50 protein-coding genes and 2 pseudogenes (1 of these 52 cut by a window edge) are annotated in these 57671 nt (G+C 66.7%); 21 read left to right on the forward strand and 31 right to left on the reverse strand.

What is annotated here, in order from left to right; all coding sequences use genetic code 11:
- A pseudogene (locus C7443_RS20045) lies at positions 1 to 203 on the forward strand (hypothetical protein); the annotation flags it as partial.
- A 765-nt stretch (positions 204 to 968) separates the two neighbouring features.
- Here the strand turns inward: C7443_RS20045 and C7443_RS03000 are convergent.
- A complete protein-coding gene (locus C7443_RS03000) occupies positions 969 to 1175 on the reverse strand; it encodes a hypothetical protein (RefSeq protein ID WP_110017102.1) in 207 nt (68 codons plus the stop codon).
- A 660-nt stretch (positions 1176 to 1835) separates the two neighbouring features.
- On the opposite strand from C7443_RS03000, the pseudogene C7443_RS20590 reads away from it, so the two are divergent.
- The 3 genes and pseudogenes from C7443_RS20590 to C7443_RS03010 form a co-directional block, all read left to right on the forward strand.
- Positions 1836 to 2063, forward strand: a pseudogene (locus C7443_RS20590) (site-specific integrase); the annotation flags it as partial.
- A gap of 84 nt (positions 2064 to 2147) precedes the next feature.
- Positions 2148 to 2438: a hypothetical protein gene (locus tag C7443_RS20340; RefSeq protein WP_246004519.1), complete on the forward strand. Its 291-nt coding sequence runs from the start codon at positions 2148 to 2150 to the stop codon at positions 2436 to 2438.
- 509 nt (positions 2439 to 2947) lie between these two features.
- Complete coding sequence (locus C7443_RS03010; RefSeq protein WP_110017104.1) at positions 2948 to 4153, forward strand: hypothetical protein; 1206 nt, start codon at positions 2948 to 2950, stop codon at positions 4151 to 4153.
- Positions 4154 to 4214: 61 nt separating this feature from the next.
- On the opposite strand, the gene ureG is transcribed toward C7443_RS03010, so the two are convergent.
- From ureG to C7443_RS03090, 16 genes are all read right to left on the reverse strand, one after another.
- Positions 4215 to 4835 (reverse strand): urease accessory protein UreG, encoded by a 621-nt coding sequence (ureG, locus tag C7443_RS03015; protein WP_110017105.1) that lies wholly within the window; start codon positions 4833 to 4835, stop codon positions 4215 to 4217.
- Positions 4836 to 4876: 41 nt separating this feature from the next.
- Entirely contained in the window at positions 4877 to 5548 is a 672-nt protein-coding gene (locus tag C7443_RS03020) for an urease accessory protein UreF (protein ID WP_110017106.1), read from the reverse strand.
- On the reverse strand, positions 5545 to 6063 hold the full coding sequence (ureE, locus tag C7443_RS03025; RefSeq protein ID WP_110017107.1) for an urease accessory protein UreE: 519 nt from the start codon (positions 6061 to 6063) through the stop codon (positions 5545 to 5547). Before ureE ends, C7443_RS03020 begins: the two co-directional genes overlap by 4 nt.
- A gap of 193 nt (positions 6064 to 6256) precedes the next feature.
- Positions 6257 to 7963, reverse strand: coding sequence for an urease subunit alpha (gene ureC / locus C7443_RS03030; RefSeq protein WP_110017108.1), 1707 nt, complete (start codon positions 7961 to 7963; stop codon positions 6257 to 6259).
- A 2-nt stretch (positions 7964 to 7965) separates the two neighbouring features.
- On the reverse strand, positions 7966 to 8271 hold the full coding sequence (locus tag C7443_RS03035) for an urease subunit beta (RefSeq protein WP_110017109.1): 306 nt from the start codon (positions 8269 to 8271) through the stop codon (positions 7966 to 7968).
- 21 nt (positions 8272 to 8292) lie between these two features.
- On the reverse strand, positions 8293 to 8595 hold the full coding sequence (gene ureA, locus C7443_RS03040) for an urease subunit gamma (RefSeq protein ID WP_110017110.1): 303 nt from the start codon (positions 8593 to 8595) through the stop codon (positions 8293 to 8295).
- Between the two features lie 34 nt (positions 8596 to 8629).
- On the reverse strand, positions 8630 to 9463 hold the full coding sequence (locus C7443_RS03045; protein WP_246004520.1) for an urease accessory protein UreD: 834 nt from the start codon (positions 9461 to 9463) through the stop codon (positions 8630 to 8632).
- 726 nt (positions 9464 to 10189) lie between these two features.
- On the reverse strand, positions 10190 to 10600 hold the full coding sequence (locus C7443_RS03050; RefSeq protein ID WP_110017111.1) for a YchJ family protein: 411 nt from the start codon (positions 10598 to 10600) through the stop codon (positions 10190 to 10192).
- A gap of 50 nt (positions 10601 to 10650) precedes the next feature.
- Positions 10651 to 12366, reverse strand: coding sequence for a gamma-glutamyltransferase (ggt, locus tag C7443_RS03055; protein ID WP_110017112.1), 1716 nt, complete (start codon positions 12364 to 12366; stop codon positions 10651 to 10653).
- Positions 12366 to 12710 carry a RidA family protein gene (locus C7443_RS03060; protein WP_110017113.1) on the reverse strand — a complete coding sequence of 115 codons (345 nt, stop codon included), beginning with the start codon at positions 12708 to 12710 and terminating at the stop codon, positions 12366 to 12368. Before C7443_RS03060 ends, ggt begins: the two co-directional genes overlap by 1 nt.
- A 17-nt stretch (positions 12711 to 12727) precedes the next feature.
- Entirely contained in the window at positions 12728 to 13492 is a 765-nt protein-coding gene (locus C7443_RS03065; protein ID WP_110017114.1) for a ParA family protein, read from the reverse strand.
- Between the two features lie 42 nt (positions 13493 to 13534).
- Positions 13535 to 14443, reverse strand: a complete 909-nt coding sequence (locus tag C7443_RS03070; protein WP_246004521.1) for a cobalamin-binding protein — start codon at positions 14441 to 14443, stop codon at positions 13535 to 13537.
- Complete coding sequence (cobD, locus tag C7443_RS03075; protein ID WP_110017115.1) at positions 14440 to 15432, reverse strand: threonine-phosphate decarboxylase CobD; 993 nt, start codon at positions 15430 to 15432, stop codon at positions 14440 to 14442. Before cobD ends, C7443_RS03070 begins: the two co-directional genes overlap by 4 nt.
- Positions 15425 to 16342 carry an adenosylcobinamide-phosphate synthase CbiB gene (gene cbiB / locus C7443_RS03080; protein ID WP_246004522.1) on the reverse strand — a complete coding sequence of 306 codons (918 nt, stop codon included), beginning with the start codon at positions 16340 to 16342 and terminating at the stop codon, positions 15425 to 15427. The genes cobD and cbiB overlap by 8 nt, the downstream gene beginning before the upstream one ends.
- A 78-nt stretch (positions 16343 to 16420) precedes the next feature.
- The gene (locus C7443_RS03085; protein ID WP_110017116.1) at positions 16421 to 18052 is read right to left on the reverse strand and encodes a diguanylate cyclase domain-containing protein; all 1632 of its coding nucleotides are present in this window, start codon (positions 18050 to 18052) and stop codon (positions 16421 to 16423) included.
- 174 nt (positions 18053 to 18226) lie between these two features.
- Positions 18227 to 19852 carry a diguanylate cyclase domain-containing protein gene (locus C7443_RS03090; RefSeq protein WP_110017117.1) on the reverse strand — a complete coding sequence of 542 codons (1626 nt, stop codon included), beginning with the start codon at positions 19850 to 19852 and terminating at the stop codon, positions 18227 to 18229.
- A 167-nt stretch (positions 19853 to 20019) separates the two neighbouring features.
- On the opposite strand from C7443_RS03090, the gene xdhA reads away from it, so the two are divergent.
- The 4 genes from xdhA to C7443_RS03110 are packed head-to-tail and all read left to right on the forward strand — an operon-like array spanning position 20020 to position 26367.
- Complete coding sequence (gene xdhA, locus C7443_RS03095) at positions 20020 to 21513, forward strand: xanthine dehydrogenase small subunit (RefSeq protein WP_246004523.1); 1494 nt, start codon at positions 20020 to 20022, stop codon at positions 21511 to 21513.
- The gene (xdhB, locus tag C7443_RS03100) at positions 21510 to 23849 is read left to right on the forward strand and encodes a xanthine dehydrogenase molybdopterin binding subunit (RefSeq protein WP_110017119.1); all 2340 of its coding nucleotides are present in this window, start codon (positions 21510 to 21512) and stop codon (positions 23847 to 23849) included. Before xdhA ends, xdhB begins: the two co-directional genes overlap by 4 nt.
- Positions 23846 to 24922: a xanthine dehydrogenase accessory protein XdhC gene (xdhC, locus tag C7443_RS03105; protein WP_110017120.1), complete on the forward strand. Its 1077-nt coding sequence runs from the start codon at positions 23846 to 23848 to the stop codon at positions 24920 to 24922. The genes xdhB and xdhC overlap by 4 nt, the downstream gene beginning before the upstream one ends.
- Complete coding sequence (locus C7443_RS03110; protein WP_110017554.1) at positions 24922 to 26367, forward strand: cobyric acid synthase; 1446 nt, start codon at positions 24922 to 24924, stop codon at positions 26365 to 26367. The genes xdhC and C7443_RS03110 overlap by 1 nt, the downstream gene beginning before the upstream one ends.
- Before the next feature lie 75 nt (positions 26368 to 26442).
- Here the strand turns inward: C7443_RS03110 and C7443_RS03115 are convergent, their stop codons facing one another.
- From C7443_RS03115 to C7443_RS03140, 6 genes are all read right to left on the reverse strand, one after another.
- Entirely contained in the window at positions 26443 to 27141 is a 699-nt protein-coding gene (locus C7443_RS03115; RefSeq protein ID WP_110017121.1) for a lytic transglycosylase domain-containing protein, read from the reverse strand.
- Between the two features lie 423 nt (positions 27142 to 27564).
- Positions 27565 to 28305 carry an adenosylcobinamide-GDP ribazoletransferase gene (locus tag C7443_RS03120; RefSeq protein WP_110017122.1) on the reverse strand — a complete coding sequence of 247 codons (741 nt, stop codon included), beginning with the start codon at positions 28303 to 28305 and terminating at the stop codon, positions 27565 to 27567.
- Positions 28306 to 28320: 15 nt separating this feature from the next.
- On the reverse strand, positions 28321 to 28929 hold the full coding sequence (locus C7443_RS03125) for a histidine phosphatase family protein (RefSeq protein ID WP_110017123.1): 609 nt from the start codon (positions 28927 to 28929) through the stop codon (positions 28321 to 28323).
- Positions 28926 to 29969, reverse strand: coding sequence for a nicotinate-nucleotide--dimethylbenzimidazole phosphoribosyltransferase (gene cobT / locus C7443_RS03130; RefSeq protein ID WP_110017124.1), 1044 nt, complete (start codon positions 29967 to 29969; stop codon positions 28926 to 28928). Before cobT ends, C7443_RS03125 begins: the two co-directional genes overlap by 4 nt.
- Positions 29966 to 30484, reverse strand: coding sequence for a bifunctional adenosylcobinamide kinase/adenosylcobinamide-phosphate guanylyltransferase (gene cobU / locus C7443_RS03135; RefSeq protein WP_110017125.1), 519 nt, complete (start codon positions 30482 to 30484; stop codon positions 29966 to 29968). Before cobU ends, cobT begins: the two co-directional genes overlap by 4 nt.
- A gap of 2 nt (positions 30485 to 30486) precedes the next feature.
- Positions 30487 to 31260: an inositol monophosphatase family protein gene (locus tag C7443_RS03140; protein ID WP_110017126.1), complete on the reverse strand. Its 774-nt coding sequence runs from the start codon at positions 31258 to 31260 to the stop codon at positions 30487 to 30489.
- 133 nt (positions 31261 to 31393) lie between these two features.
- Here C7443_RS03140 and C7443_RS03145 point away from each other — a divergent pair, with 133 nt between their 5' ends.
- Complete coding sequence (locus C7443_RS03145) at positions 31394 to 32221, forward strand: EamA family transporter (RefSeq protein ID WP_170123469.1); 828 nt, start codon at positions 31394 to 31396, stop codon at positions 32219 to 32221.
- Between the two features lie 6 nt (positions 32222 to 32227).
- On the opposite strand, the gene C7443_RS03150 is transcribed toward C7443_RS03145, so the two are convergent.
- The 4 genes from C7443_RS03150 to C7443_RS03165 form a co-directional block, all read right to left on the reverse strand.
- Complete coding sequence (locus C7443_RS03150; RefSeq protein ID WP_110017128.1) at positions 32228 to 34009, reverse strand: NAD-binding protein; 1782 nt, start codon at positions 34007 to 34009, stop codon at positions 32228 to 32230.
- Positions 34006 to 34389, reverse strand: a complete 384-nt coding sequence (locus tag C7443_RS03155) for a DUF6394 family protein (RefSeq protein ID WP_110017129.1) — start codon at positions 34387 to 34389, stop codon at positions 34006 to 34008. The genes C7443_RS03150 and C7443_RS03155 overlap by 4 nt, the downstream gene beginning before the upstream one ends.
- Positions 34390 to 34461: 72 nt before the next feature.
- Complete coding sequence (locus tag C7443_RS03160; protein ID WP_110017130.1) at positions 34462 to 35193, reverse strand: class I SAM-dependent methyltransferase; 732 nt, start codon at positions 35191 to 35193, stop codon at positions 34462 to 34464.
- Between the two features lie 40 nt (positions 35194 to 35233).
- Positions 35234 to 36436 carry a BtaA family protein gene (locus C7443_RS03165; protein ID WP_246004524.1) on the reverse strand — a complete coding sequence of 401 codons (1203 nt, stop codon included), beginning with the start codon at positions 36434 to 36436 and terminating at the stop codon, positions 35234 to 35236.
- A gap of 922 nt (positions 36437 to 37358) precedes the next feature.
- Here C7443_RS03165 and C7443_RS20345 point away from each other — a divergent pair.
- Complete coding sequence (locus C7443_RS20345; RefSeq protein WP_246004525.1) at positions 37359 to 41201, forward strand: rhamnan synthesis F family protein; 3843 nt, start codon at positions 37359 to 37361, stop codon at positions 41199 to 41201.
- A 413-nt stretch (positions 41202 to 41614) separates the two neighbouring features.
- A complete protein-coding gene (locus C7443_RS19785) occupies positions 41615 to 41971 on the forward strand; it encodes a hypothetical protein (protein ID WP_146213221.1) in 357 nt (118 codons plus the stop codon).
- Here C7443_RS19785 and C7443_RS03180 read toward each other — a convergent pair.
- Entirely contained in the window at positions 41959 to 42372 is a 414-nt protein-coding gene (locus C7443_RS03180; protein WP_110017133.1) for a hypothetical protein, read from the reverse strand. The genes C7443_RS19785 and C7443_RS03180 overlap by 13 nt on opposite strands.
- Before the next feature lie 248 nt (positions 42373 to 42620).
- Between C7443_RS03180 and cfa the strand changes: the two genes are divergently transcribed.
- The 5 genes from cfa to C7443_RS03205 all read left to right on the forward strand — a co-directional run bounded on the left by cfa (position 42621) and on the right by C7443_RS03205 (position 49733).
- Entirely contained in the window at positions 42621 to 43787 is a 1167-nt protein-coding gene (gene cfa, locus C7443_RS03185; RefSeq protein ID WP_110017134.1) for a cyclopropane fatty acyl phospholipid synthase, read from the forward strand.
- A gap of 76 nt (positions 43788 to 43863) precedes the next feature.
- Positions 43864 to 44832, forward strand: coding sequence for an HlyD family secretion protein (locus C7443_RS03190; RefSeq protein WP_110017135.1), 969 nt, complete (start codon positions 43864 to 43866; stop codon positions 44830 to 44832).
- Positions 44814 to 47549 carry a ribosome-associated ATPase/putative transporter RbbA gene (gene rbbA / locus C7443_RS03195; RefSeq protein WP_146213222.1) on the forward strand — a complete coding sequence of 912 codons (2736 nt, stop codon included), beginning with the start codon at positions 44814 to 44816 and terminating at the stop codon, positions 47547 to 47549. Before C7443_RS03190 ends, rbbA begins: the two co-directional genes overlap by 19 nt.
- Entirely contained in the window at positions 47549 to 48682 is a 1134-nt protein-coding gene (locus C7443_RS03200; protein WP_342774195.1) for an ABC transporter permease, read from the forward strand. The genes rbbA and C7443_RS03200 overlap by 1 nt, the downstream gene beginning before the upstream one ends.
- A gap of 121 nt (positions 48683 to 48803) precedes the next feature.
- The gene (locus C7443_RS03205) at positions 48804 to 49733 is read left to right on the forward strand and encodes a DUF2628 domain-containing protein (protein WP_110017137.1); all 930 of its coding nucleotides are present in this window, start codon (positions 48804 to 48806) and stop codon (positions 49731 to 49733) included.
- Positions 49734 to 49737: 4 nt separating this feature from the next.
- Here the strand turns inward: C7443_RS03205 and C7443_RS03210 are convergent, their stop codons facing one another.
- Positions 49738 to 50529, reverse strand: coding sequence for a haloacid dehalogenase type II (locus C7443_RS03210; protein WP_110017138.1), 792 nt, complete (start codon positions 50527 to 50529; stop codon positions 49738 to 49740).
- A gap of 192 nt (positions 50530 to 50721) precedes the next feature.
- Here C7443_RS03210 and C7443_RS03215 point away from each other — a divergent pair, with 192 nt between their 5' ends.
- The 5 genes from C7443_RS03215 to C7443_RS03240 all read left to right on the forward strand — a co-directional run bounded on the left by C7443_RS03215 (position 50722) and on the right by C7443_RS03240 (position 56000).
- Positions 50722 to 51327: a MarC family protein gene (locus C7443_RS03215; protein ID WP_110017139.1), complete on the forward strand. Its 606-nt coding sequence runs from the start codon at positions 50722 to 50724 to the stop codon at positions 51325 to 51327.
- A gap of 66 nt (positions 51328 to 51393) precedes the next feature.
- Positions 51394 to 51717 (forward strand): hypothetical protein, encoded by a 324-nt coding sequence (locus C7443_RS03220; RefSeq protein WP_146213223.1) that lies wholly within the window; start codon positions 51394 to 51396, stop codon positions 51715 to 51717.
- A gap of 109 nt (positions 51718 to 51826) precedes the next feature.
- Entirely contained in the window at positions 51827 to 53821 is a 1995-nt protein-coding gene (locus C7443_RS20050; RefSeq protein WP_170123470.1) for a monovalent cation:proton antiporter-2 (CPA2) family protein, read from the forward strand.
- Between the two features lie 72 nt (positions 53822 to 53893).
- Entirely contained in the window at positions 53894 to 55126 is a 1233-nt protein-coding gene (gene ispG, locus C7443_RS03235; RefSeq protein ID WP_110017141.1) for a flavodoxin-dependent (E)-4-hydroxy-3-methylbut-2-enyl-diphosphate synthase, read from the forward strand.
- Between the two features lie 82 nt (positions 55127 to 55208).
- Positions 55209 to 56000, forward strand: coding sequence for a response regulator (locus C7443_RS03240; RefSeq protein WP_110017142.1), 792 nt, complete (start codon positions 55209 to 55211; stop codon positions 55998 to 56000).
- An 8-nt stretch (positions 56001 to 56008) separates the two neighbouring features.
- On the opposite strand, the gene nudC is transcribed toward C7443_RS03240, so the two are convergent.
- Together nudC and dauA are read right to left on the reverse strand one after the other, a co-directional pair.
- The gene (gene nudC, locus C7443_RS03245) at positions 56009 to 56824 is read right to left on the reverse strand and encodes an NAD(+) diphosphatase (protein WP_110017143.1); all 816 of its coding nucleotides are present in this window, start codon (positions 56822 to 56824) and stop codon (positions 56009 to 56011) included.
- A 27-nt stretch (positions 56825 to 56851) separates the two neighbouring features.
- On the reverse strand, positions 56852 to 57671 hold the 3' portion of the coding sequence (dauA, locus tag C7443_RS03250) for a C4-dicarboxylic acid transporter DauA (protein ID WP_110017144.1). It continues 947 nt past the right edge of the window; the window shows 820 of its 1767 coding nt (coding positions 948-1767); its start codon lies beyond the right edge, outside the window — the gene reads right to left on this strand; its stop codon occupies positions 56852 to 56854.

Here is a 57671-nt window from a genome sequence, read left to right on the forward strand (position 1 = left end):
CACGGCGACCGTTCGCGCCGGCACGCATCGTCGTCGGCCTGAGCCTGGCCGGCCTCGCACTCAGCGGCTGGCTCGCCCCGTACGGCGTGCTGCACCCGGCCTTCACACTGCTGACGCTGGTGCTTGGCGCCTTCTACGTCGCCACCGTGCTCTACGAGGGCCTGCGCCGGCTCGACAGCGGGAATTCCGCCCACGCGGCCTGAACGCGCCTGAATGACAAAGCCCCCGCGGACGCCGGTCCCGGGGGCTTTTTAGTCACCACGGAAGAATCGCTTTTCACTGCATAAGAACAATTCCCGCCTGGAGCGTTAGCTGTACTTCTGCTTTGGTTCGGGCAGAGTGAATGCCAAGAGGATTACCGTGATCCTCGTGAAATCTCCCTGATTCTTCAAAATGCTAACAGTGATACGACGTAGCTCCGATTAGCGTCCTAACGATTAAATTAAGCCGAGCCGCGAAGCGGCTTCGGCTTGAATGACTTGTTATGCCGCTGCCAATGCACTTAGGCAGACAGGTGCTCAACAACGCTGCTAGCTCCAATGGCCCACACGGTTTCAATTGCGGAACTGAAGAACATGCAAACACGAGCAGTTAATGTTTTAGCCATAGACACCTCCTTAGTGCTGTTGCCGGCCGATGGAGCCAGCATGTGAGACAAGTAGCGCAGCAAGAAAAGCAGAAGGGCTATGGAGCCAACAATCGTCCAAGGGAAACCCCCTACACCTGTTACCCCTATCGGCCTAAGTGCACTAAACCTCCAACGCGGTACAACGTTTGTACTTCAGGGACCGCCGCAGGCGGTCCGCTGCAAGACACGGGTTAAGCACGTGCCAAGGATATAATAACCAGACCTTGGAACACAAATCAGGGGACACCTTTAGAGACCCATGCCGCTCAATTGTATATTGCTCATAGCTACTGAAATGCCTTTGCCGACCAAGGCAATGGGAATAGCGCTCAAAAGACCATCAGCATTCTTCGATAAAAACATCGTGCGATTTGCCACGCGATTTAGAAAATTGCTCGAATTCGAGCAGATCCTGCATCCACTCCATACATTCGGCGGGAGTTGCGCCATCGGCGCCATATAGGACGCTGGCTGGAAGCTCGTGTGCCGCGTATACAAGCTGCCTAAGAAGCTCGCAGTAGCGCTCAAGATCTACCTTGGTGGTCATTCAGCTCAGCATTCTTAAACCTAACGCCTGAGTTAAGCCGCGCCGCGAAGCAGCATCGGCTTGAATGAGCTTTTTAGGGCTCATACTCGTCTGACGTCCGATCTCGTTTTTCGGCTGTTGGCTGCGAGAAAAGCATCAAGATAAGACTGGTTGCAGAAAATGAATGTGTGAAAGGTGCCATGCCACTCGATGTAACGCACGGCGCAACTTGGAGTGGAACATTCATGGCGCATCATGCCGAACGCAGCCTTTTTGGTGCTATGATAAGCCCATAGGCTTGCAAGAAACAGGAATAAGCCACAAACAAAGCCTACCGTGCCGCTACTAGAAGCGAATCCGAGGATAACCCATACTGCAACGCCGCCTATGAGTCCAGCGGTTAGCCAATTGCCTGCGGAATCAAATTTCGTTTTATGCGCAATACATGCAGAGCAATATGGAACATCCCACCAAGAAGTGATTGTATGCTGCACTCGTTTCCCCGTAGTTCGGGAGGCGGTTGCACGAATATGCGTGTCAGCAGTGCGAGTGCAACAAGCACACGCGCGTGGCCAGCTAAGTATATTTGCCGAAATTTGGAACTGATAAGCCACTGCCCCCTCCTGAAGCCCAACTCATTTTAGACGATAAAAATGTCGGATAAACCGTACCGCATGTCGCATAACCTGCCAACAATCAACAAAAGCTTCGCACAAAACATTATTAGCTGCGCACCGAAAAGCCCATGTCGGCTGGATTCGTCGCCTCATCCTCTTTCGTAACAAGCGTCATTCACACGATATAGGTGTAAATGAAGTCGAGGCATTCCTTTCGTGGCTCGCGGTGGAGCGTCACGTGGCCGCCAATACGCAGAACCGGGTGTTGGCAGCCCTACTGCTCCTTTACCGGGAGATACTGGATTTATCGACCTGCCGTAGCTCGATGACATCACCGCGGGCGAAGAAGCCACAGCGCTTGCCAACGGTGCTGACTGTGACCGAAGCCCAGCGGTTGCCGGGCGCCAGCCTCGCCCACGAGGTGTTCGGCATCGGCGCGCTGCTGCTGGTGATCGGCTGGCCGTCGCGGCGACCGTTCGCGCCGGCACGCATCGTCGTCGGCCTGAGCCTGGCCGGCCTCGCACTCAGCGGCTGGCTCGCCCCGTACGGCGTGCTGCACCCGGCCTTCACACTGCTGACGCTGGTGCTTGGCGCCTTCTACGTCGCCACCGTGCTCTACGAGGGCCTGCGCCGGCTCGACAGCGGGAATTCCGCCCACGCGGCCTGAACGCGCCTGAATGACAAAGCCCCCGCGGACGCCGGTCCCGGGGGCTTTTTAATGCCTGCTGCAATACGCTGTGCAATGAAAAACTGAAATAGTTTAAACCATGCGACAACTGCCAATGACGCATTCAGGAATAATCATTTAATCTGATTCTATGTTTTGCAAAAGCAATACCACTCCAAAGCCATAACAACATACAGATGTAATTAGTCAGACACTACACACAAAAAAATCTTCACAAACCCTTACGACCAGCCTTGTGCAGCAGCAACCAAACACTAGATTTCGCGTAATCACCGACCAACAGAGAGGCCACCGAACCGACTAAAAAACCAGCCGCCACCGTGTGAAACGACCAAGCATATGAATGTGGGTATCGATCAATTCAGTGCTCTGAAAAACAGCGCTGCCAACCGCCACACATTCGCGCACGAACGCGGCCCATGCATAACTCGCGCGGGTCATTTCAAACCATCGATGGACACGCGAGAGCTGGAGGGTGGAGGTGTGTGATGATCAAAGAATCCGACCTGCCTGCGTCGTCACGGACGCGGACAGCGATAACAGGGCTTTCTGGCTTCATTTTCTACTGTTTCTGCAGCATGGTCATGGCCGGTCCGGTCGCGGCAGACCTGAAATTCAGGATCTCTGTCGATGCGCAAGAGCAATTCACTATTCTGGCTTCAGACTCCGATCCGATCACAGCGAACTTCACACACAATCAGAATGGAGTTTCGCCGAGTGGCTTCTGGGACTATGACATCAATTTTTCTGAAATCGAAAAACCCAGCTTTCTGGACCCGAATGACAAACTGGTCGTTACGGGCACTGTCCAGCACGTAAAATCCCCGACGGGACACGGTGATGGTGCAGGAACCCCGATTGCCTTCCGCATCACGCTGGACGCCGACAAGGCAAATAATAATTCGGTTAAAAAAGCGATACCCAAACCGCCCAAGGCCCACGGTTCGCATAAAGATGTTCTGGTAGTGACCGCCCTGGCCGCAACGGAGCACCACACGTTCGTTCAAGATGAAATTCTAAGTTATGAAGTCAATATCGACGTCAAGCACTTGGGCCCCACCCCTTCGGTACAGCATTCGTTTGAAACCACGACACCCGGCAAGCTGTCGGTTTCTGCCGGCTATGAGGACGCAACATCCACATCCGTGCTGCCGCAAACGCCGGTGACTCCGGGCGGAACGCAAAAAGGCCTGCTGCCCCAGAATGGCGAACTCTTTCCCACCGACTTCACCAGTACGTTTGAAGGGCGGCACACGACACAGACGACCATGGCATTCGTCGCCGGCGACGATCTTGGTTTGAGCAAACTGGAGCTGGGGACGGGTATGCAGCTGTTCCCGGACATCGCGAGAGTGCTGATGCCGGTATTGGCCAGCGACGGTCAGGACCTGTTCGTATCCATCGACCTGTTTGAATGGATGAATGCGCTGCCCCTGGTCGACATTTTCGACATGTTCGACTTCACCGACGGCAGGAATGACGCACTCCCCGGCATCCTGGTTTCGAACACGCCTATCGTTTTCAGCGCCCTCAACGGATTCGAAACCGACAATCCGTATTCCGGCACGGCACAGGTCATCAACTTCATGGACCTGGAACTGCTGCCGGAACCTTCCGGCTGGTCCCTGCTCGTCGTCGGGCTCATCGGTCTTTACGGCTGCCGCCGGCCGCTGCGGGCAGCCACAAGCGGCTGAGCCTGCCCCCCGCACACGCCCCTCCCGTGCAGCGCGGGAGCGGGCGTGCCAGCCGAGCGGTTCAAGCGCTGGTTCGCAGCATGCCCTGCGTTTCGATGAAGGCGACGACCGCATCGAGGCCTTCGCCGGTCTTCATGTTGGTGAACACGAACGGCCGCTCGCCGCGCATCTTGCGGGCATCGCGGTCCATCACTTCGAGCGAGGCGCCGACGTAGGGGGCGAGGTCGATTTTGTTGATGATCAGCAGGTCGGAGCGGGTGATGCCCGGTCCTCCCTTGCGCGGGATCTTGTCGCCGGCGGCAACGTCGATGACGTAGAGCGTCAGGTCGGACAGCTCCGGGCTGAAGGTCGCCGACAGGTTGTCGCCACCGGACTCGACCAGCACCAGATCGAGGCCGGGGAAGCGCTCGCAGAGGCCGTCGACGGCGGCGAGATTGGCCGAGGCGTCCTCGCGGATCGCCGTGTGCGGACAGCCGCCGGTTTCGACGCCGACGATGCGCTCGGGCTCCAGCGCCGCAGCGCGGGTGAGAAACTGCGCATCCTCGTAGGTGTAAATGTCGTTGGTGACGACGGCCATGTTGTAACGGCCGCGCAGGCGCTTGCACAGTGCTTCGGTGAGTGCCGTCTTGCCCGAGCCGACGGGGCCGCCGATGCCGACACGCAGGGTGGGTTTGCTGCTCATGCGATGGTTCCTGGCTGCAGGATGAAGCGAAAGCGGCGCGCTCAGGAGCGGAACAGCCGCGTGTACTGGGTTTCGTGTCGCGCGCTGGCCAGCGCCAGCCCCGGTGCGCTGAAGCCGAGCTCGGCGTCGGCGAGCCCGGCAGCGTAGTCAACGGCGGCCTCGATCGCCGGCAGCAGCGCGCCGAGCTGGCGCTGCACCGCCGTCTGGCCGAGTGGAAACAGCCGCGTCGCGGCGACGAACTGGTTTTCCGCCCAGGCCCAGGCCCAGGCCTGCGCCGCGGACTCGGCATCGATCTGCCAGCGCACCGCAGCCAGCGCGAACAGCGTCGGGTAGCTAGCTCTTGCGGCACTGCGCCAGGGTGCGGCTTCGGCGATGTCGAGCGAAGACAGCAGCCGCGCCAGCGCCTGACCGAGCGCGCGGTCCTCGGCGCGCAGTTCGGCGGTTTCACGGGTGGCGTGCAGCCAGGCGTTCCAGCGCTGCACGGCCAGTTCGTCACCACGGCTCCAGGCCGCATGCAGGCGCAGCAGCGCCGGCAGGTCCTGATGGGCGAGCGGGCCACCGAGCACGCCCGTCAGCCAGTCGCTGAGGCTGGCGGCGTCGTGCACCCAGCCATGTTCGACCGCACCTTCGAGGCCGGTCGACCAGGCGAAGGCACCGATCGGCAGCTGCGGGCTTGCCAGCTGCAGCAGCCGCAGCAGCGCCGCTGCCCTCATGCGCCGAACGCCGTCTGCAGCGCCGGCGGTGCCAGCGGTGTCGCGTCAGAAGTCTGGGCTTCCGCCGCATGGTGATGGTGGTGCCCGCCGCCGTAGGCGCCGGCTTCCGGCTCGAACGGCGTGTCTTCGTGCAGCACGCTCAGGCCGAGATTCTCGACCATGATGTCGAGAACGTGGTCGCGCTGGTAACGCACCCAGCCGATGCCGATCTGCAGCGGCACGTGGCGGTTGCCGAGGTGGTAGGCAGCGCGCACCAGCAGCAGATTGCCCGGCGTGAAGACGGTGCTGACCGCTTCGCGCGCAGCGCGCACCTGCACGATGCGTCCGTCGCTGGCACGCAGCAGGTCGCCGCCGCGCAGCACACTGCCGCGGCTGAGGAACAGGCCGACCGGTTCGCCGCCGTCGAGGCGGGCAAGCAGCCGCGAACGCTGACGCAGTTCGAACGGCAGGGTCAGCGTGGCGTCGATGTGGACGCCCTCGGTGATATCGAGTTTTTCGGTGATATTCAGGCTCATGGCGGGCCTCCCCGGTTCGTGCTGGGGTGGACAGGCGCGGGAGGGTGTCCCGCGGGCGACTTCCGCCTCCTCTCATGTCCGCTGTATCGCGGATGTTATCGGTGCATCCATGCCCGGACCGGCCACGCCGGCCGGTCCGTCAAATGCTGCAATCCGCAAGCCACGCCCCATCCCTGGGCGGGTGTGCCAAGCATCAGAACAGGAAATACCGCTGTGCCAGCGGCAGCACCGCAGCGGCTTCGCAGACCAGCAGCTCACCGTCGGCGCGCACCTCGTAGGTCTGCGGATCGACCTCCATGTGCGGCAGCGCGTCATTATGAATCAGGTCGCGTTTCGAAACCGTACGCGTGCCGCGCACCCCGACCAGACGCTTGTGCAGACCGAGCCCGTCGAGCGCACCGCTGCTGAGCGCGGCCTGCGAGACAAAGGTCAGCGACGTCGCCGCCAGCGCGCCACCGAAGGCACCGAACATCGGCCGGAAGTGCACCGGCTGCGGCGTCGGGATGCTGGCGTTGGCGTCGCCCATCGGCGCGGCGACGATCATGCCGCCCTTGATGATCAGCGCCGCCTTGGCACCGAAGAACGCCGGCCGCCACAGCACGATGTCGGCGAACTTGCCGACTTCGAGCGAACCGACCTCATGGGCGATGCCGTGGGTGATCGCCGGGTTGATTGTGTACTTGGCGACATAGCGCTTGACGCGGAAGTTGTCGGCGCGATCGGAATCGGCCGCCAGCGGCCCGCGCTGCACCTTCATCTTGTGCGCGGTCTGCCAGGTGCGGGTGATGACCTCGCCGACGCGCCCCATCGCCTGCGAATCCGAGGACAGCATCGAGAATGCGCCGAGGTCGTGGAGGATGTCTTCGGCGGCGATGGTCTCGCGGCGGATGCGCGAATCGGCGAAGGCGACGTCCTCGGGAATGCTCGGGTCGAGGTGATGGCAGACCATCAGCATGTCGAGGTGTTCATCGACGGTGTTGACGGTGAACGGCCGCGTCGGATTGGTCGACGACGGCAGCACGTTGGCCTCGCCGCAGACCTTGATGATGTCCGGTGCGTGACCGCCGCCGGCGCCCTCGGTGTGGTAGGTGTGGATCGCCCGGCCCTTGAAGGCGGCGACGGTGTCCTCGACGAAACCGCCTTCATTGAGCGTGTCGGTGTGAATCGCCACCTGCACGTCGTATTCCTCGGCGACGCCGAGGCAGCAGTCGATCGCCGCCGGCGTCGTGCCCCAGTCCTCGTGCAGCTTGAGGCCGATCGCGCCGGCCTCGACCTGCTCGCGCAGCGCCTCGGGCCGGCTGGCGTTGCCTTTGCCGGTGAAGCCGAGGTTCATCGGCAGACCATCGGCGGCCTGCAGCATGCGCTGCAGGTGCCAGGGCCCCGGCGTGCAGGTGGTGGCATTGGTGCCGGTCGCCGGGCCGGTGCCGCCGCCGATCATCGTGGTGACGCCGGACATCAGCGCCTCCTCGATCTGCTGCGGGCAGATGAAATGAATGTGCGAGTCGATGCCGCCGGCGGTGGCGATCAAACCCTCGCCGGCGATGATCTCGGTGCCGGGGCCGATGATGATGTCCACGCCCGGCTGCACGTCGGGGTTGCCGGCCTTGCCGATCGCGGCGATGCGCCCGCCCTTGAGACCGATGTCGGCTTTGACGATGCCCCAGTGATCGAGGATCACCGCGTTGGTGATGACGGTATCCATCGCCCCGGCGGCATTGGTGATCTGGCTCTGGCCCATGCCGTCGCGGATGACCTTGCCGCCACCGAACTTGACCTCGTCGCCGTAGACGGTGAAGTCGCGTTCGATCTCGATCAGCAGTTCGGTGTCGGCGAGGCGGATGCGGTCGCCGGTGGTCGGGCCGTACATCTCGGCATAAGCGCGTCGACTGATCCTGGCCATGGTTACAGCGCCCCCATCACATCGCCGCGGAATCCCCAGACCTCGCGGCCACCGGCATAGGCGACCAGCGTCACCGTGCGCGTCTGCCCCGGCTCGAAGCGCACCGCGGTGCCGGCCGGGATGTCGAGACGCATGCCGCGCGCGGTGGCGCGGTCGAAATTCAGCGCGGGATTGGTTTCCGCGAAGTGGTAATGCGAGCCGACCTGAATCGGCCGGTCGCCGCTGTTGGCCACGTCGAGCGTCAGCCGCTCACGGCCGGCGGCGAGCTCGATCTCGCCGTCGTCGATCAGATATTCGCCGGGAATCATCGTGCGGGCTCCTGCGGCAGCTCAGTTGATCGGATCGTGGACGGTGACCAGCTTGGTGCCGTCAGGGAAGGTCGCCTCGATCTGCACATCGGGGATCATCTCGGCAACGCCGTCCATGACCTCGGCTCTGGTCAGCAGCGTGCGGCCCCAGCTCATCAGCTCGGCGACGCTCATGCCGTCACGCGCGCCTTCGACCAGCTGCAGCGACAGGTAGGCGACCGCCTCCGGGTAATTCAGCTTCAGGCCACGCTGCTTGCGCCGCTCGGCCAGCAGGCCGGCGGTGAACAGCAGCAGCTTGTCCTTCTCGCGGGGTGTCAGCTCCATTCGTGCAGCGCCCTCTTTAAAAATGGGTGGGAGTTCAGGTCGCCCAGACCCGCGGATCGGCCGGCCGGGTACCGCCGCGCGCGCGCCAGGCGCGCCAGATCGCGGCAAACAGCGCGCGCGCCTGCTGCGCGTCGCCACCGCAGTAGCGGGCCACCAGCAGGCCGTCGAGCTGGGTCAGCGCCAGAGGCTCGCTTTCACCGAGCGCGCCGCGCAGTTCGCCCAGCCATTCGGCATCGATGCCCGTCGCCGCCAGCGTACCGATCACCGAGCCGCCGCGCAGCCCCCACGGCGCCTGCAGCAGCGCATGGCCGGCTTCGAAGCGATTGCGCTCCAGCAGCCATGGCAGGCCGTCGTGCCAGACCTCGAAATCACACAGCGCCGCACCCTGCACGAAAGACTCACCGGCCGCCGGCCGGCCGAGGCAGACCAGCTCCCAGGCGCAGGCGGCGGCATCGCCCTGCAGTTCGAGGCGTGTCGTCGTACGCAGGCGCGCGCCCGAGAACACGATGGTTTCCTGCGGCAGCCAGTCGAGTCGCGCTCCGGCGGCGACACGCAGCACTTGCGTCTGCCCGGCATGCGGCCCATTGCTGCGATAGAAACGATTGGCTGAAGGTGTCGTCAGCAGGGCACGGGCTCCCGGCTCCAGTTCGACCTCGACGCTCAGCCCGTCACCACCGACGACGCCCCCCGGCGGATGCAGCAGATAGACGTGGCAGCAGCCGTCCGTATCGGGATGAAACGGCCGCTGCACGCGCAGCGGTCCCTGATGCCAGTTGCGCGCGAGCTGCGTGCGCATGGCCGCAGCCGTAAAGCCGAGCCGCAGGGATGCCTGCCAGCCGGCGGCAGCGCCATGCATCAAGGCCTGCACGGCAGACTCCTCAATATGGAAACGGTGAATATGGCGCGACGTCGATCAGCACTCGGCTCAGGGCCAGAAAAGCATGCATGGCTGATATTCAGCAATGCATATCTGACAGCGCTATCAAATGATTTTCTATCGACAGGCTCGATAGCAGTGCAGTCACACACCATGCAGACACTCCGTCGGGCCGGCCCCCGCCCGACAAGCACGAATCGCGCCGACAATTCGCAGTCCGCGACAAGCCATTGAAAACGCACCTTGTGGCGACCGGCCCTGAAGATCGCTCAAGCGTTTGAGCATGTTAAGCAACGCACATCAGTGCCCTACAAAAGTGCACTGCACCACCTTGTGACGCCCAATGAAGCACAAAAAAAACCCTGTCGAAATCACCTTTGGTAGCGCTAACTTATTTCTTGACGCACCGCAGCATCAGACCTATATTGCATCGCAACATCGGATGACGATGTCGCTTCTCTCCTCCTCCTTTTGGGCCGAACCTTGTTCGGCCCTTTTTTATTGTTCTTCAACAAATTATGTGAAGATTGAATGCAATTTTTTTCAACTTTGCATTAGATTTGGGACGTTGACGCACTGCAGCATAAAACCTAGTCTGGCCTCGACATCTTCGGATGTTTCTCCTCCTTATCCTCCTTTGGTGGTTTGGCCGGGCTCCCTGCCCGGCCTCTTTTTTTGTCTGATCCGTGCACCGTTTTCGGACAGGCTCACCGCCGCCTAAGCGTCCTCGATCTCACCGTCGAGGTAATACCAGACCCCCTCGATACGTTCGAAGCGACTGCGCTCGTGCAGGCGGAATGCCTTGCCGCCGAGCTTGCCGCGGGCGACGAATTCGACCCGGCCGTGCACGTCCGTAGTGCCACCTGCTTCACAGGCGATGATCTTCAGCCCGAGCCAGCGCGTGGCATCGCTGCTCAGATCGAGCTCGGCCGGGCGTGTCGACGGATGCCAGCTGGCGAGCAGATAGGCGGCATCGCGCTGCACGAAGGCGCTGTAACGCGAGCGCATCAGTGCTTCGGCGCTCTGCGCGCGACGCTCACCGGCGTGCAGCGGACCACAACATTGCGCATACGCAAGACCGGAACCGCAGGGACACGCTGCCGGCGCCGCTTGGGCGGGACGTTTCAAGGGAGACCTCCAGAACAACGGATGGCTGAACGCGCGGGTGGCCCGCCCGCTCACTCGCCGGCAGCGATGCCTTCGCGGCGCGGATCGGCGCCGCCTTCCCAGCCATCACCGACGCGACGGATGGCGTGCGTGCCGCTGTTGAATTCGACGAAGCGCACCGTGTGGCCGCGCGCGCGCAGCGCCTCGCCCAGCGCTTCCAGCCCGCGCCCGGCTTCGAGCTCGGTCGGGCCGTTGCGGCTGCCGAGGTTGGGCAGATCGATCGCCTGCTGCATATCGAGGCCGCAGTCGAGCACGCCGAGCAGGGTTTTCGCCACGTAATTGATGATCGCACTGCCGCCCGGCGAGCCGAGCACCAGGCTCAGGCGGCCGTCGGCATCGAACACCAGCGTCGGCGCCATCGACGAGCGCGGCCGCTTGCCCGCCTCGACACGGTTGGCGACGGCGACACCGTCGACGCTCGGCACGAAGGAGAAATCGGTCAGCTCGTTGTTGAGCAGGAAACCGTCGACCAGCAGCCGGCTGCCGAAGCCGTTCTCGATCGTCGTCGTCATCGACACCGCATTGCCGTCGCGATCGACGATCGAAATCTGCGAAGTCGACGGCAGATCCGCCGCCCGCCCGCTGGCGGCCGCCTGCGCCCCGGGCGGCGTGCCGGCCGCCGCGGTACCCAGCGAACGTTCGGGGCGGATCAGCGCTGCGCGCGCCGCCAGATAGGCCGGATCGAGCAGCCCGGCGAGCGGCACGCTGACGAAGTCCGGATCGGCGATGTAGCGGTTGCGGTCGGCGTAGGCCAGCCGCCCGGCCTCGGTGTAGCGGTGCACGGCGTCGACCGAACCGTCGCCGGGCGGAAAATGTTCAAGCATGCCGAGCATCTGCAGCAGCGTGATGCCGCCCGAGCTCGGCGCGCCCATGCCGCAGACGCGCCAGCGGCGATACGGCGCACACACCGGCGCGCGCTCGCGCACCGTGTAGGCGGCCAGATCCGCCGCACTGAGGCGGCCGGGATTCGCCGCTGCCTGCACCGTGCGCACGATGTCGGCGGCGATTTCGCCGCGGTAGTAGGCATCGGCGCCCTGCGCCGCCAGATGCTCCAGGGTCGCCGCCAGCGGCGCATTCACCAGTCGCTCGCCGGCGCGCAGCGGCGTGCCGTCGGCGTGATGGAAATACGCCTGCGCGGCGGCGTTGCCGAAGTCACCGGCGGCGGCGATCGCCCCGGCCAGCCGCGGCGTGACGATGAACCCCTCGCGCGCCAGGCGGATCGCCGGTACGAACAGCTCGGCCCACGGCAGCCGGCCCCAGCGCCGGTGCGCGGCTTCGAGCAGCCGCGGCGTCCCCGGCACGCCGACCGAGCGCCCGCCGATCACCGCCGCCATGAAGCCCAGCGGCTGGCCGTCGGCATCGAGAAACAGGCGCTCATCGACGGCGGCCGGCGCGGTCTCGCGGCCGTCGAGCGTGCTCAGCGTCCTGCGCCCGGCATCCCAGTGCAGCAGGAAGGCGCCGCCGCCGAGCCCCGAGGATTGCGGCTCGACCAGATTGAGCACCAGCTGCGTGGCGATCGCGGCATCCACTGCCGAGCCGCCGCGTGCCAGCATCGCCTGCCCGGCGGCGACCGCCAGCGGATGCGCGGCGACCACCATGTATTCGCGGCGGTGGACGGCCTGCTTCGCCGTCCAGCCGCTCGCGGCCTCCGGCGCCGGAGCGGCGAAGGCCGGTGCGCCGCCCAGCGCCAGGGCGAGCGCCAGCAGCAGCGGCCGTGACGCCGACATCAGCGCGCGGCGACCGCCTGGATCTCGACGCGCCAGCGCGGGTCGGCCATCTCGGCCCGCACGCAGGCGCGCGCCGGGCCGGGGCCAGGCGCGATCCAGGCGTCCCACACCGCATTCATACCGGCGTAGTCGGCCATGTCGCGCAGATAGATCGTTGCCGACAGCAGCTGGCGCCGCGTGCTGCCAGCCAGCGCCAGCACGCGATCGATCGCCGCCAGCACCTCGCCGGTCTGCGCCGTGATGTCGCCATCGGGGTTTTCCGGCACCTGACCGCACAGCCAGACGGTGTCGCCGTGGACCACGGCCTCGGAGTAGCGCAGCGCGGGTTCGAGGAATTCGGGCATCGTCTCGGCTCCCGGGTTCAGGCGGCGAGCAGGCCGTACAGCGCCTCGAATTCCTGCGTCAGCTTGTGACGCGGATCGAGGTGCAGCATCGGCAGTGCGCGCTCGTGGGATTCGCGGATTTTCACCGAGGTCGACAGGAAAGCATCGAGCACCGGCAGTCCCTCGCTGCGCAGCTCCTCGACCAGCTGGCGCGGCAGTCGGGCCTGTGCCTGGAACTGATTGACGACGATGCCCTCCACCGTCAGTCCGCGGTTGTGATCGGACTGCATCTCGCCGACGGTATCGAGCAGCGCATACAGCGCACGGCGCGAGAAGCTGTCGCAATCGAAGGGAATCAGCACGCGTTCAGCGGCGATCAGTGCCGAACGGGTAAAGAAGTTCACCGCCGGCGGCGTGTCGATGAAGATCTCGTCGAAGCCCTTCATCGACTCCAGCGCCTCGCGCAGCTTGAACATCTTGTAGCGCGATTCGAGCTTCGGTCCGAGCTCTTCGAGGCGTGCGTGCGCCGGCATCACGTAGAGATTGGTGAACGGCGTGGCCTTGGCGAAACTCTCCGGACCGGGCGGGTTGAGCTTGAAGGCCAGCATGTCGTCGAAGAAATCGGCCAGCGTCGAACTCAGCCCGTCGGCGCGTTCGCCGAGCAGGTAATGCGAGGAATTGGCCTGCGGGTCGAGATCGACGACCACGGTGCGCCGGCCGCGGGCCGCGCTGATTGCCGCGAGATTGCAGGCGATCGTCGACTTGCCGACGCCGCCCTTCTGATTGAACACCACCCGCCGCATGAAACGTCTCCCGGTTGTCGCAAAACGGGCGCAGTGTAGCCCCTAGCCAGCGCGGCGCGCGCGTACCGTATCGAGGATCTCGCAGGCGCGTTGCGCACCGTCAAGCACCCGCGGCCCGTGGCGCTGGATGATGTCCGGCGGGATGACGAACAGATTGTCGCGAGCCACCGCACGCAGCTGCGGCCAGGCGCGCCAGGCGGCCAGCCATTCCGGCCGCTCCTCGGCCATGCCGCTGGCGATGATCGCCTCCGGATCGGCGGCGATCACGGCCTCTTCGCTCACCGTCGGCGCCAGCGGCTTGAGCCCGGCGAAGATGTTGACGCCGCCGCACAGCGCCAGCACCTGGCTGACCAGATGCTCGCCGTTGAGCGTGATCAGCGGCTGCGCCCAGACCTGGTAGAACACCGTCACCGGCGACTTGCCGGCATTGGCCGTGCGCAGCGCCGCCAGCCGCGCACTGAACGCCTGCGCCGCCGCCTGCGCCGTCGCCTCGGTGCCGGCGAGCTCGCCGAGGCGTTCGAGGTCGCGTGGAATCTGCTCCAGCCGGCGCGGCTCCGAGCGGTACACCGCAATCCCCAGCGCCTCGATCTGCGCCAGCTGCGCCGCCGGATTGCCGCTGTCCCAGGCCACCACCAGATCCGGCTTGAGCGTCAGCAGCGCCTCCAGATCGAGCGCGGTATAGCTGCCGACGCTCGGCAGCTGCGCCGCCGCCGGCGGCCAGTTGCTGAAACTGACGCCGGCGATCACCTGCGCGCCGGCGCCGGCCGCGAACAGCAGCTCGGTGACATGCGGCGCCGTCGCCACGATGCGTCGTGCCGGCTGCGCCAGCTGCACACGGCGGCCGGTGTCGTCGGTGACGACGATGTCGGCGTGGGCCAGCGCACCACAGCCGAGCACGGCAGCGAGCAGGGCGCACAGCCGGCGGCCGTGCCTGATCGCCAGCGCCCTCACCCCATCCGCTCCGCACGCACGCCGGCCAGTGCCAGATCGAGCCGGCGCAGCGCGGCTTCATCGGCGGGCAGGCCGAAACGCAGGCCGGCGGGTTCGCTGAAATGGCGCACCAGCACACCCCGGCGGGCGAGGCGCTCGGCGAAGTTGGCGGCATCCGCATGCGCCACCCACTGAAACAGCGCGGTACCGGCGTGCGGTTGCAGATTGTGACGCGTGAGCAGGCGCACCAGGCGGCCGGATTCCTGCGCCAGGCGCGCGCGCATCGCCGCCTGCCAGTCGCGATCGGCCAGCGCCAGCGCCGCCACCGCGCGTGACGGGCCGGCGACGGTCCACGGTCCGAGCAGCGCATCGAGCGCCGCCCGCAACGCCGGCACAGCGAAGACGAAGCCAACGCGGACGCCGGCCAGGCCGAAGAACTTGCCGAGCGAACGCAGCACGATCAGGCCCTCGCGCTCACCGTGGGCGAGCAGGCTGTCGGCCGGTTCGGCGTCGCTGAAGGCCTCGTCGACCAGCAGCCAGCCGCCGTGCGCGGCAAGGCGGGCGTGCCAGTCGAGCAGCGTCGCCGCCGGCAGGCGGCGGGCGCTCGGGTTGTCCGGATTGACCACGACGAGCCCATCGAGCCGTTCCAGCGCCGCCGGCAGCGCCGCGACCGTGAGCGTCTGCAGCGTGTGGCCGGCCTGCGCCCAGGCGTGGGCGTGCTCGGCGTAGGTCGGGCCGAGGATGCCGATGCGCCCCGCCGCGCGCAGGCGCGGCAGCGCCAGGATCGCCGCCTGCGAGCCGGCGGTAACCAGCGCCGCGCGGCCGTAATGCGCCTGCACCGCGGCGTCGAGCCCGTCGTCGGGCTCGGGCAGGCGGTTCCAGCAGGCGGCCGGCAGCGCCGGCGGCGACCAGCCGTGCGGATTGATGCCGGTCGACAGATCCAGCCAGTCGGCGCGGGCGATGCCGTAGCGCGCCGCGGCGGCATTGAGACGGCCACCGTGTTCAGGCAAGGGCGAATCCTCCAAGGACGATGACGGCGGCCCACAGCAGCGTCGTGCGCCGCACCAGCGCCAGCGCGCGTTCGATGTCGGCGGCGGCCGGCGCCCGCCCCTCACCGAGCGGCGGGCGTTCCTGCCAGCGGCCGTGGTAGACCGCGCCGCCGCCGAGGGCGAGGCCGAGCGCGCCGGCGCCGCTGGCCATCACCGGGCCGGCGTTCGGGCTCTTCCAGTGCGGCGCCTGCGTGCGCCAGCAGCGCCAGGCACGCGGGCGATCGCCGAGCAGCGCGTAGCTCGCGGCCGTCAGCCGCGCCGGAATGAAGTTCAGCAGATCGTCGATGCGCGCCGCCGCCCAGCCGAACTCGGCGTAGCGGGCATTGCGGTAGCCCCACATCGCATCCAGCGTGTTGGCCAGCCGATAGAGCACGACCGCCGCCGGGCCGCCGGCGACGAACCAGAACAGCGCGCCGAAGATCGCATCGGCGCCGTTTTCCAGCACTGATTCGACCGCCGCCAGCGCCACACCGCGGGCGTCGAGCGCCGCCGTATCGCGCGAGACGATGCAGCCGACGGCGCGGCGGGCGGCGTCGAGATCATCGGCGGCGAGCGCCGCCGCCACTGCGCGTGCGTGCTGCTCCAGACTGCGTGCCCCGAGCGCCAGATAGAGCAGCGCGATGCCGCCGGCCAGCGCGAGCAGGCTGCCGTGCGGCAGCAGGCCGTGCACCAGCCAGACCGGCGGCAGCACCGCCAGCCCCCAGGCGAGCAGGCCGCGCCAGCGCCGCGGGCCGTAGAGCCGGCGCTCGCAGGCATTTGCCCAGCGGCCGAAGGCGACCAGCGGGTGCCAGCGGTTCGGCAGTTCGCCGTACAGGCGGTCGAGCCACAGGGCACAGGGCACGGCGAGAGCGATGAGCAGGCTGACGGACACAGGCGGATGACGGGCGGCAAACGGGCAAGCCGCGCAGTGTCGGCGCGATGCGCCGGCCGAAGCAAGCACGAAACCGCCTCAGCGGTCGTCGAGCGTGGCCGCCGGCTGGTCCGTGGCAAAGCGCCAGCCGTCGCGCCCGGCGCGTTTGACGGCATACAGCGCTGCGTCGGCAGCGGCGAACAGCGTCTCGGCATCGCGCCCGTCCTGTGGGTACAGCGCGATGCCGATGCTGGCGGTGACCTGGGCATAAGTGTCGCCATACGGCACCGGGCGGGCGATGGCGTGGGCGAACTTGCGCGCCAGCCACTGCGCGTCTTCACGAGCATCGCCGGCGACCACCAGCACGACGAATTCATCGCCGCCGAGGCGTGCCGGCAGATCGGTGCGCCGGGTGGCGGCACGCAGCCGACCGGCCACCGTGCGCAGCACGGTATCGCCGGCAGCATGCCCGAGGGTGTCATTGACCGCTTTGAAGCCATCGAGGTCGATCAGCAGCAGCGCCAGCCGGGCGTCCTGCGTCGCGATCGCCGCGAGCAGGGCGTCGAACACGCGGCGGCGATTGGCGAGGCCGGTCAGCTCATCGTGCAGCGCCTCGCGGATGATCTCCAGATGCGCCGCCTGCAGCGTGTCGAGCATGCGGTTGAGGGCGTGGCCGAGCCGCGCCAGTTCATCATGACCGCTGTCGGCGATGCGCCGTGCGCCGGGATCGCGGCTGCGCTCGATCTCGGCGACGCCGGCGTCGATCGCCGCAATGCGCCGCAGCACCAGGCGTTCGAGCAGGCCCAGCACCAGCAGCACGCAGGCGCCGCCGGCCAGCAGCAGGGTGTAGCGCAACCACTCCTCGGCCGCGATCGCCTGCGGGCGCAGATCCGGCAGCGGACCGCTGCGCAGCACCAGCGCCGGACGGCCGTCGGCACCGTCGAAGCGCAACCAGCCGAACAGCTCACCATCGGGGGTGTGTTCGAGCCAGTGCTCACCGGCGCCGCCCGGCCAGGGCTGCTGCGTATCGACCGCCTGCAGCGGCACGCTGTTCATCTGCGTCAGGGTGTCGAGCAGCGCGCGGTCGACGCGGCGGGCGACCAGCAGCACACCGTGCACAGGCCCCTGCCCGGCGTTGTCGAGGATCGGCCGCGCCGAGTACAGATAGGCCTGCGCGCCCAGGCGCAGCAGGCCGCTCATGCGCCGGCGGCTGTCGCTCGCCAGCGCCGTGAGTCCGGGCAGCGCCGCCAGCTGCGCCAGCTCGTGCTCGCCGCACGGCTGCAGCACGTCGCGCAGCTGCAGGGCGACACCGCCACGCCCCCGCGCCACGAACGCTGGATCATCGGCCGCCGGCGCGACATCGGCGTCGTCGGCAGGCCGATTGTGCACGCCGAGCAGCGGCCGGCCGTCGCGGCCGAAGATCACGAACAGGTGGATGCGCAGCTGCGCCAGTCCGCCGACGGCGAGGTTGTCGTCGATATAGCGCTGTGCCGGCGCGGCGGCAAAATCCCAGGTCGCGTTCCAGCTCGACCAGTCGCCATTGGTCGCCTCCAGCCCCTGCAGTTCGTGGGCGAACCACTGCTGCAGGCCGGCGAGATGGGTCTCCCCCAGGCGCTGCTCGAACTGCGCATAACTGCCGGCCAGACGGCTGCTGGCGGCGTAGTACATGGTCGCCAGCAGCGCGCCGAGCAGCAGCGCAGTCATCAGCAGGATGCGGGGGCGCAGATTCATGACGATTCCTGCGGCGGGTTCGATGCCGTCCAGTATGGTGAGGGCCGGATTGCAGGCAACCGGGCTGCCGTCAGCCACTTCTTACGGACGACGGCTGTGCCGCGCCGGGTGCAGAAAACCGCTCAAGCAGCGAGCCATCCGCAACCGCCGTGAACCTGGCGGCCGGGCGCCGCCTCAGGCGCTGTCGGAACGGGCCTCCACCAGTTCCGAGGCAAAGCACCAGCCGTCGCGCCCGGAGCGCTTGACGGCATACATCGCCGCGTCGGCGGCGGCGAACAGTGTTTCGGCGCTGCGCCCGTCCTGCGGATACAGCGCGATGCCGATGCTGGCGGTGACACGGGCCTGCGTCGCGCCATACGGCACCGGACGGGCGATGGCGTGGGCGAACTTGCGGGCCAGCCACTGTGCGTCTTCACGGGCATCGCCGGTCGCCACCAGCACGACGAATTCATCACCGCCGAGGCGCGCCGGCAGATCGCTGCGCCGGGTGGCCTCGCGCAGCCGGCCGGCCACGGTGCGCAGCACGGCGTCGCCGGCGGCATGGCCCAGGGTGTCGTTGACCGCCTTGAAACCGTCGAGGTCGATCAGCAGCAGCGCCAGCTGCGCATTGCGCGCGCCGGTCGCTTCGAGCAGGGCGTCGAGCACGCGGCGGCGGTTGGCAAGGCCGGTCAGCTCGTCATGCAGCGCGTCATGGATGATCTCCAGATGGGCCTCCTGCAGCGTGTCGAGCATGCGGTTGAGCGCATGCCCGAGGCGGCCCAGCTCGTCGACGCCGCCGTCGGCGATGCGCCGCGCGCCGGGGTCACGGCTGCGCTCGATCTCGGCGACGCCGGCGTCGATCGCCGCCACGCGCCGCAGCACCAGGCGCTCCAGCAGCCACAGCACCAGCGCGATGCACAGGCCGCCGGCCAGCAGCAGGGTATTGCGCAGCCACTGCCGGGCAGCCTCGGCCTGCGCATCGAGATCCGGCAGCGGGCCACTGCGCAGCATCAGCGCCGCGGTGCCGTCGGGGCCGTTCAGACGCAGGTGGCCGTATTCGCGCCCGTCGGCATCTTCTTCGAGCCAGTGCCCGCCTGCCGCCGCGGGCCATGGCGACTGCCCATCGAGTACCTGCAGCGGCACACCGCTCATGCGGGCGATGTCATCGAGCAGGCTCCGGTCGATGCGCCGCGCCAGCAGCAGCGCACCATGCGCCGGCCCCTGCCCGGCGTTGTTTAGGATGGTCCGCGCCGTATACAGATAAGCCTGCGCACCGAGCCGCACCACGCCACGCAGCGGCTGCCCCTGGCCGCCGGCCAGTGCCGGCAGCCCCGGCAGGGCCGTGAGTGTCGTCAGATCGTGGCGGTCGAGCGCCTGCAGCGTTGACGGCAACTGCAGCGCCCTCGGCTTGCGCCCCTGCCCCATCGCCACGAAGGGCTCGGCCGTCGCTTCGGGAATCGCCGCATCGGGGTTGCGCACGGCGAGCAGCGGCCGGCCGTCGCTGGCGAAGACGACGAACAGGTGCACGCGGATCTGCTCCAGACTGCCGGCGACCAGGTTCTCGTCGATGTAGTCCTGCGCCGGAGCGGCGGCGAAGCGCCAGGTCGCGTCCCAGGACGACCAGTCGCCATTGGTCGAGTCCAGTCCGCGCAGTTCGTGCGCGAACAACTGCTGCAGGCTGTCGAGATGGCTTTCGCCCAGATGCCGTTCGAACTGCGCGTAGCTGTCCGCCAGCCGCTGGCTCGCGGCGAAGTACATCACCCCGAGCAGGGCGCCGAGCAGCAAAGCTGTCAGCAGCAGGATGCGTGGACGCAGGTTCATGACGAAAGCCCGCAGTGGTCTGGCCTCGGGCGATCAGTATGCGACCAGTGCTGTGCAGAACAACGATGCATCTTGTGTCGGACACCGCAGGCCGGCGCGGCGCATACATCGGCGCATCAGGTACGGCATGATGCAGGTCATCTCATCGTCTTTACTGGATGCCTCCGATGCGCGACACGATCCGCCTGTTGCTCGACGGCTCCGAGCTCGACATCGCCAGCCCGCCACCGACGCAGACGCTGCTGCAATACCTGCGCGAAACCCTCGGCCACACCGCCTGCAAGGAAGGCTGTGCCGAGGGCGACTGCGGCGCCTGCAGCGTGGTGCTCGCCGAGCGCGCCGGCACCGGCCTGCGCTGGCGGGCGATCAATGCCTGCATCGCCCTGCTGCCGAGCCTCGACGGCAAGGCGGTATACACCGCCGCCGGCCTCGCCGCGGCCGACGGCCGCCTGCACCCGGTGCAGCAGGCGATGGTCGAAACCCACGCCTCGCAGTGCGGCTTCTGCACGCCGGGCTTCGTCATGAGCCTGTTCGCGCTGTTCAAGAGCGCCGGCACGCCGGATCGCGCCGACATCGACCGCGCGCTGGCCGGCAACCTGTGTCGCTGCACCGGCTACCGGCCGATCATCGACGCCGCCCTGCGCATGCACGCGCTGGCCGATGCCAACGATCCGCACGGCCTCGCCCGCCCCGGCCCGGCCGCGGCCGGCGACTTCGAAACCGCGCTGCTGGCGCAGCTCGACGCCATCGCGCCGCAGCAGCCGCTCGCCTACACGCACGCCGGCCAGCACTTCTGCGCGCCGCTGACCCTGAGCGCCGCCTGCCACGCGCTCGCCGCCGCGCCCGAGGCCACGCTGCTGGCCGGCGGCACCGACATCGGCCTGTGGCTCACCAAGGCGCTGCGCCAACTGCCGGCGCTGATCTACCTCGGCCGCGTCGCCGAACTGCAGGCGCTCGCCAGCGATGAGCACGCGCTGCTGATCGGTGCCGCCGTGCCGCTGAGCGATGCCTGGGCGGCGCTGCTCGGCGAGTACCCGGAACTGACCGAGATCGCCGAGCGTTTCGCCTCGCCGCCGATCCGCAACGCCGGCACGCTCGGCGGCAATCTCGCCAACGGCTCACCGATCGGCGACGGTCTGCCGGTGTTGATCGCGCTCGGCGCACAGATCGAGCTGGTGTCGCGGCGCGGCACGCGCTGGCTGGCACTGGAGGACTACTACCTCGGCTATCGCCGGCAGGCGCGCCAGGCCGACGAGCTGCTCGCCCGCATCCGCGTGCCGCGCCGCCAGCCCGGCCAGCAGCTCGCCGCCTACAAGGTCGCCAAGCGCTACGACCAGGACATCGCCGCGGTCTGCGCCGCCTTCAGCCTGCAGCTCGATGCCGCCGGCAGCATCGCCGAGGCCCGCGTCGCCTGCGGCGGCATGGCGGCGACCGTGCACCGCGCCCGCGGCTGCGAAGCCGCGCTGCGCGGCCGCCGCTGGGAGGCACAGACGCTCGCCGCCGCCTGCACGGCGCTCGCCACCGACTACACGCCGCTCGATGACCTGCGCGCCAGCGCCGCCTACCGCCAGCGCGTCGCCGCGAATCTGCTGCGGCGCTTTTTCAGCGAAACCACCGCGCCGGCCATCGCCACCCGCGCCGTCGCCGGAGGCTGTCGATGAACCCGCCGCTGCCCTCGCCGCCCGCCGCCGCCGACGCCATCCGCGGTCGCGTCGGCAGCGCACAGCCGCACGACAGCGCACATCTGCACGTCGCCGGCGCCGCACCGTACACCGATGACCTGCCGGAACCGCGCGGCACGCTGCACGCGGCGCTCGGCCTGAGCACACAGGCGCATGCGCGCATCCGCGCTCTGCAGCTCGATGCCGTGCGCGCGCAGCCCGACGTGGTCTGCGTACTCACCGCCGCCGACATTCCCGGCGATAACGATTTCGCCGCCACGCCGGCGCACGACGACCCGCTGCTCGCCGCCGACGAGGTCAACTACTGCGGCCAGCCGCTGTTTCTGGTCGTCGCCCGCAGCCGCGACGCCGCCCGCCGCGCCGCCCGCCTGGCGGTCGTCGACTACGAGCCGCTGCCGGCGCTGCTCGACATCGACGCCGCGCTCGCCGCCGGCTCGTTCGTGCTGCCGAGCGAGACGATGCAGCGCGGTGATGCGGCGGCGGCGATCGCCGCGGCACCACACGTGCTCAACCGCCGCTTCTACATCGGCGGTCAGGAGCAGTTCTATCTGGAAGGCATGATCGCGCTGGCGATCCCGCGCGAAGACGGCTGCATGCAGGTGCTGAGTTCGACGCAGCACCCGAGCGAGGTGCAGCACAAGGTGGCGCAGGCGCTCGGCGTGCACGCCAAGGACGTCAGCGTCGAATGCCGGCGCATGGGCGGCGGCTTCGGCGGCAAGGAGAGTCAGCCGGCGCTGTTCGCCGGGCTGGCGGCGATCGCCGCGCGCCACTGCCGGCAGCCGGTGAAGCTGCGCCCGGATCGCGACGACGACTTCCTGATCACCGGCAAGCGCCACGACTTTCGCGTCGACTACCGCGTCGGCTTCGACGCCAGCGGCCGCGTGCTCGGCCTCGAACTGGAGCTGGCCTCGCGCTGCGGCTACTCGGCGGACCTGTCCGGGGCGATCAACGACCGCGCGATGATGCATGCCGACAACGCCTACTGGCTGCCGGCGGTGCGCGTGCGCTCGCACCGCTGCCGCACGCACACGCAGTCGAACACCGCCTTTCGCGGCTTCGGCGGGCCGCAGGGCATGCTGGCGATCGAACAGACGCTCGATGACATCGCCCGTTACCTGCAGCTCGATGCGCTGGCGGTGCGCCGCGCCAATCTCTACGGCATCGGCGAGCGCGACATCACGCCCTACGGCATGCGCGTCGAGGACAACATCCTGCCGGCGCTGCTCGACGAGCTCGCCGCCAGCGCCGACTACGCCGGTCGCCGCGCCGCCGTCGACGCCTTCAACGCCGCCAGTCCCTGGCTCAAGCGCGGGCTGGCGCTGACGCCGGTGAAGTTCGGCATTTCCTTCACCGCCACCTGGCTCAACCAGGCCGGCGCGCTGCTGCTGCTCTACAGCGACGGCACGCTGCAGCTCAACCACGGCGGCACCGAGATGGGCCAGGGCCTCTACACCAAGGTTGCGCAGGTGGTGGCGAGCGAGCTGTGCGTCGACATCGAGCGCATCCGCGTCACCGCCGCCGACACCGGCAAGGTGCCGAACGCCTCGGCGACGGCGGCCTCCTCCGGCGCCGATCTCAACGGCAAGGCGGCGCAGGATGCCGCGCGCCAGCTCAAGGCACGGCTGTGCGCCTTCGCCGCGCGCCACTGGCAGGTCGCCGAAAGCGAGGTCGAATTCCGCCGCAACCGCGTGCGCGTCGGCCCGCAGGAGATCGCCTTCGCCGAACTCGCCCACGCTGCCTGGTTCGCCCGCGTGCCGCTGGCCGCGCAGGGCTTCTACGCCACGCCGAAAATCCACTACGACCGCAGCCGCTGGCAGGGCCGGCCGTTTTACTACTTCGCCTGCGGCGCGGCGCTGTCCGAGGTCGAGATCGACACCCTGACCGGCGAGTACCGGCTGTGCCGCGTCGACATCCTCCACGACGTCGGCCGCTCGCTGAACCCGGCGATCGACCGCGGCCAGATCGAAGGCGGCTTCGTACAGGGCATGGGCTGGCTGACCAGCGAGCAGCTGGTGCACGCCGCCGACGGCAGCCTGCGCACGCACTCGCCGAGCACCTACAAGATCCCCACCTGCCGCGACTGGCCGCGCGAGTTCAACGTCGCCATCCGCGCCAGCCGCGGCAACAGCGAGGACACCGTCTTTCGCTCGAAGGCCGTCGGCGAGCCGCCGCTGATGCTGGCGATCTCGGTCTTTCTGGCGCTGAAGGACGCCATCGGCGCCGCTGCGCCCGGCGTCGCCGTGCCGCTGTCGGCACCGGCAACGCCCGAGGCAGTGCTCACCGCCCTCGATGCCGTGCGCGCGAGTCCGCCATGAAGCACGGCTACAGCGACTGGCTCACCGCGCTGCGCACGCTCGCCGAACCGGCGGTGCTGGTCAGCCTGATCGCCGCGCGCGGCTCGCTGCCGCGCGACCCCGGCGCGCGCATGCTGGTCGGGCGCGACTGGGTGCACGACACCGTCGGCGGCGGCGGCCTGGAGTGGGAGGCGATCCACCACGCCCGGCAGATGCTGACGCGCGCTGAACACGGCGCCCGCGTGCGCCGCTACCCGCTCGGCCTGGCCTTCGGTCAGTGCTGCGGCGGCGTCGCCGTACTCGCCTTCGAGCCGCTCGCCGCCGCGCCGGCCTGGCTGACGCGACTCGACGCCCAGCAGCCCGCCGTGCGCGCCTACGGTGCCAACGGCGCAACGCTGGCGCCGTTCTGGCTGAGCGCGGACGGCGTCGAGCCTGACACCACCGAGCCGGTGCAGCGCAGCGCCTGCAGCCGCGCCCGCGAACTGCTCGCCAGCGGCCTGCAGCGGCCCTGCATCGAACACGCCGACGGCAGCGTCGATACCGGCGTCGGCGACGGGCCGCTGCATGTGTTCGAACCGCTGCAGCCGCAACGCCTGCGCCTGGCACTGTTCGGCGCCGGCCACGTCGGCCGCGCGCTGGTGCAGGTGCTCAGTGGCTATCCCGTCGCGATCGAGTGGTGGGACGCCCGCCCCGAGGCCCTGCCGGAGCGGCTGCCGAGCGGCGTCAGCACCAGCAGCACGACCGACCTCGACGCGCTGGTCGGCACGCTGGCGCCGGACACGCTGTGCGCGGTGCTGACGCACGACCACAGCCTCGATCTCGAACTGGTCAGCCGTCTGCTGCCGCGCGCCGATCTGCCGCTGGTCGGTCTGATCGGCTCACGCTCGAAGCGGGCGAACTTCGAACGCCGCCTGCGCCAGCGCGGCCTCGACGCCGCCCAGATCGAGCGCCTTGCCTGCCCGCTCGGCACCCCCGGCGACAAGCACCCGGTGGCGGTCGCCATCGCCATCGCCGCCGAGCTGCTGCGCGTGCACAGCGCGCTCACTGCACCGCCGGCATCGGCCACACCCGGGAAACGCCTGTGGCCACGCTGATGATCCAGGGCACCAGCTCGGATGCCGGCAAGAGCACCGTGGTCGCCGCGCTGTGCCGGCTGCTGGCGCGCCGCGGCGTGCGCGTGGCGCCGTTCAAGCCGCAGAACATGGCGCTCAACAGCGCGGTGACGGTCGACGGCGGCGAGATCGGCCGCGCCCAGGCGCTGCAGGCGCAGGCGGCCGGGCTCGACGCGCACAGCGACATGAACCCGGTGCTGCTCAAGCCCAATACCGACGTCGGCGCGCAGGTGATCGTCCACGGCCGCGCCATCGGCACCATGGACGCGCGTGCCTACCAGGCCTTCAAACCGCAGGCGCTGAACGCGGTACTCACGGCGCATGCGCGCCTCGCCAGCCATTACGCGCAGATCATCGTCGAGGGCGCCGGCAGTCCGGCGGAAATCAATCTGCGAGCGGGCGACATCGCCAACATGGGCTTTGCCGAGGCCGTCGACTGCCCGGTGTGGCTGGTCGCCGACATCGACCGTGGCGGTGTCTTCGCCCAGCTCGTCGGCACACTGGAGCTGCTGAGCGCCAGTGAGCGGGCGCGCGTGCGCGGCTTCATCATCAACCGCTTCCGCGGCGACCTCAGCCTGCTGCAGCCGGGTCTCGACTGGCTGGAAGCACGCACCGGCATCCCGGTGCTGGCGGTGCTGCCCTATCTGCACGGCCTGCATCTCGACGCCGAGGACGCGATCGCCTGCAGCCGCGCGACCAAATCGGCGCCGCAGCTGCGGGTGATCGCGCCGGTGCTGCCGCGCATTTCCAATCACACCGACCTCGATGCACTGCGCCTGCATCCGCAGGTGGAGTTTCGCTGGATCGGCCCCGGCGACACCGTGCCGCCGGCCGATCTGATCGTGCTGCCCGGCTCGAAGAGCGTGCGCGCCGACCTCGCCGCGCTGCGCGCGCGCGGCTGGGAGCCGGCGATCCAGCGCCACCTGCGCTACGGCGGCCGGCTGATCGGCCTGTGCGGCGGCCTGCAGATGCTCGGCACGCGCATCGACGACCCGCTCGGACTGGAAGGCGAGCCCGGCAGCAGCCGCGGCCTCGGCCTGCTCGACTGCGCCAGCACACTCGCCGCGGAAAAACAGCTGCACCGGGTCAGCGGCCGACTGTGTTTGGAAAAGGCCGAAGTGCGCGGCTACGAGATTCATGCCGGTATCAGCCACGGCCCGGCGCTGGATCGCGCGGCGGTCTTCCTCGACGGGCGCACGGACGGTGCGCTGAGCGCCGACGGTCAGATTCTCGCCAGCTATGTGCATGGCCTGTTCGATACGCCGGCAGCCTGCGGCGCGCTGTTGCGCTGGGCCGGCCTGCAGGCCCCCGCCGCGCTCGACCTCGACGCCCTGCGTGAAACACAGCTGGAACGGCTCGCCGACACGCTGGCCACAGCCCTGCGCCCGGGCACGCTGCAGCAGTGGTTCGACCTGGCGGATGACTGAAATCGGCAGCGGCAGACAAACGAAGGGGGCCTTGCGGCCCCCAAAGCACTGGACCAAGCCAGACGCTTTAAAGACTCAAGACACGTCCTTGAGCTGACGGTAGACGCTGAGCACCTTGTTGGCATAAGCGCGCGAGCGCTTGCCCGAGCTGCCGTTGTAACGGCCAAGGGCTTTGATCAGGTTGCCGTCGCTGTCATTGAGATACTGCACGAGGATCTTGGTCCCGGCCTGGATGTTCTTCTCAGGCGTCATCAGTGCACCACGGCCACCGATCTCGGAGATCGTCTCGGGATGATAGCGGGCGATGATCTGCATCAGACCCTGCGCGCCCTGGCTGCTGCGAGCATCGGCCTGGAAGCCGGATTCGACGGCGATCACCGCCAGCACCAGCTCCGGGGTCAAACCACGGCGTTTGCCATGTTCCATGGCGTGGGTCACGATCGAGAAGGCCCTGGCTTCCTCAACCGCGAAATTCTCTTCGATGTAATCCGTGAGCTTGCGGATGCGATTGCCATACAGATGGTCGGCATCGCTGGCATCGGCAACGCTGTCGGCTACGGTATTGGTAGCGGCGCTGGCGTCACCCGACTGGGGATACCAGCCCGAACGCAGTTCATCGCTGACGCTGGCGAGCGTCGTGGCGGAGTTTTCGGCATCGGCGTGCGCGCGAGTCAGGGGCAGGCACAGCGCGATGATCAGGAACAGCTGAAACAACGGCGACGCAGTCAGCGTCGATACTTCTCGGAACGGACGGGGCGAGATGAACATGTTCATTCTCCTTGGCTTCTGACCAGTGCGAGGGGTTTGCTTTTCGATCCGGCTGCATCGCCTGCCTGTTGACGCAAGGCGGTGAACGCGGCGCGGATCGCTGGCTCGTTTTCCGTTCAATTCGCTGCAAAGGCGAATCTCATCAGGGACTTGCCAGCAACTTCTCGGCTGTATCGATAGGCACTACCTCCGGTTTCGGCTAATGAAATTGGCTGCAGGGTAAAGTTGTTTGTCAGTAGCGACAATGCCTGTCGCGTAATTACAACAGCATATGACAAGCCTGCGACTGTCAGGCACAGCGGCACGAAGACCGCATCACAGCTGCATTTCAAACGATTGTTTTTAGATGCCATTCAAAATCGAATAGCAATTGTGCGCCGCAGCATCGCTTGCGATGGCGACTGACAACTGGCCCGGGCAACCGCCGGCTCAGCCCGATGCCGCCAACAGCGCGGCGAGCAGCACCACGACCTCAGCCAGCTCACAGCCAGCCCCGCAGGTATCGCCGGTACCACCGCCAAGCCAGGCACGCAGGCGACGTTTCCAGACGAACAGGAACGCCACCAGCGCAACGAGCGGCAGCAGGCTGCCGGGCACCAGCAGCAGCGCGCCGAGCACGCAGGCGGCGAGCACGCCGCGCGCCTGAGTCGGCGGCAGTTGCGCCGCCACGGCGGCGGCAAGACCGTCACGCCGCGCACAGGGCACGGCGAGCAGCTGCCAGAGCAGCGCCGCGCGGCCGAGGAACGGCGCGAGCAGCAACGGTGCGTGCAGGCCGCGGGCGAGCAGCGCGACCAGCAGCGCGTACTTCAGCAGCAGCAGCAGGACAACGGCGACGACCGCCATCGGCCCGCTGCGGGCGTCCTTGAAGATATCGAGGCTGCGTGCGCGATCACCGCCGCCACCGATATAGGCATCGACGGTGTCGGCGAAGCCGTCGAGGTGCAGCGCGCCGCTGAAGCCAACCCAGACGACGAGCAGCAATGCCGCGGCAACGCCGTGATCGAGCCCGCCAAGCGGCGGCGCCAGCATGGCCAGCAACGCACCGAGCAGCAGGCCGACCAGCGGATAACACAGCGCGGAACGGCCGAGCGCCGCCGGCGAAACATCCAGCCGGGCGCGTACCGGCAACCGTGACAGGAACTGCAGCGCCAGCAGGAAAGCGTTGTACATGCGCTCCCCCGCCGCTCAGGCGGCCAGCGTGCCGTTGAGGTATTCCAGCACCGGCACCGGCTGGCCGGCATCGAGGTGCACGCGCACCCGTGAAACGCCGGCATAAGGCACATCCATGCGCCAGATGTGGCCGCTGGGCAGGCCGAGCACCTGACGCACGCACATGCGGATCACGCCGCCGTGACAGACCAGCAGCACATGCTGGCCGGCGTGGCGCTTGAGCAGTCCCTGCCAGGCCTCGGCGACGCGGGCGTCGAACTCGACGACCGCCTCGGCGCCCGGCGGCGTGTAGCTTTCCGGCTCGCGCCAGAACGTCGCCAGCGCGCCGGGGTAGCCGGCCTCGACCTGCTCGGCGCTCAGCCCTTCCCAGTCGCCGAAACCGAGCTCACGAAAGCCGTGGTCGATCTCCAGCGGCAGGCGGTGACGCTCGGCGAGTTCGGTGGCGAACTCGGCGCAGCGCAGCAGCGGCGAGCTGACGATGCGCTGCCAGGGGCAGTGATGCGCGACTGCCGTGCGCATCTGCGCCCAGCCGGTGGCCGACAGCGGATCGTCCTGGGAGCCGCGGAACAAACGCCCGCCACGGGGTTCGCCGTGACGGATCAAATCGATGGTGGTGGTCTTCATGCCTGGGAAACTCCGGCTTCCGCGAACGTGGCCATCTCGCCATGCAGTGTGCAGGCGCTGCGCAGCAGTGGCAGTGCCAGTGCCGCGCCGCTGCCTTCACCGAGACGCAGACCCAGTTCGAGCAGGGGCTCGGCGGCGCAGGCCGCCAGCACGTGGCGATGGCCGGGCTCGGCCGAGCGGTGAGCGAACAGCAGCCAGTCGGCCAGCTCCGGCTGCATGCGCAGCGCAACGAGCGCAGCAACGCTGGTGATGAAACCGTCGACCAGCGACGGCACGCCACGCTGCGCGGCAGCCAGATAGGCGGCAGCGAGCGCGGCGATTTCGAAGCCGCCGAGCTCGCGCAGCGCGGCCAGCGGCGTCGCCGCCTGCGCGCGCGCCAGCGCGGCATCGACGATGCGGATCTTGGCGGCAACGCCGGCGGCATCCAGCCCGGTGCCCGGCCCGACCAGTTCGGCGGTCGGCAGGCCGAGCAGCGCCGCGGCGAGCGCGGCGGCGGCCGTGGTGTTGCCGATGCCCATCTCGCCGCCGATGAACAGCTGCGCACCGGCGAGCATGGCGCGCTCGGCAGCGGTGCGACCGGCGGCCAGCGCCTGTTCGAGCTGCTCGTCGCTCATCGCCGGTGCACGCACGAAATTCGCCGTGCCCGGCCCGACGCGGGCATCGATGACGCCGGCCAGCGGCTCCAGCGCGGCGACGGTGCCGACGTTGACGACTTCCAGCTCCGCCCCCAGCGTGCGCGCCAGCACGCTGATCGCCGCACCGCCGCGGGCGAAGTTGCGCACCATCTCGGCGGTGACCGCCTGCGGGTAGGCCGATACGCCGGCGGCAGCCACGCCATGGTCGGCGGCAAAGACCACGATGCGCACGCGCTCAAGCTGCGGACACACGCAGCGCTGCAGGCCGGCGAGGCGCACGGCCAGGGCTTCCAGACGGCCGAGCGCACCGGCCGGCTTGGTCAGCTGCATCTGCCGCTGCAGGGCCGCCAGGCGGGCGTCACGGTCGGAGGCGGGGATCGGGTCGGCGAGCCAGTCAATGCTCATGAGGATTCCTTCAGGGTCAGCGGCAGACCGGCGACAACCAGAGTGACGCGCGCGCATTGCGCGGCGAGGCGCTGGTGCAGCCGGCCGGCCTCGTCGCGAAAACGGCGGGCGAGCGGGTTGTCGGGAACGATGCCCCAGCCGACTTCATTACTGACCAGCAGGACCTGCCCGGGCAGCTGCGGTAGCACCGCGCTCAGCGCATCGACCTCGGTCGCCAGCAAAGATTCGGCGTCGGCACAGAGCAGGTTGGACAGCCACAGCGTCAGGCAGTCGACCAGCAGGCAGCGCCCGGCCGCGGCCTGCGCCGCGAGCGTCGCCGCCAGCGCGCACGGCGCCTCGACGGTGCGCCAGTGCGGCGGGCGCGCGGCGCGATGGTGTTCGATACGCGCCTGCATCTCACCATCGAGCGCCTGTGCGGTGGCGATGTAGACGACCTCCAGGCCGCTGTCCCGGGCGCACTGCTCGGCGTAGCGGCTCTTGCCCGAGCGCGCGCCGCCGAGAATCAGCTCCGGCACGCTCAGCGCACCGTCGCCAGCGCGAGCGGGTGCAGGCGGCCGTTGCTGGCGACCACGGCGGTGGTGTCGAGGCCGAGCGGGCTGCCGTCATGCTGGGTGAAGCAGCCGCCGGCCTCGCTGACGATCACCGACAGCGCCGCGACGTCGAGGATGTTGACGTCGGACTCGATGACCATGTCGATGCGGCCGCTGGCCAGCAGGTGGTAGTGGTAGAAGTCGCCGTAGCCGCGGATGCGCGAGACGCTGCGGATCAGCTCGCCGGTGCGCGCCCAGCGCTCGGCGTCCTGCGTCAGCGTCTTGATGTTGCCGAGTGACAGCGTCGCCTGATCGGGCGCCTCGATGTCGCTGACGCGGATCGGCCTGCCGTCGAGAAACGCCCCCTGGCCGCGCTCGGCCCAGGCCATTTCGCCGGCGCCGAAGGCCGGCGCGTTGGAAACACCGAGGATCAGCTCGCCGCGGTGCATCAGCGCGATCTGCGTCGAAAAGAACGGATATTCGCGCACGAAGCTCTTGGTGCCGTCGATCGGATCGACCAGCCAGACGTAGTCGGCATCGGCGTGCGAGCGCCCGGTCTCCTCACCGTAAAAGCCGTGATCGGGGAAGGACTGCGTCAGCACCGCCTTGATCGCCTGCTCGGTCTCGACGTCGGCGACCGTCACCGGCGTGCGGTCGGCCTTGATGGTGATGCCGATATTGGTCTGGTAGTAATGCCGAATGACCTGCTCGCCGGCCTTGGCGGCCTCGATCGCGGCCTTGAGGAACGGACTCTGACTCATCGCGAAATTCCCGGGGAATAGCGGAAAAGGCCGTAGTGTAACGGAGCCGCCGCCAGCCCAGCGCGACGCGCCGATGGACGCCGGCCGCGGCGGCTGCAACAGTGACGGCATTTCCCCGCCCGGTAGACCGCCGATGACCACCACGCTGTTCGTGCTCGTGCTCTTCTCCGCTGTGCTGCACGCCGGCTGGAACGCGCTGGTCAAGGTCGGTGGCGATGCACTGGTGCGTCTGGCGACGATCAACCTCACCGTCGCCCTGCTCGGGCTGCTGGCGCTGCCCTTCGTGCCGCTGCCGCCGCCCACCAGCTGGCCGTACATCGGCGCCTCGCTGGCGCTGCATATCGCCTACTACGTGCTGCTCGCCCGCGGCTACCAGCTCGGCGATCTGTCGCTGGTCTATCCGGTGGCGCGCGGTCTGGCGCCGCTGTGGGTGACGCTCGGCGCCTGGTTCAGTGCCGGTGAGCGCCCCGACGCGCTCGGTTTCGCGGCGATCGCGCTGCTCAGTCTGAGCGTGCTGACGCTGGCGCGCGGTGCCGGGCGCGGCCTGCCGGTGGCGCTCGCCTGCGGGCTGACCATCGCCGCCTACAGCGTCGCCGACGGCCTCGGCAGCCGCGCCGCCGGCGAGGCGCTGTACGGCTACATCGCCTGGCTGTTCGTGCTCGATGCGCTGCCGGTAACGCTGCTCGCCGCCGCCCGCCGCCGCGGCCTGTTCCTGCAGACGCTGCGCCGCGGCTGGCACGCCGGCCTGCTCGCCGGCGTCTGCTGCGCGCTGGCCTACGGCATCGTCATCTGGGCGATGGCGCAGGCGCCGCTCGGCTACGTCTCGGCGCTGCGCGAGACCAGCGTGGTGTTCGCGGCGTGGATCGGCACCCGCCTGCTCGGCGAGCCCTTCGCCGGCCGCCGCCTGCTGAGCGCCGCCGGCATCGTCGGCGGCGCGCTGCTGCTGCACTTCGCCGGCTGACGGCGCTCAGTCGCCGCGCCGGCGCGCCAGCCAGCGCCAGACGTAGCCGTCCGGGTGCTCGACGCCGTCGAGCAGGTATTCCAGCGTCTTGACGCTGCCGAGCGTCCAGTCGAGCCGGTTCTCGCTGCCGGCGCGGCCGGCGAACAGCAGGCGGTCGCCGACGATCAGCGGCAGATCCTCGCCCGGCAGCAGGGTTTCGCAGCCCGCGCGCAGCAGCAGCAGGGTCATCACCGGCATGCTCTCGACGCGGTTTTGCGCATCGCGCAGCAGCTCGCCGAGGCGCACGGTGCGTCCGGCAAGCAGTTGCGCAACCACCGCCGGTGCCTGGCGGGCGTCGAGCGCAATCTCCCAGGTATCGGGCGTGCAGCCGGCGCAGAGATCCTCCAGGCGCGCGAGCAAAGGCCGCGCCCAGTCTTCGCCGCGCCGCTGGGCCAGGGTGAGGAAGCGGTTGACCAGCGGCACCGTCAGCTCGCCGAGCACACGCCAGACCACCAGCCGGTGCGGCGCGATCAGCAGGTCGACGCCGGCGGCGGTGAACAGCTCCTCCTCGGCGATGCGGTTGACGCGGCCGACGACGTAAAGCTGCGGGTTGAGCAGGCGTGCGGTGTAGACGATCGACAGGTTGTCGCTGTCGCTGTCGGTGCCGGCGATCAGGCCGATGGCGCTGTGCACGCCGGCGTTGCGCAGCGGCTCGGCCTCGGTGGCGCGGCCGAGCACCGAGCCGGCGGGCAGCGCCGTCGCCTCCGATTCCTCGATCACCGTCACCGGCACGCCGGCGGCGCTCAGGTGCTGGTAGGCGGCGCGGCCGAAGCGGCCGTAGCCGCAGACGATCCAGTGCCCGCGCGGCGGTGCCACCCGCGCCGGCAGCGGCAGGCCGGGCATGCGCACCAGGTATTCGTAGAGCATGTGCAGGCTCGGCTCGTCGAGCGCCATCGCCAGATGCTCGCCGAAGGTCGCATACGGATCGACGACGTCCTGCGTCTCGAAGGAGCGCAGGTTCGCCGCCGTCGCCGCATGCTCGGCGCGCGCCACCACCAGCAGCCGCGGATTGAGCAGGCGTGCGGTGATGGCGACCTTGACATCGATGGCGTCGACCGAGGAGATGGCGACGACGCCCAGGCAGCGCGGATTGAGCAGCCCGGCCAGGCGCAGGATGCGCGCTTCGTCGATGCCGGCGGCAAGCCAGGGCACGTCGATGCCGAGGTCCTCCAGCTCCAGGCGCGCCAGGCGCTCGCCATCGGCGTCGAGCACCACCGGCTGCACGCCGCGCCGGCACAGCGCGCGCACCAGCAGACTGCCGGACTGGCCGTAGCCGCAAATGATGTAGAACGGCGTGCCCAGCCCGCGCACGCGCGCGGCGAAGCGGCTTTCGGCGAGTGCGCGCTGAAAAGCCGGGTCCTGCACCAGGGCGAGGATGTTGCCGACCGCGTAGAGCCAGCCGATCACCGTCAGGTAGATCGTCACCGTCACCCACAGCCGCTGCGCCGGCGTGAACGCGTAGGGCAACTCACCGAAGCCGATCGTCGAGCCGGTGTAGCTGATGAAGTAGAAGGCGTGGAACAGGTCGAAACGCCACGGCCTGCCCTCGGCGTCGACGCCCGGAATCAGGATCAGGCCGATGATCGACACCGTATAGACAGCGATCAGCACCAGCAGCGGCGTGCGCATGCGCCGCAGGAACAGGAAGACGATGCTGTTGACGCCCGCCTCCCCGCCCGGCGCCTCCCCGCCCATCATGCCGGCGGGTCGCCGCCCGAGGCGGCGCATCCACAGCAGCAGCAGGCTCATCGACGCAGATTGATGGTTTCGGCGAGCAGCATCACCACCGAGATCAGATTGGCCAGTGCCGCGCCGCCGGCCAGCGACACCACCGAGGCGATCACCCGCGGCGCCTCACCCAGGTTGTAGGCGTGCTCGGCGATCGCCCAGACCACCGCCGCGGCGATCATCTGCAGATCGGCGACCAGACTGGTGGCGAGCAGCACCGCCCCCATGTGCGTGCGGTCGCCGAGCTTGAGCACGGTGGCGATCAGGCTGACGATCAGCGCCGCGCTCAGCTCATAGATGTCGTGATGCGCCGGGTTGTCGATCTCGCCGAGCACGAAACCGAAGTTCAGCGTCGCCGCCAGCACGATGAAAAAACCGAAGATGACCTTTTCCAGATTCACGCCCTGCTCCGCCACGCGATGGACCTGCGGCCAATCTAGCCGCTGCGCGGGGCGCTGTCGGCGTATCCGGCCTCAGTCGGCGCGGCGGCGGCCGATCCAGACGTAGTACGGCACGCGCAGCCCCGGCAGATAGGGCACGCGGGCGCGGCCTTCATGCAGGTACAGCGTCTCGGCGCGGCGCTGCAGGTACGGCAGGTGATCGGCGTTCGGCCGCACGCCGTCGTGAGCGAACCACAGCGGCCAGAAATGCCGCGCGAAGGCCGAATGGCGGGCCAGACCCGGCGCCGGATGGCGGCGGGCGACGTAGAAATCGACGACGCCGAACAGCCCGCCCGGCGCGAGCATCGCCAGCGCGTTGTCGATCGCGGCGAACCAGTCCGGGATCATCGTCAGCGAATAAGCGCAGCAGACGGCATCGAGCGGCGCGGCCGGGCGCCAGCGCGTGGCGTCGGCCTCGACCAGCTCGACGTTGTCCCAGGCGGCGGCGCGCATCCGCGCCTGTGCCAGCAGCGGCGCGCACAGATCGACCAGCGTGATCTGCGCGAAACGCGCGCGGCGCTCGCCGAGGAACTCGATGTTGCGGCCGGTGCCGGCACCGAGCTCGGCCAGCCGCGCGCCGTCGGCCAGCCGTGCCGCCAGCTCGCCGTAGAGTTCGCCGCGGCCCTGCAGCAGGCGCTCGCGAAAGCCGTCATAGGCGGCGGCCTGCGGTCCGTAGAACGCCGCCAGGCGGGTGGCGAGATCGGCATCGGTGGACTGCCCGCGCAGCAGCGCGAGCAGCACGCGGGCATCAGCGGCGAGCGACATCGGCAAAGGTCTCGAATGATCGGCAGGGTGAACGACGGACTCAGGCGCTCAGCGTGGCGATGTGGAAGCCGGCGTAGGTGTGCACGCGGTCCTCACGCTGCAGCCGCGCCGCCAGTTCGCGGTGGAACTGCAGGCGATCCATCAAGCGCGTGCCGTCGCCGAGGCGCACGCCGTCGAGGTAGTCGGCACCGGCGTGGGCGCTGCGGAAGATCAGCCGTGCATCGGGCGTGGCCCGCGCCAGGATCGCATCCCACTCCTGCGCCAGCAGGTCCGGGTGATAGACGCTCATCCAGTCCATGTGATCGAGCAGCACGAAGCGCGAAATACGCTCCCCGCTGCCCTGCAGGAACTCGGTGACGGTCGTCGTGTGCGGCACCACGCGCTCGGCCAGGCCTTCCTTGAGGCGGTAGAAATTGTCGCGCTTGAGGTATTCCGGACAGCAGTCCTGCGTGTAGTGGCCGCGCACGTACAGGGTCCAGAAATAATTGTCGGCGACCGGCAGCTCGCGGAACACGTAGTCGATCGACTCGCGCACGAACCCGGCGATGCCGCCGGCGTGCTGGCGCTCGACCTCCTCGCGCTGCGGATGCGGCACGCCGAGCAGGCTCATCGTCAGCGGTCGCGACACCGCCCAGTTGACCGCGCGATTCCACAGCAGCGGCGCGACCTCGGCGTCGTAGCGCGCGCGCTGGGCTTCGAGATCGTTCTCGGCGAGCAGGCTCTCGATCGCCAGCCGCAGCCGCGGCCGCGCCGTCAGCCAGGCGCGGAAACCGCGCGCCACCAGCCCGGACAGGCCGTTGTAGTAAAAGCTCTGCCCCGGCTTGCGCGGCTCGAACCAGCCGATGCGCTTGTCCCAGTAGCGCGCCGCGAACGGCGACAGGTCGTGGCGCAGGCCGTCGCGGTACATCTCGCGCGCCAGCGGATGACGACCCTCGCCGAACAGCGCGAAGTAATCGGCGAAATGCAGGCGGCGGATGCCGGCGAGCTTGAGTTCGAGCAGCGCCGTCTGCCGTGGATTGGCATCGACGGCATGGATGCGCGCCGGCGCGCACAGCGCGTAGTCGAGCACGTTGCAGCCGGCGCTGGTGATCACCAGCAGGCGGTCATCGGCACCGATCGCCAGCGCCTGGCGATCCACCGCCGGGTCTTCCCAGCAGGTGTTGTAGACGAGGGAACGGGCATAGAGCGCGTTGAACACGCCCTGATGCAGGCGGTCGGCGAACGCAGGCTGGGCGATGGACACCGGACGGCTCCTGGCGGGTGGATGCGGGACGTCCGTTCAGTGTTGCGGGCGCACATGACGCCGCAGTGACGCCGCGATGGCAGAGCCGAGTCGCTCAGCTCAGCCGCGGCAAACCGCCGACAGGCCAGATAAAAAGAGAACGGCGTGCCGCAGGGATAACGACCGCACCGTTCAACTGGAGGCTGGTGACCTGAAGTTGCCGCCCCGGCTTGCGCCGCAACGACGTCAGCAGCCTGTCATGATCGGCTTAAGGCTGACTGAAGGACGGGCGGCGGCACGTGCCAGCGCTAACAAGTGCGTTAAATCAGACATGTCGACATGAAGAACCAAGCATCAGAGATTTTCCGCTGGCTGCTGCCATCCATCGGATTACGCACTGGGCAGTCGCCAGACTTGCGCGGCAAACCAATAGTAAAGTTGAGGGCATAAGGCCCCGATTCAGCCGAGCCAACTGCCAAACACCATCAGCGATGTGTTTATCGGCCAGTCATGACTAACGCTACAAGCCTTGCTGGCATCAGACCTATGACTGCACAATTACAATTTTTAGCGGAAAGCCTCGCATCACCATCCCTCGTCGGCAGACAGTGCTGTTTAAATAAGGCTATCAACGGACAGCACTGAAAAGTGCATTGCTATTAGCCATCACAAATATTCACAGCCAGCCAGGCATTCCGAAGTGTCTTTCACGGACCACCACAGACATCCTCTTCCAAAAACCCGCTGCGCGTTGGCAGCGGTGCCCGCCGTGCAAAATCAACGGAGAAAAAATGAAGTTTTTCAGCCACCAGTGCTACCCCATTGTTATCAGTCTCAATTGGACGACTCTTGAAAAACCACATTAGCAGTCTTTCAAAAAATCATCAGAACTGAATAAATATATTTACAAAAATCCAAATGTTATTTAGTGAGAGACGTTAACATGAACCTCGAAAACAACAATCGTGTCATCGTTGTGCTCGGTATGCACCGCAGTGGTACAAGTGCAATAGCAAGGTCTTTAAAGGCACTTGGTGTCAGCTTAGGCAATGAGCTTTTTTCTGCTGGATTCGACAACCCGAAAGGGTTCTGGGAGGACAAAAACTGTTTAGAAATAAACAACAAACTGCTTGAGCATCTTGGATCAGACTATGATCAGCTCGCAGCAAATTGGCCAGCCATAAAAAATGACACCATCATTGAAGAATTAACAAACAAAGCGATCAGAACAATCACGCAAAATCTTGAAAAAAGCGGCGGCATATGGGGATTCAAGGACCCAAGAACCTGCCGATTGCTACAGTTCTGGAAAAATGTTTTTTCCTCAACACCCTGCGATGCAAGCTACATCATTACATTACGCAACCCGTTAAGCGTCGCGGCATCCCTTGCAAAACGCAACCAGATTTCCGCGGAGAAAAGCCACTATCTCTGGCTTCAGCATACTTTGCCAGCCGTAGCAATGACAAAAGGCAGCAGGCGGGTTGTAGTGGATTATGATTTGTTAATGAAAAGTCCACTACTTCAGCTACAAAGAATTGCATCCGCCTTGGATCTTCCAATACCAGACGAAGACGCGCCAGCAACGATCGATTATATAAACCATTTTATAGATCAAGATCTGCGGCACACACTTTATGATGATGTGTCACTTGAAGCCAATGCACATGTGCCGCTCGATGCCATCAACCTGTATAACCTGCTCAAAAAAATCTCAACAGACGCAATCGACATCGACAGCAACGATGTCACGAGCACCATTGCCGACATTGAAAAGCGGATACAAAGCTGCACACCAGCGTTTTCATACATTAACTTCCTGGAAGACTCCTGCAGAAATTTCCAGAAGACCATCGGGGATCTCAATGAGTTAGTAAAACAACAACATAATGAGCTGGACTTTTTGAACAGCCAGGCAATGGCAAAGCTGAAAGATCCAAATTTCGTCAACGGAATAAACTCACTCAGCAACGGAATAAACTCACTCAGTTTATCCCAAGAAAATCTCGCCAAGGAGTTAGGAACGCACAGTTCCGAACTGGCGACCCTACTCACCGGCGTACAAAACATTTCATCAGAGCTTTCAGCCACCTTCGATCCAAACTACATAGACAGCGCTTTGCAGAAACAATTGCAATGGATTGAGTCCGGGCAAAATAAACTCAATGAATTAGAAAAAAATCTTTATGCACGAGAGCGCGACCTCAGCGATCTGCAAAAGTTGCATGAACAACTGACGCACAAATGTCATGAGCTTGGCAAGAATAAACATGATCTAGAATTTAAAGTATCCGAAATCTACGCCTCGACCAGCTGGTTCGTGACGAAGCCAATGCGCTTCGCTTCCCGACTGATATCTCGTTCAAAACGCTTTCTGCCATATCGCACACAGAAAGCTCGCCCAGCACAAACCGTATTCAACGAACTCCCGGCCGATTTTGACGAGACGACTTATCTTTCGCTGAATCCGGATGTTGCAAAACCTGGAATTAATCCGACCATGCACTATTTGACGCATGGACAATACGAGGGAAGAGCTTATATCGCGCCAAAGCCAAATATCATTTCTGTCAAAGAATTCGACGAGAGCAAAGACACGATATTGATCGTCAGCCATGATGCGAGCCGGACAGGCGCACCAATATTGACGTTGAACATACTCCAGACGATGAGAGAAAAACATAATGTCGTGGCCTTATTGCTTGGCCCCGGAAATTTACAAGAAGCATTCAGCGAATCAGCCAATGAAGTAATATATTCGCCAGAAGTGAGAAACTGCGCGCCGATGGCTGCACCCATCGTGCGTGAAATTTGTTCAAGGCATAAATTTTCGTTCGCCATAATCAACAGCATTGAATCTCGTGCAGTATTGCGGGGATTGGCACTGCAGTCCGTTCCAACAGTCAGCTTGTTTCATGAATTTGCTTCTTATACACGTCCCCGCGACGCATTTCTTGAAGCTTTTTTATGGTCTACACAAGTCGTTTTTTCTACGAACCTGACATTAGAGAATGCTTTGGCAGAATGCCCCAGCGTAGATAAAGAGCCCATTGAGGTAATACCGCAGGGCATTTGTAATGTTCCCAAAGAAATCGCTTCAGCCGAAGTTATTGAGCTTGAGCAGAAGCGAATCCGCAACATAGTTCGACCTGACAGCCTTGCAGAAGACTGCATCGTTATTTTAGGTGTCGGCACTGTTCAATTGCGAAAGGGAGTCGATCTATTCCTGGACTGCGCATCCAAAATTGCCAGTCTCGTCGGTATAAACCGCTGCCGCTTCGTATGGTTAGGCGCTGGTTACAACCCTAATGACGATGTCAGCTATTCTGTCTATCTGGCCGATCAAATTCAGCGCGCAGGATTGCAGGACTGCGTAGTGTTTGGCGGCGAAACAAGTGAAATTGATATTGCCTATCAATTATCCGACATCTTCATATTATCATCGAGACTCGACCCTCTCCCTCACGTTGCCATGGAGGCAATGGCGCATACACTACCTATTGTATGCTTTGACAAAACGACAGGTATTGCCGATTTTCTAAAAGAAAATGGACTGGAGGACAGCTGCGTCGCGAAGTATCTCGACGTGTCCGACCTGGCATTAAAAATAAAGCCAATGGTGGAATCAGACAGTTATCGAGCCGAGGTAGGAAAAAACTGCCGCGAGGTTACGATCCGCTCATTCCAGATGAAAGACTATGTCTCAAAGCTGGAACAGCTCGGACAAAAGGCAAAATCACTGCACGAGCAGCAGGAGAAAGACAGAACCACCATTATGGAGTCCGGGCTGTTCAACACAGACTTTTCAATTCCAAGCTATTTTGGTCATGTGCAAGAAGAAACTGCTGTAAGCATTTACATGAGAAGCTGGGCCACTGGCATCAGACAACGGAAACCATATCCGGGTTTTCACCCCGGGATGTACCTAGAACGACACGGCGTCTCGTGTACAGGAGCGGATCCGTTTGCGGACTACCTGCGCAACGGACACCCTAAAGGCCCATGGCGTGCTCAAGTCATCGAGGCTCAAAAGGATTCAAATGACATCAAAGCGCCCAGATGCCGGTGCGCAGTTCACATACATGCGTACTACCCGGATTTAGTAAAAGACATTTTACAGCGTCTTGAAATCAACAATATAAAACCTGATTTATTCATCAGCGTCAGTAGTGAAGCCGCAAAGGCATCCGTCACGAGCATGCTGCACCGGTATCGTGGCCGGATAGTTGATGTAGTCGTCGTGCCAAACAGAGGACGAGATATCGGACCTATGCTGACGGCTTTCGGCAGCAGACTGGTTGAAGATTATGACTATATCGGACACTTCCACACTAAAAAGAGCCTTGATGCCGGCGACGCCGAAATGGCTGCGCAGTGGAATTCATTCATTCTCGAAAATCTTCTTGGAGGCCAGCAGGGAGGAAGAATGATGGATCAGATTCTTTCTGTCATGCATGCCGACACCGACATAGGAATCGTTTTTCCGGATGACCCCAACGTTGTCGGCTGGGGAGAGAACAAGCCTTATGCCGACAAACTGGCCGCACAACTCGGTTTAATAAAATTAAACGACTCTTTCAATTTTCCAGTAGGTACAATGTTCTGGACGCGAAGCACGGCCTTCAAGAACTTTGTCGAGCTTGGCCTGAAATGGGAGGATTATCCGACAGAACCCGTGGGCTATGACGGATCAGTCTTACACGCTTTGGAACGTTTGTTTGGATTGATGTTTACGGACAATAAGACGTCACTAGCCGTCACTTATGTTCCAGGCATCACAAGGTAAATCCGGCAAACAGAACATTCATACAGACACACTCGAAACGGTTGCATTTTGCCCTGATGGAAAAATGCACGCTCCCTGCAGGGCTGCAGCAGTTGCTGCAGCCCTGTTTTATATCAACAACCCTATGCCAGCCCTATCAAAACAAATCGACCTGCTGCCACATTTACTCGCCATACCCAACACCTTAGTGCTTTTAATTCGATTTCAAAAACATTAAACCAACCACAGAAACAGGCAATCCACGGCATCAGCAACCCGCGTCAAACGAATCATTCAACGAACACTGCCAGGGCATTGACTACATCGTGAGAACTGCTGAAACCGTAGTCTGCAGTCGCTGAAACAAGGCCTGCGCGACGCAGACCTGACCGTCACGGCGAACTGACCGCATGGGTCCGTCAGGAGCCACAGCCGTGCCCGAAGGACATGATGCGCTGCCAGGAAATCACCACTTTTTTATTGACCTTGGCGGCTTAAAACACCTGCATTGGCAACGGCAGCGATCCTCGCCTGACAGGTATCCAAATAATGCAGATTCATTGGGCATAGAGATCGTCGGCGCTTTTGATGCCAGAGCAGACCGCGAGGCCCCCTCAACAAAGCTCAAACGGCTGGATCGATTCGCCATGCAGAGCGGACGACCATGCCCCCCTGCCCGCGAGGCAGATCAGAAAACGATTGGGCGCGGCACTTGCGTCATCGCCTGCAGCCGCAGTTCATCGGGAATCGTGATGCACGGCTCCGTCCGCGCGGTCTTTCAACGCTGCTGATCGATACGCCGGCCATGCCACACGGAGTAGTAGCGCACACGGCCGGGAGCGTGGGCGACGACCGAGGAGATCACGATCACCAGCAGGAACAGCCAGGGCGTGGCCTGCGGCCAGACATCCACCGCGGCGAGCAGCAGCAGCTTGAGCATCACCGCCTGGCCGCGCACCTGCAGCAGCCACACGCCTTCGCTCCACACCGACAGCGCGACCAGGCCGAGGCCGCTGAGCAGCGTCAGCCACAGCCAGCCGCGCCACAGCTCGGCATCCGCCGCGTAGAGAAAACCGCCGCCGATGCCGGCGATGCCGCACAGGTGCAGGGTCCGCAGTGCGATGTTGAGCCAGCGCTGGCCGGGCAGCGAGCGTGCGCGGGACGGAACAAGCCAGTCCGGTAGCCATCTCATCGACAGAAGTCCACGCGAGGTCGAGCGATCGCCTGATCGTATAGGCGTAACGAATGTGTGGGAACGCTCTCCCCGCCGGCGCGCTGCCCGGACACATAGCGTTTGACGATTTATCGCATTAAAACAATCAATTTGATCAATGACGCGATGCGGAAAAAGCTTGCCTTACCGATATCGCCGGACGTCATGTTTTCACCCTAGCGAACCCGCGCGCCGGTCCGGCACGGGTGCGGGCCAGGAGACGAGCCATGCGCAATCTCCCCGTCTTCACGCTGCCTCCGCTAGCCGCCAACCGCCGCCAGACCTGGGCTGAACGCTGGTGCCGCCGCCTGCTGGCGCAAGCCGACGTGCAGCTCGACGGTGAACGCCCGCACGATCTGCAGGTACGCGACCCGCGGATGTTCCGCGCCACGCTGCTCGGCGGCTCACTCGGCTTCGGCGAGTCCTACATGAACGGCTGGTGGGACTGCCAGCGGCTCGACGCGCTGTTCACCCGCCTGCTCAGCCACGGCATCGACGCCCGCGCCGGCCGCCGCCCGGCGCAGTGGCTGCAGCTGCTGCGCGATCGCCTGATCAACGCCCAGTCGCGGCGCCGTGCCTTTCAGGTCGGGCGCCAGCATTACGACCTCGGCAACCTGCTCTACTCGCGCCTGCTCGATCCGACGATGAGCTACAGCTGCGGCTACTGGGCGCGCGCCCGCGATCTGGCCACGGCACAGCGCGACAAGCTGGCGCTGATCTGCGCCAAGCTCGGCCTGCAGCCCGGCATGCGCCTGCTCGACATCGGCTGCGGCTGGGGCGGGCTGGCCGAGTACGCAGCGCGCGAGCACGGCGTCCGCGTCGTCGGCGTCACCATCTCGCAGGAACAGGCCGCGCTCGCGCGCGAGCGCTGCGCCGGGCTGCCAGTCGAGATCCGCCTGCAGGACTACCGCAGCATTGATGAGCGCTTCGACCGGGTGGTCTCGGTCGGCATGTTCGAACACGTCGGCCACCGCAACTACCAGCGCTTCATGGAGATCGCCTACCGCTGCCTCGGCCCCGGCGGACTGCTGCTGCTGCACACCATCGGCAACTCGTACACGGCCAGCACGGTCGATCCGTGGATCGAGAAGTACATCTTTCCCAACGGCATCCTGCCCTCGGTGCAGCAGATTGCACGGGCCGCCGAAAAGCGGTTCGTCATCGAGGACTGGCACAACTTCGGCGCCGATTACGACCGCACGCTGATGAGCTGGCATGCCAACTTCGAGCACGCCTGGCCGGAACTGGCGCTGCATTACGACGAGCGCTTCCACCGCATGTTCCGCTACTACCTGCTGTGCTGCGCCGGCGCCTTCCGTGCCCGCGACACCCAGCTGTGGCAGGTCGTGCTGGCGCGCGGCGGCGTACGCGGCGGTTACCGCGCGCCGCGCTGATTGATCGCAGGCAAGCGCAATGCCGGGTCAGGGGCTCTAGACTGCCGCGACGATGAGCGGTCAGAGGAAGAGCCCGATGAAAGCGCTGAGGATGGTGATCGGCCTGCTGGTCCTGGTGGTGGCCGGCGCCGGCGCCGCCTGGTGGTGGCAGCATCGCGATGACCGCGTGCTGCCGCCCGGCTTTGCGCAGGCCAACGGCCGTGCCGAGGCCACCGAGGTCGACGTTGCCACCAAGCGCGCCGGCCGCATCGCCGAAGTGCTGGTCGATGAAGGCGACATGGTGCAGGCCGGTCAGGTGCTGGTGCGCATGGACGTGCGCGAAACCATCGCCGCGCTGGCGCGCGCGCACGCCGAGCTGAGCCGCGCCGAACAGGAAAAACGCTACGCCGCGGCGCAGATCAGCCGCTTCGAGAGCGAGGCGAAGTTCGCCGCGCAGCAGCTCGAACGCTCCTCCGGGCTGGTCAAGCACGGCAGCGTCTCGCAGGAACTGGTCGATGCCGACCGCAACCGCCAGCGCGTTGCCGAGGCCGCACTGCAGGCCGCACGCATCCAGCTGATCGAAGCGCAGGCGGCGATCGAGTCCGCCGCCGCCGCGGTGTCGCAGACCCGGATCGAGCTCAACGACGGTGAACTCACCGCGCCGCGCAGCGGCCGCGTGCAGTACCGCCTGGCCGAGCCCGGCGAAGTGCTCGCGGCCGGCGGCCGCGTGCTGACGCTGATCGACCTCGACGACACCTGGATGACGGTATTCCTGCCCGAGCAGGTCGCCGGCCGCCTGGCGCTCGGCGCCGAAGCGCGGGTGCTGCTCGACGCCTTCCCCGAGCATCCGCTGCCGGCAACGATCTCCTTCGTCGCCGATCAGGCGCAGTTCACGCCGAAGTCGGTGGAGACCGCCGAGGAGCGGCAGAAGCTGTCGTTCCGCGTCAAAGCCCGCGTCGCCGTCACCGCCGCGCAGCGCCCGTATGCCAAGCCCGGCCTGCCCGGCGTCGTCATCGTGCGCACCGAGGCCCATGCGCAGTGGCCGTCATGGCTGACGACGCCTTGAGCCCGGCGAGCGTCGCCCGCCTCGACGGCGTCAGTCACCGCTACGGCCAGGTCCTCGCCCTCGACGGGCTGACGCTCGAACTGCCGGCCGGCTGCATGGTCGGGCTGATCGGCCCGGACGGCGTCGGCAAGTCGACGCTGCTCGGCCTGGTCGCCGGTGTGCGCCGCGGCCAGCAGGGCACGGTGACGGTGCTCGGCGGCGACATCGCCGACGATCGCCACCGTGACGACTGCTCGCCGCGCATCGCCTACATGCCGCAGGGCCTCGGCCGCAACCTCTATCCGACGCTGTCGGTGGCCGAGAACATCGACTTCTTCGGCCGCCTGTTCGGCCAGCGCGGGCGCGAGCTGGCCGCCCGCCGCCAGGAACTGCTCGACGCCACCGGCCTGGCGCCGTTCCCCGAGCGCCCGGCCGGTAAGCTCAGCGGCGGCATGAAGCAGAAGCTCGGCCTGTGCTGCGCGCTGATCCACGACCCCGACCTGCTGATCCTCGACGAGCCGACCACCGGCGTCGATCCGCTGTCGCGGCGCCAGTTCTGGGAGCTGATCGAGCGCATCCGCGCGCGCCGGCCGGGGCTGTCGGTGCTGGTGGCGACCGCCTACATGGAAGAAGCCGAGCGCTTCGACACGCTGGTACTGCTCGACGCCGGGCGCGTGCTCGCCACCGGCGCGCCGGCGGCACTGCGCGCGCACACCCGCAGCGCGACGCTCGAAGAAAGCTTCATCGCGCTGCTGCCGGCCGAGCGCCGCGCCGGCCATCACGCCGTGGTGATCCCGCCGCGGCCGGCCGACCATCACGCCGTCGCCATCGAGGCGCGCGGGCTGACGCGGCGCTTCGGCGACTTCACCGCGGTCGATCACGTCAGCTTTCGCATCGAACGCGGGGAAATCTTCGGCTTTCTCGGCTCCAACGGCTGCGGCAAGACGACGACGATGAAGATGCTGACCGGCCTGCTGCCGGCCAGCGAGGGCGAGGCCGAGCTGTTCGGCGTACCGGTCGACGGCAAGGATCTCGGCGTGCGCCTGCGCATCGGCTACATGTCGCAGAGCTTTTCGCTGTACGGCGAGCTGTCGGTGCTGCGCAACCTGCAGCTGCACGCCCGCCTGCTGCGTCTGGCCGACGCCGAGGTCCCGGCGCGCATCGAGGCCCTGCTGACGCGCTTCGGCCTCGGCGCGCTGCGCGACGCCACGGCCGAGAGCCTGCCGCTCGGCCTGCGCCAGCGCCTGTCGCTGGCGGTGGCGATCATCCACCGCCCCGAGGTGCTGATCCTCGACGAGCCGACCTCCGGCGTCGATCCGGTCGCCCGCGACCAGTTCTGGGAGCTGCTGATCGAGCTCTCGCGCGAACAGGGGGTGACGATCTTCATCTCCACGCACTTCATGAACGAAGCGGCGCGCTGCGATCGCATCTCGCTGATGCACGCCGGCCGCGTGCTGGCGCAGGACACGCCGGCGGCGCTGGTGGCGGCGAGCGGCACGGCAACGCTGGAAGAAGCCTTCATCCATCACCTCGAACAAGCCCGCGCCGGCGAGGCCATGCCGGAGCACGAGGCCGGCGAAGTGCCGGTGCACGCCGGTGCCATCGCCGCCTCGGCGCATTTTTCGCTGCGCCGGCTGCTGACCTTCGCCTGGCGCGAACACCTGGAGCTGCGCCGCGATCCGATCCGCCTCGCCTTCGCACTGCTCGGCACGCTGGTGCTGATGACGGTGATGGGCTTCGGCATCTCGCTCGACGTCGAGCACCTGAAATACGCCGTGCTCGATCAGGACCGCACGCCGGAGAGCCGCGCCTATCTCGACGCCTTCCACGGCGTGCGCCAGTTCGCCGAGCGGCCGCCGGCCGCCTCGCATGCCGAGCTGGAACAGCGCCTGCTCAACGCCGAACTGAGCTTCGCCATCGAGATTCCGCCGCGCTTCGGCGCCGACCTGCGCGCCGGGCGCCGCCCGGAAGTGAGTTTTCGCCTCGACGGCGCGATCCCCTTCCGCGCCGAGACCTCGCGCGGCTACCTGCTCGGCGCACACACGCAGTTCCTCAACGAGCTGGCGCGCGAGAACGCGCCCGCCGCGCCGGCGCTGGCCGGCATCGACACACGCTTTCGCTACAACCAGGACTTCCGCTCGGTCAACGCCATCGTCCCCGGCGTGCTGGCGCTGCTGCTGCTGGTGATCCCGGCGACGCTGACCGCGCTCGGCGTGGTGCGCGAAAAAGAACTCGGCTCGATCACCAATCTCTACGCCAGCCCGGCGACGCGGCTGGAATTCCTGCTCGGCAAGCAGCTGCCGTATATCGGCGTCGGCCTGATCAACTTCGCGCTGATGGCGTTCATGACGGTGACGCTGTTCGACGTGCCGCTGAAGGGCAGCCTGACCGCGCTCGCCGCCGGTGCCGCGCTCTACGTCTGGGCGGCGACCAGCTTCGGCCTGCTGATCTCGACGCTGACCAGCACGCAGATCGCCGCGCTGTTCGGCAGCTTCATCCTCACCATGCTGCCGTCGATCAATTTCTCCGGCCTGATCGCGCCGATCTCCTCGATGAGCGGCGGCGCGGCGGTGATGGGCTACAGCTTTCCGGCGAGCTACTTCCTGGCGATCGCCGTCGGCGCCTTCACCAAGGCGCTCGGCCCGGCGGCGCTGGTGCCGAAATACGCCCAGCTGCTGCTGTTCTGCCTGGTCTACCTCAGTCTGGCGCGGGCGCTGCTGCGCACCCGGGAGCGCTGATGATGAATCCGCACCTGCGCAACGTCCTCGAACTCGGCCGCAAGGAATTCGTCGCGCTGGCACGCGATCGCGTGCTGGTGGTGCTGATCATCTACGCCTTCACCGTGCTGATCTACGTCACCGCCACCGCCACCGGCATCGAACTGCGCAACGCCTCGATCGCCTTCGTCGACGAGGACGCCAGCACGCTGTCGGCGCGGCTGATCGACGCACCGCAGCCGCCGTACTTCCAGCACCCGGCGCGCATCAGCAACGCCGAGATCGATGCCGCGCAGGACGCTGGGCGCTACACCTTCGTCGTCGACATCCCGCCGGACTTCCAGGCCGACGTGCTCGCCGGGCGCCAGCCGACGCTGCAGGTCAACGTCGATGCCACGGCGATGAGCCAGGCCGGCATCGGCGCCAACTACCTGCAGCAGATCTTCAGCGCCGAGATCGCCGAATTCGCCGGCCGCCGCCGCGCCGTGCCCATCGAGCCGGTGACGCAGGTGGTGCGCGTGGCCTTCAACCCGAACCTGCGCATGCCGTGGTTCCTCGGGCCGATGATGATCATCAACAGCATCACGCTGCTGTCGATCGTGCTCACCGGCGCGGCGATGATCCGCGAGCGCGAGCAGGGCACGCTCGAACACCTGCTGGTGCTGCCGCTGACGCCGATCGAGATCATGCTGGCCAAGGTCTGGGCGACGGCGACAGTGATCGTCGTCGCCTCGGCGCTGGCGGTGACGCTGATGATCCACGGCGTGCTCGGCGTGCCGTCGCGCGGCTCGCTGGCGCTGTTCCTCTCGGCGGCCTTCATCTACAGCTGCTCGGTGGCGGCGATCGGCATTTTTCTGGCGACCATCGCCCGCTCGATGCCGCAGCTCGGCCTGCTGGCGATTCCGGTGGTCTTTCCGATGGGCATGCTCTCCGGCGGCTCGACGCCACTCGACAGCATGCCGCTGGCGGTGCAGTGGGTGATGCAGTTTTCGCCGTCGACGCATTTCACCGCGGTGATGCAGGCGATCCTCTACCGCGGTGCCGGCTTTGCCGTGATCTGGCCACAGTTCGCGCTGATGCTGGCGATCGGCACGCTGTTCTTCGCCATCGCCGCGCACCGGCTGCGCGCCACACTGGCGCGCGCGGCCGACTGAGCGCACCGGCGGTGCCCGGCGAGGCGCCCGCGCTGTGAGCTAGCGCACGCCATTGCTCGTCGACAGTGCCGGCCCGGCTTGGGACCATGCAGCGCCCGCCGAACGCCATGGAGAGACCGGGATGTTCTGTCCTCGCTGCGGATCACCCTGCCCGACCGATGCCGCCTTCTGCGCACAGTGCGGCAACCGCCTGCAGACCAGCCCTTCAGCTGCGGCCACTCCGGCGCAGCTGTTTGCCGAGATCGTCGGTCCGCACCGGCGCGACTATTACCTCAAGCGCTTTGCCCGCTATCACCAGCAGGGTGCAGCCGGCCTCACGTGGCACTGGCCGGCGTTCTTCTGCACGCTGCCCTGGCTGCTGTATCGCAAGCTGTGGGGTGAGGCCGCGATCTATTTCAGCCTGGCGCTGCTCTACGGCTTCAGCGTTGCCAGCGGCCTGGCGCGCGCGGCGCTCGGCGAGGGCTCCGCGATCGCCTCCGGCATGATCGGCGTGCTCGGCTTCGTGCTGTTCTGGCTGCTGCCGGCGCTGCTCGCCAACGCCATCTACTACCGCCATTGCGAGCGCCAGATCCGCGCGGTGCTCGGCCGCCACGAGCATCCGCAGCGCCAGCTCGGCGAGCTCTGCGGCCGCGGCGGCACCACCCACCCGGTCGCGCTGGTGCTGATGGCAGCGTTGCTGTTCGGCAACGGTTTAATCGGCGCGGTGGTGCTGCCCTCGGCTCACGATCTCCAGCAGAAACGGCGCATCGCCGAAATCCTCGGCTTCGGCCAGCAGATGCAGCAGGCCATCGACGCTTATTACAAAGAGCACGGCGCGCTGCCGCCGTCGCTGGAGCACGCCGGTTTTACCGCCTCGCCGCCGCTCGGCGCCGGTTCAGTGGTGTACACGCCGCTCGACGGCTCACTGCGCATTACACTGGCCCAGCCGGCACCCGCCGGCGTGCTCGACCTGACACCGCAAGTCGCCGCCGGCGGCCTGCAGTGGCACTGCCGCAGCACGCAGCTGTCCGCGCAGCTGCTGCCGGAAAACTGCCGCGCGCGACTGCGCTGAACGCCTACGCCGGTGCCTGGGCGCGCGGAGCGCCGAGCACGAACGCCACCAGCCCATCGAGTCCGGGGCCGCTGGCATCGGCGCTGATGCCGAGCTGTTCGAGCGGCACGCCGAGGCGGTTGACCCAGTAGGTCGGATAGCCGAAGGACTTGGCACCAGCGGCATCCCAGCCGCCGAAGGCGGCGAAGGCGATGCGCTCGCGCGGCAGTGCGAACGCATCGACGCCCATCTGGTAGGCGCGCGGATCGGGCTTGAAGGCCTGCACGCGATCGGTGCTCAGATGCGGCTCGAACAGCCCGTCAAGGCCACTGCCGTGCACCGCCGTATCGAGCATCTCCACCGAGAAGTTCGACAGGAAGGCCAGACGCACGCCGGCCGCGCGCAGGCGCTGCAGCGCGGCGGCGGCATCCGGCCAGGCGCGCAGTTCGCGGTAGCCCTGCATCAGCTCGTCGCGCTGCGCGCCGCTCAGCGGCAGACGCAGCTGCGCGGCGGCGTAGCCAAGCGCCTCCTCGGTGATCTGCCAGAAGCCGGTATAGCGGCCCATCAGCGTGCGCAGCCAGGTGTATTCGAACTGCCGGGTGCGCCAGGCCAGCGCCAGCGCCTGGCCCTGCCCCGGAAACAGCCGCTCGGCGCGCGCCACCAGCGGCCGCGGATCGAAGGTGGTGAAGCCGTCGAGGGCAACCGCACCGATCGGTGCAGGGGTCGCGGCGCGCACCAGGCGAGAGCCGGCGAGCAAACCGGCGGCCATGCCGGCACCGGCGGCGAGGGTGAGGAAATCACGGCGATTGACGGGCATCGAAGAACTCCTGGGCAGCTTGCGGAAGGCGTCGCACGCCGATGGCATGTCGACCGTCATCCCTACGCAGCCGGCAGCGGCGTGGATTCACGCGCCGGCGCGCCGTCACGCCGGCTGTACGCCGCCTGCCTGGCGGCGCAGCAAACGCACCGCTAAGGTCGGTGGCCGCCCCCCAGCCCGTGGTACCCGACCGTGCTCACCACCTTCATCAACGACTACCTGAAGCTCGTGTTCATCATGACGCCGTTCTTCGTGCTGTCCTCGTTCATCGCCATCACCGCGCGCATGAGCGAGCGCGACAAGCGGCGCACGGCGCTGAAGGTGGCAGCGGCGGTGCTGGTGGCGAGTTACGCGATGTTCTTCTTCGGCCGCTACATCTTCGATCTGTTCGGCATCACCCTCGATGCCTTTCGCATCGGCGCCGGCTCGGTGCTGTTTCTGAGCGCACTGTCGCTGATCGGCGGCAACCGCCAGACCAGCGAGGCCGCCGACACCACGGATGTCGCCGTGGTGCCGCTGGCGATCCCGATCACCGTCGGCCCCGGCGTCATCGGCGTGCTGATGGTGATGGGCGCCGAACCGCGGCGACCGCTGGAGCTGCTGGTGTTCGTCGCTTCGCTGCTGCTGGCCGGGGCGACCATCGGTGCGCTGCTCTACTGCTCGGGCTGGATGCAGCGCCTGCTGCGCGACAAGGCGCTGGCGGTGCTGCAGAAGATCACCGGCTTGTTCGTCGCCTCGATCGCCGCGCAGATCGTGTTCACCGGCATCGTCGGCTTCCTCGGCCACGGCGTGCACTGAAAGCCGTTGCCGCCCGCCGTGGACAGCGGCTACCGTGACCGCCTTTCGATCACGGAGAGCGCCGCCATGCTCGTCGACTTCACCGCCGTCGAGCGCCTGCTCGAAACCGTTGCCACCCGCCTGCGCGAGGAATTCCCGGACGCGGCGGCCCTGCCGGACAGCGAGCTGCTCGCCTTCCTGCGCCCGGTGCTGCGCCGCGCCGCGCTGTTCGGGCTCAAGGACGAGGACAGCGCCTGCACCTATGCGCTCTGTGCCTGGCTGACCGGCGAGGACTTCGCCAGCGCCTTCGCCGAGCCACGCGACATCTGCAACAGCAAGCAGACCGCGCAGGACAAAGCGCACGCGCTCGAAGACTGGCTGCAGGGCCTGATCGACGCCAGCGGCGCCTGAGAACCCCCGCCGGCGGCGTCTTTACCGACGATGACACGGCGGTGAAGGAACCGTACGGCGGATCGCGTAGTCTCTGCGCTCCTGAACCGCCCGCCGGAGTTTTGCCACGATGTCCGACCTCGCCCGGATCGTCGTCATCCTCACCGCTGCCGTCATCGCCGTGCCGATCACCAAGCGCATCGGCCTCGGCTCGGTGCTCGGCTTCGTCGCCTCCGGCATCGTCATCGGCCCCTATGGCTTCGGCCTGATCCACGACGAAGAAGCGATCCTGCACCTCGGCGAACGCGGCGTGGTGCTGCTGCTGTTCATCATCGGTCTGGAAATGCAGCCTTCGCGGCTGTGGGCGCTGCGCCGGCCGGTGCTCGGCCTCGGCGGCGCGCAGGTACTGGTCACCGGCGGCGCGATCATGGGCGCGCTGAGCGCACTCGGCTATGCCATCGGCACCGCCTTCGTCGTCGGCTTCGGTTTGTCATTGTCATCGACGGCTTTCGTCATGCAGCTGCTCGGCGAGAAAGGCGAACTGCACAGCGCGCACGGCCGCGACGCCTTCGCCATCCTGCTGCTGCAGGACATGGCGGTGATCCCGATGCTGGCGCTGCTGCCGCTGTTCGCGCCGGCCGGCGACAGCTCGCTGCCGGGCTGGCGCGATGCGCTGATCGCGCTGGCGGCGATCGCCTCGGTGGTGATCGCCAGCCGCTGGCTGATCCCGTGGGTGTTTCGCGTCATCGCCTACACCGGCTCACACGAGATCGCCACCGCCGGCTCACTGGTGGTGGTCGGCGTCACCGCGCTGGTGTTCGAGCAGATCGGCCTGTCGATGACGCTCGGCGCCTTCCTCGCCGGCATGCTGCTGGCCGACTCGGAGTTCCGCCACGAGATCCAGGCCAACATCGAGCCGTTCAAGGGCCTGCTGCTCGGCCTGTTCTTCGCCGCGATCGGCATGAACGCCAATCTGACGCTGCTCAGCGCCAACCCGCTGCGCGTGCTGCTGATCGCCGCCGGGCTGGTGGCGATCAAGCTGCTGCTGCTGTTCGTCATCATGCGGCTGTTCGGCGTCAGCCGGCGGCCGGCGGCGCACGTCGCGGTGCTGCTGGCGCAGGGCGGCGAGTTCGCCTACGTGATGTTCGCCACGGCGGCGTCCTACGGCCTGCTCGATCGCGGACAGAAGGATGAACTGGTGATGGCGGTGACGGTGTCGATGGTGATGACACCGCTGCTGCTCGGCCTCTACGAGTGGCTGGCGCGACACATCAAACCGGCCGCCGAGCGCAAGCTGCGCCCGGTCGAGGTACCGACGCCGACGCCGGTGCTGATCGCCGGCTACGGCACCTTCGGGCGCACACTGGCGCGCTTCCTGCGCCTGCGCGGCATCCCCTTCACCGTGCTCGAAACCGACATGTCGCTGATCGAGCTCGGCCGCAGCTTCCAGCACCCGATCTACTTCGGTGACGCCGCCCGCGCCGACGTGCTGCGCGCCGCCGGCGCCGGCGAGGCCAAGGTGCTGGTGGTGACGATGGAGAACATCGACTCGACGCTGCTGGCGGTCGAGGCAGCGCGCATGCATTTTCCGCAGTTGCGCGTGCTGGCGCGCAGCCGCGACGTGATGCACAGCTTCGCGCTGATGGATCGCGGTGCCGAAGTGGTCAGCACCGACACCTACCTGTCGGCGCTGGAAATGGGCGAGCAGGTGGCCGTCGCCCTCGGCGAGCCGCTGCGCCCGGTCCGCGCCGACCTGCGGCGCATGCGTCGGCTCGACCTCGAACTGCTGCAGCGCCTGCATGGCGAGCATCACGACGTCGAGCAGCTGCACAGCATCGCCCGCCGCCTGCTCGAAGAGATGGAGGCAGGCTTCCGCTCGGCCAGCAAAGCACCCCGCCCCGCCCCGCCGGCAACGCCGAAGCCTGAAGCCGAAGCCGAAGCCGAAGCCGAAGCCGAAGCCGAAGCCGAAGCCGAAGCCGAAGCCGAAGCCGAAGCCGAAGCCGAAGCCGAAGCCGAAGCCGAAAAGGCTGCGCCGGCCGGGCCCGAAGTCAAGGCCGATGACGATGCCACGGCGGGCGATGCGGCGTCCGCCCGACGTCCGGGCGGCGGGCTCAAGCCCGACTGAGCCGACCGGCGCCGGCATCTGCGATAATCCACGCCCCTTTCGACCCGCCAGCGTTCAGTGGAAGGTCTCGCCATGAGCCAATCCGTCTCCCCGATCCCGCGCCATCCGACGGTCGCGGTCCGCGTCGGCCACCTCAGCGTCGGCGGCGATGCGCCGGTCGTCGTGCAGTCGATGACCAATACCGACACCGCCGATGCCGTGCGCACGGCGATCCAGGTGGCGCAGCTCGCCCGCGCCGGCTCGGAGCTGGTGCGCATCACCGTCAATACCGAAGAGGCCGCCGCCGCGGTGCCGGAAATCCGCGCCCGCCTCGATGACATGGGGCTGAGCGTGCCGCTGGTCGGCGACTTCCACTTCAACGGCGACCGCCTGCTCGGCAAGCACCCGGCCTGCGGCCGCGCGCTGGCCAAGTGGCGCGTCAACCCCGGCAACGTCGGCCGCGGCAGCAAGCGCGACGAGAAATTCGCGGCGATCATCCGCATGGCGGTGGAGTTCGACAAACCGGTGCGCATCGGCGTCAACTGGGGCTCGCTCGACCCGGCGATGATCGCGCGGATGATGGACGAGAACGCCCGCCGTGCCGAACCCTGGGATGCCGCCGTCGTCACCCACGAGGCGCTGGTCGCCTCGGCACTGGAGAGCGCCGCCGCCGCCGAGGCGCTGGGCCTCGGCCACGACCGCATCATCCTCTCGGCCAAAGTCTCCGGCGTGCAGGATCTGATCGCCGTCTACCGCAAGCTCGCCGCGCGCTGCGACTACCCGCTGCACCTGGGGCTGACCGAGGCCGGCATGGGCTCGAAGGGTATCGTCGCCTCCACCGCCGGGCTGGCGGTGCTGCTGCAGGAGGGCATCGGCGACACCATCCGCATCTCACTGACGCCGGAGCCGGGCGCGGCGCGCGAGCAGGAGGTGATCGTCGCTCAGGAAATCCTGCAGTGCATGGGCCTGCGCTCGTTCACGCCGATGGTGATCTCCTGCCCGGGCTGCGGGCGCACCACTTCGGATTACTTCCAGAAGCTCGCGCAGCAGATCCAGTCTTATCTGCGCGAGCAGATGCCGGTGTGGCGCGGCAGCCATCCGGGCGTGGAAGCAATGACGGTGGCGGTGATGGGCTGCGTGGTCAACGGCCCCGGCGAGAGCAAGATGGCCAATATCGGCATCTCGCTGCCCGGCTCCGGCGAAGAGCCGGTGGCGCCGGTCTACGTCGACGGCCAGAAGACCGTGACGCTCAAGGGCGAGCACATCGCCACGGAATTCCAAGCCATCGTCGAAGACTACGTGAAGCGTCGTTACACCACCGCCTGAGGCACGCCACCCGGCCAGTTTCCTCCTAGACTGCGCAGGACATGTCCTGCCCAGGCGTCCGGGCCAGGAGGAGACGTCCGCAATGCAGATCAGCGATCTCAGCGTCCTGCTGGTTGAGCCCTCCAACAGCCAGACGACGATCATCACCCGCCTGCTGCACGATGCCGGTGTCAGCCGTGTCGAGCGGGTCGCCACCGGTGCCGAAGCCCTGGCGATCGTGCGCGCCCGCGACCTGCATCTGGTCATCAGCCGGCTGTACCTGTGCGACATGGATGGCGCCGACCTCGCCCGCGAGGTCAACAGCCTGGAGCGGGCACTGCGACCGGCCTTCGTGCTGATTTCCGCCGAAACCAACGAGGCGCGGCTGGAGCCGCTGCGCCAGTCCGGCGCGGCGGCGATCGTGCACAAACCCTTCGACATCCACTTTCTGCGTGAGGCGCTGAACTCGGTGCTCGATCACCTCGAACCGGGCCAGCTGCATATCGAAGGACGCGACGTCGACGAACTGCGCCTGCTGGTGGTCGACGATGCCACCGCGATCCGCCGCTTCCTCAGTCAACTGCTGCACGGCATGGGCATCGAGCACATCAGCGAGGCCGCCGACGGCGCCGATGCCATTCCGCTGATCGCTGAGGAGTATTTCGACCTGGTCATCACCGACCTGCATATGCCGAAGGTCAATGGCGTCGAGCTGGTGCGCTACATCCGCAACGAGAGCCAGCAGCGTTCGGTGCCGGTGATCATGGTGACCAGTGACTCCGACGCCTCGCGTATCGAGGAAGCGCGCCAGGCCGGCGTCTCGGAATTCCTGCACAAACCCTTCGACGCGCGGGCGCTCAAGCGCTACATCCAGCGCCTGCTCGCCAGCGACTGAAGCCCTGCCTAGCCGGCACGCAGCCAGTCGTCGATCAGACGGCGGGCGATGCTCATCGACGATGGCATGTCGGGCATCGCCTCGCGGCGGAACCAGCCGGCCTCGACGATCTCGACACCGTCGATGGTGATTTCACCGGCAGCCCACTCGGCACTGAAAGCCAGCATCAATGAATGCGGGAACGGCCAGGACTGGCTGTCGAAATAGCGCAGGTTCTTCACCTCCAGGCCGACTTCCTCGTGCACCTCGCGGCGCAGGCACTGCTCCAGCGATTCGCCCGGATCGACGAAGCCGGCCAGTACCGAGAAAAAGCCCGGCGCAAAACGCGCCGCGCGCGCCAGCAGGATCTCGTCGCCACGGGTGACGCGCACCATCATCGCCGGCGAAATGCGCGGATAGGCAGTCACACCGCAGGCCGGGCAGCGACGCGCGCGCTCGTGGGCGACGGGCTGTGTCGGCGTGCCGCAGGCACCGCAGAAATGATGCTCGCGATCCCAGGTCAGCACCTGCAGCGCCTGGCCGGCGATACCGATCAGGCCGGCATCGAGCTGCCCCCACAGGCGGCGCAGGCTCTCCAGCCGCAGACCGTCGGCCAGCGGCGCATCGTTCGGCAGGGCGGCGGCATAACAGGCGACGCCGGCGCGACGGCCGAGGTGCAGCGGCGCGTCGAGCACGCACGGCGCACGCGTGCCGAAGGGCAGCTTGACGGCGCCGTCACGGCAGTCGACCAGCAGGCGGTCGCCGCTGAACACGAACCACCAGGCGGGACCGCCGGCGCCATCGTCGATCGGCGCGGTCAGATAGTCGTCGGGCAACAACAGCATCGGCAGTCTCCGTGACAGGCGTGGCAGTTAGTTGAGCGTATCGGTCAACCGCGTATCGGCATCGTCGAGGCCGAGGTGACGGCGCACCCGCCAGATTGCGGTGGCAAGTTTCGCTTCGATCAGCAGCCGGCCGGGAATCTCCTCGATGCCGGCCTTGCGCAGCGCCTCGGCCGGCTGCCCCTGCACGCCGGCCAGCGCCACACAGATACCGTCGGCATGCAGGCGGGCGATCGCCGAATCGAGCGCGACCAGGCCGGTCATGTCGATCACCGGTACCGCGGCGAGATCGAGGATGACCACCTCGCAGTGATCGTCGATCTGGTGCAGCGCGGCCATCGCTTTTTCCGCGGCGCCGAAGAACAGCGGCCCGGCGACCTCGTACAGACGCGTGCGCGCCGGCAGCATCTCGTCGAATTCATGCAGCTCCTCGCCGGTCAGACGGGTACCGGCGAACGCCGCCATGCGATCCATGAACAGGATCGCCGCGAGCACCACGCCGACGCCGACGGCGATGACCATGTCGAACACCACGGTCAGACTGAAGCAGACCAGCAGCACGACGATGTCGCTGCGCGGTGCGGCCCGCAGAATGTGCGCGAAGTGTTTGAGCTCGCTCATGTTCCACGCCACCAGCAGGAGCAGTGCGGCGAGTGCCGACATCGGCAGGTAACCGAGCAGCGGCGCCAGCACCAGCACCACCAGCAGCACGAACACGGCGTGGATGACGCCGGCGAGCGGCGAGCGGCCGCCGGCGCGGATATTGGTGGCGGTACGCGCGATCGCGCCGGTCGCCGCGATGCCGCCGAACAGCGGCGCCACGATGTTGCCGATGCCCTGACCGACCAGC

This window comes from Plasticicumulans acidivorans, from assembly GCF_003182095.1.
GTDB lineage: Bacteria > Pseudomonadota > Gammaproteobacteria > Competibacterales > Competibacteraceae > Plasticicumulans > Plasticicumulans acidivorans.

Excerpts from the sequence above, each read along its gene's own strand:
- C7443_RS03000 (WP_110017102.1), bottom strand. The coding sequence starts at position 1,175 with ATGACCACCAAGGTAGATCTTGAGCGCTACTGCGAGCTTCTTAGGCAG.
- C7443_RS03010 (WP_110017104.1), top strand. The coding sequence starts at position 2,948 with ATGATCAAAGAATCCGACCTGCCTGCGTCGTCACGGACGCGGACAGCG.
- ureG (WP_110017105.1), bottom strand. The coding sequence starts at position 4,835 with ATGAGCAGCAAACCCACCCTGCGTGTCGGCATCGGCGGCCCCGTCGGC.
- C7443_RS03020 (WP_110017106.1), bottom strand. The coding sequence starts at position 5,548 with ATGAGGGCAGCGGCGCTGCTGCGGCTGCTGCAGCTGGCAAGCCCGCAG.
- ureE (WP_110017107.1), bottom strand. The coding sequence starts at position 6,063 with ATGAGCCTGAATATCACCGAAAAACTCGATATCACCGAGGGCGTCCAC.
- ureC (WP_110017108.1), bottom strand. The coding sequence starts at position 7,963 with ATGGCCAGGATCAGTCGACGCGCTTATGCCGAGATGTACGGCCCGACC.
- C7443_RS03035 (WP_110017109.1), bottom strand. The coding sequence starts at position 8,271 with ATGATTCCCGGCGAATATCTGATCGACGACGGCGAGATCGAGCTCGCC.
- ureA (WP_110017110.1), bottom strand. The coding sequence starts at position 8,595 with ATGGAGCTGACACCCCGCGAGAAGGACAAGCTGCTGCTGTTCACCGCC.
- ggt (WP_110017112.1), bottom strand. The coding sequence starts at position 12,366 with ATGTCGGCGTCACGGCCGCTGCTGCTGGCGCTCGCCCTGGCGCTGGGC.
- C7443_RS03060 (WP_110017113.1), bottom strand. The coding sequence starts at position 12,710 with ATGCCCGAATTCCTCGAACCCGCGCTGCGCTACTCCGAGGCCGTGGTC.
- C7443_RS03065 (WP_110017114.1), bottom strand. The coding sequence starts at position 13,492 with ATGCGGCGGGTGGTGTTCAATCAGAAGGGCGGCGTCGGCAAGTCGACG.
- C7443_RS03085 (WP_110017116.1), bottom strand. The coding sequence starts at position 18,052 with ATGAATCTGCGCCCCCGCATCCTGCTGATGACTGCGCTGCTGCTCGGC.
- C7443_RS03090 (WP_110017117.1), bottom strand. The coding sequence starts at position 19,852 with ATGAACCTGCGTCCACGCATCCTGCTGCTGACAGCTTTGCTGCTCGGC.
- xdhA (WP_246004523.1), top strand. The coding sequence starts at position 20,020 with ATGCGCGACACGATCCGCCTGTTGCTCGACGGCTCCGAGCTCGACATC.
- xdhB (WP_110017119.1), top strand. The coding sequence starts at position 21,510 with ATGAACCCGCCGCTGCCCTCGCCGCCCGCCGCCGCCGACGCCATCCGC.
- xdhC (WP_110017120.1), top strand. The coding sequence starts at position 23,846 with ATGAAGCACGGCTACAGCGACTGGCTCACCGCGCTGCGCACGCTCGCC.
- C7443_RS03110 (WP_110017554.1), top strand. The coding sequence starts at position 24,922 with ATGATCCAGGGCACCAGCTCGGATGCCGGCAAGAGCACCGTGGTCGCC.
- C7443_RS03115 (WP_110017121.1), bottom strand. The coding sequence starts at position 27,141 with ATGAACATGTTCATCTCGCCCCGTCCGTTCCGAGAAGTATCGACGCTG.
- C7443_RS03120 (WP_110017122.1), bottom strand. The coding sequence starts at position 28,305 with ATGTACAACGCTTTCCTGCTGGCGCTGCAGTTCCTGTCACGGTTGCCG.
- C7443_RS03125 (WP_110017123.1), bottom strand. The coding sequence starts at position 28,929 with ATGAAGACCACCACCATCGATTTGATCCGTCACGGCGAACCCCGTGGC.
- cobT (WP_110017124.1), bottom strand. The coding sequence starts at position 29,969 with ATGAGCATTGACTGGCTCGCCGACCCGATCCCCGCCTCCGACCGTGAC.
- C7443_RS03140 (WP_110017126.1), bottom strand. The coding sequence starts at position 31,260 with ATGAGTCAGAGTCCGTTCCTCAAGGCCGCGATCGAGGCCGCCAAGGCC.
- C7443_RS03145 (WP_170123469.1), top strand. The coding sequence starts at position 31,394 with ATGACCACCACGCTGTTCGTGCTCGTGCTCTTCTCCGCTGTGCTGCAC.
- C7443_RS03150 (WP_110017128.1), bottom strand. The coding sequence starts at position 34,009 with ATGAGCCTGCTGCTGCTGTGGATGCGCCGCCTCGGGCGGCGACCCGCC.
- C7443_RS03160 (WP_110017130.1), bottom strand. The coding sequence starts at position 35,193 with ATGTCGCTCGCCGCTGATGCCCGCGTGCTGCTCGCGCTGCTGCGCGGG.
- C7443_RS20345 (WP_246004525.1), top strand. The coding sequence starts at position 37,359 with ATGAACCTCGAAAACAACAATCGTGTCATCGTTGTGCTCGGTATGCAC.
- C7443_RS03180 (WP_110017133.1), bottom strand. The coding sequence starts at position 42,372 with ATGAGATGGCTACCGGACTGGCTTGTTCCGTCCCGCGCACGCTCGCTG.
- cfa (WP_110017134.1), top strand. The coding sequence starts at position 42,621 with ATGCGCAATCTCCCCGTCTTCACGCTGCCTCCGCTAGCCGCCAACCGC.
- C7443_RS03190 (WP_110017135.1), top strand. The coding sequence starts at position 43,864 with ATGAAAGCGCTGAGGATGGTGATCGGCCTGCTGGTCCTGGTGGTGGCC.
- rbbA (WP_146213222.1), top strand. The coding sequence starts at position 44,814 with ATGGCTGACGACGCCTTGAGCCCGGCGAGCGTCGCCCGCCTCGACGGC.
- C7443_RS03200 (WP_342774195.1), top strand. The coding sequence starts at position 47,549 with ATGATGAATCCGCACCTGCGCAACGTCCTCGAACTCGGCCGCAAGGAA.
- C7443_RS03205 (WP_110017137.1), top strand. The coding sequence starts at position 48,804 with ATGTTCTGTCCTCGCTGCGGATCACCCTGCCCGACCGATGCCGCCTTC.
- C7443_RS03210 (WP_110017138.1), bottom strand. The coding sequence starts at position 50,529 with ATGCCCGTCAATCGCCGTGATTTCCTCACCCTCGCCGCCGGTGCCGGC.
- C7443_RS03220 (WP_146213223.1), top strand. The coding sequence starts at position 51,394 with ATGCTCGTCGACTTCACCGCCGTCGAGCGCCTGCTCGAAACCGTTGCC.
- C7443_RS20050 (WP_170123470.1), top strand. The coding sequence starts at position 51,827 with ATGTCCGACCTCGCCCGGATCGTCGTCATCCTCACCGCTGCCGTCATC.
- ispG (WP_110017141.1), top strand. The coding sequence starts at position 53,894 with ATGAGCCAATCCGTCTCCCCGATCCCGCGCCATCCGACGGTCGCGGTC.
- C7443_RS03240 (WP_110017142.1), top strand. The coding sequence starts at position 55,209 with ATGCAGATCAGCGATCTCAGCGTCCTGCTGGTTGAGCCCTCCAACAGC.
- nudC (WP_110017143.1), bottom strand. The coding sequence starts at position 56,824 with ATGCTGTTGTTGCCCGACGACTATCTGACCGCGCCGATCGACGATGGC.